Genomic DNA, 57,671 nt, shown 5'->3' with positions numbered 1-57,671 from the left:
GCCGTGGGCTCGTTGACGATGCGCAGCACGTTCAGACCGGCGATCTCGCCGGCCTCCTTGGTGGCCTGGCGCTCGGCGTCGTTGAAGTACGCCGGGACGGTGATGACCGCGTCCGTGACCTTCTCGCCCAGGTACGACTCGGCGTCGCGCTTGAGCTTCTGCAGCACGAAGGCGCTGATCTGCTGCGGGTTGAAGGGCTTCCCGTCGAGCTCGATCTTCCAGTCGGTGCCCATGTGGCGCTTGACCGACCGGATGGTCCTGTCGACGTTGGTGACCGCCTGGCGCTTGGCCACCTCGCCGACCAGCACCTCGCCGTTCTTGGCGAAGGCGACGACGGACGGCGTGGTCCTGGCGCCCTCGGCGTTGGTGATGACGGTGGGCTCGCCGCCCTCCAGAACGCTGACGACGGAGTTAGTCGTGCCCAGGTCGATGCCGACCGCACGTGCCATTGTGATTCCTCCAGCTGACTTGAGTGGAACAGACTCAAGCATGCATGACGGCCGCCGCAGGGTCAACAGAGCTGAGTCGGCCGGACTCAACTCTTATCCGTTCCTTACACGCAACTGGCTTGTGACCTGCGCCGATTCACTGGAGGACCGCTGTCGGGCCCGGAAAGCGGGGGTGACGGGAACGCGGACGAGGGCGAGAACCGCCACGACGGCGGCCGCCGCCACCCACAGCACCGCACCCCCGGACATCCGTCCGGTGTGCACGCCCACCCCGACCAGTACCCCGCCCAGCGCGGCCACACCGGGCAGCACGGCCACCGCACGGGGAGCGATCCCCAGCCGGCGCAGCCGGTGCCCGAGGTGGTCCGGCCGCCGGCGGGTGAGCGGCCACCGGGCCAGCCGCCGGGCGAGCAGCACCAGCACGGCGTCCGCGCACACCACGGCGGTGAGCGCGAACAGCACGCCCGCACCCGGGCCGGCCTCCTGCCCCGCCCGGACGAACACCGCCGCTGCGGCGACGGTGAACCCCGTGAACAGCGAGCCGCCCGCCCCGAGCCCCGCCCGCGCGGGGTACCAGTTGTGCAGCAGGAACCCGGCGAGCGCGGCGGCCAGCACGCTCAGCAGCACCGCGACCCCGTCCATCAGCTCCGCCGCCGCGCAGGCCGCCACGGCGAACGCCGTCACCGTCCCCACCCCGCCGGCCAGCCCGTCGGCGTGGTCCAGCCCCCGGAACCCCGCGGCGACGGCCACGATCCACACCGCGGCGAGCACCCCGCCCGCCACCCCGGTCTCCCCGTACGGCACGACGAGCGCCGCCGCCACGGCCGTACCGGCGAGCGGGACCCACCACCGCAGCCGCCACACGTCCACGGCCAGCCCCAGCGCGCCCACCCAGGCGGCGGCGGTCAGCAGGCGCCCGACCCCGGTACCGAGCGGCGCGAGGCCCGCCGCGTCCCCGGCGGCCGCGACCAGCCCGGTGACCAGTGCGACGGCGGCTCCCCCGGACAGCGGCAGCGGCCTGCGCCGTCTGCGGTCCAGGATTCCCAGGCGCAGGGCGGGGGCCCGCAGCACCGCCGTGAGGAGGGCGGACAGCAGCAGGGCGGTGGCGGCGGCGGCGATCCCGTAGAGCACGGATATAAGTTAGGGGCGTATGGACCGATTTGGCGTGAATAACACGATCGGATCCCGGATGCCATCCGGGACACCCGTCCGGACGCCATCCGGGACCCCCGTCCGGGCGCCCGCCGGGTCGCCCACCGGGGTCACCCGGGTAGGCAACCCTCAGCGATTCAGATCACCCCGTGCCCGGCTACAGTGCGGCCGGAGATGGGGGTAGTCTCAAACGGACTGCATAAGTTACCGCTTAGTAATCTCGGGGAAGCCGTACCGGAGCCCCCGGGACCCCCCGGAATCCCTCTCGAAACCCCTCGCAGGCCCGAGGAGCCCCCATGCAACTCGCCGCGATCATCGTGTCGCTGGTCCTGACCGTGGTCGGCGTTGCGCTGCTCGCACGCGCGATCGGCCAGTTCGTCCGGTACTTCAAGCTGGGCCAGCCGGTCCCGGCCGGCGCCCGGACCGACAATCCCTACCAGCGCAGTGTGACCCTGGTGCGGGAGTTCCTCGGCCACACCCGCATGAACCGGTGGGGCATCGTCGGCATCGCCCACTGGTTCGTCGCCGTCGGCTTCCTGACCCTGCCGCCGACCCTCGCCCAGGCCTTCGGCCAGCTCTTCCAGGCCGACTGGGTGCTGCCGGTCATCGGCGGCTTCCTGCCGTTCGAGATGTACATCGAGTTCATCGGCGTCATGACCGTCATCGGCATCGCCGTCCTCATCGTCATCCGGCTGCTGAGCCTGCCGACGCGCCCCGGCCGCAAGTCCCGCTTCACCGGCTCCAAGTCCGGCCAGGCGTACTTCGTCGAGGCCGTCATCCTCACCATCGGCCTCGCCATCTACGTGCTGCGCGGCCTCGAGGGCGCCCTGCACCACGTGGACGGATACGAGCCCGCGTACTTCGCCTCGTACCCGCTGGTCCTCGCCTTCGACGGCCTGTCGGTCGAGACGCTGCAGAACCTGGTCTACCTGGTCGCCACGATCAAGATCGGGACCTCGTTCGTCTGGATGATCGTCGTCTCGCTCACCCTCAACATGGGTGTGGCCTGGCACCGCTTCCTCGCCTTCCCCAACATCTGGTTCAAGCGCGAGGCCGACGGCGGCACCGCCCTCGGCGCCCTCCAGCCGATGACCTCCGGCGGCAAGCCCATCGACTTCACCGACCCCGGTGACGACGACGTCTTCGGCGTCTCCCAGGTCGAGCAGTTCTCCTGGAAGGGCCTGCTGGACTTCTCCACCTGCACCGAGTGCGGCCGCTGCCAGTCGCAGTGCCCCGCCTGGAACACCGGCAAGCCCCTCTCCCCCAAGCTCCTGATCATGTCCCTGCGCGACCACGCGCACGCCAAGGCCCCCTACCTGCTGGCCGGCGGCGGCAAGACCATGGAGGGCGAGGAGAAGGCGTCCGAGGAGCAGCTCGCCGGCGTCCCCGCCGCCGCCCTCGCCGAGGCCGAGCGCCCCCTCATCGGCACCGCCGAGGAGAACGGCGTCATCGACCCCGACGTCCTGTGGTCCTGCACCACCTGCGGCGCCTGCGTCGAGCAGTGCCCGGTCGACATCGAGCACGTCGACCACATCGTCGACATGCGCCGCTACCAGGTCATGATCGAGTCCGCGTTCCCGTCCGAGGCGGGCACGATGCTCAAGAACCTGGAGAAGAAGGGCAACCCCTGGGGCCTGGCGAAGAAGCAGCGCCTGGAGTGGACCAAGGAGGTCGACTTCGAGGTCCCGGTCGTCGGCAAGGACATCGAGGACCTCTCCGAGGTCGAGTACCTGTACTGGGTCGGCTGCGCCGGCGCCCTGGAGGACCGCGCCAAGAAGACCACCAAGGCCTTCGCGGAGCTGCTCCACATCGCGGGCGTCAAGTTCGCCATCATGGGCGGCGACGAGAAGTGCACCGGCGACTCCGCCCGCCGCCTCGGCAACGAGCCCCTCTTCCAGGAGCTCGGCATGGAGAACGTCTCCGCGCTGAACATGGCCTTCGGCGAGGAGATGGACGACGAGGGCAACTTCACCGAGGAGTCGAAGAAGCCCAAGTCGGCGAAGAAGATCGTCGCCACCTGCCCGCACTGCCTCAACACCCTCGGCAACGAGTACCCGCAGCTCGGCGGCGACTACGAGGTCATCCACCACACCCAGCTGCTCCAGCACCTGGTGGACGAGGGCAAGCTCATCCCGGTCACCCCGGTCGAGGGCATCATCACCTACCACGACCCGTGCTACCTGGGCCGCCACAACAAGATCTACACGCCCCCGCGCGAGATCATCGGCAAGGTCCCGGGCCTGCGCAACGAGGAGATGCACCGCCACAAGGAACGCGGCTTCTGCTGCGGCGCCGGCGGCGCCCGGATGTGGATGGAGGAGCGGATCGGCAAGCGCATCAACAACGAGCGCGTCGACGAGGCCCTCGCCCTCAACCCGGACATCGTCTCCACCGCCTGCCCGTTCTGCCTCGTCATGCTGACCGACTCGGTCAACGGCAAGAAGAACGACGGCAAGGCCAAGGAGTCCATCCAGGTCGTCGACGTCGCCCAGCTGCTGCTGGAGTCCGTCAAGACGCCGGTCGACCCGGCCGGCGAGGAGGAGAGCGAGCCCGCTCCCGAGCCGGAGCCGGTGAAGTAGCGGCAGGCGAGTGCAGCGGAGGGGCCGTCCAGCCGGGCGGCCCCTCCACCGTGTTCACCCCCGTCCCGCCCCGCCCGCGCCCGCCCCTCTCCGCGGGTCCGCTCCCGCTGGTACCCGTGGGTTCGCGCCCGCTCGTCCCGTTCGGTTCGCGCCCGCTCGTCCCCGTTCGGTTCGCGCCCGCTCGTCCCCGCGGGTCCGCCCTCGCCCGCCCTCGCCTGTTCCCGCACGTCCCCCGCGCGGAGGACGCCTCCCTCCCCGTCCCCTCCGCACGACGGACACCCCGGCTGACGACCCCTTAGGGGATGTCACAGCTCGGCCGCAATGCCCCGCCCGAATGCCGGGGCCCGGCACGCGGCAGCCCGGGACCAGGTACGTTCGATGACGTGGCTGGATTCAGGATCGGACGCGGCCGTAACAACAACGGCGCTCCCAACGCGCGACCGCAACACCCCCCGCACGGGCAGCAGACGCCGCCGGGGCCGTCCTACGGCTACCCGCAGGCGCCACAGCCGCCCTCGTACGGACCGGGCGGCGGGGGCGGCAGCCCCTGGCCGCAGCCGCACGGCGGCCGCGGCGGACACGGGCACGGCGGGCACGGTGGGCACGGTGGTCCGGGCGGCTACGGCGAGCCGGAGTACTTCGGCGACGGCGCCTACCCTCCCGGCTCCCACGGCGCCCCCCACGACCCGTACGCGGCCAACAACCCGGGCCACACCCAGGCCTTCTCCGTCAACGACGACCCCTACACCCAGGGCGAGACCTACCACGCCGGCACGGCCCCGCACCCCGGCCCGGTCGGCCCCCGGCTGGGCTGGAAGGACCTGCTGAAGGGCATCGTCCTGTCCCCCGCGCAGACGTTCTTCCAGATGCGCGACTACGCGATGTGGGGCCCCGCCCTCGTCGTCACCTTCCTCTACGGCCTGCTCGCCGTCTTCGGCTTCGACGGCGCCCGCGAGGACGCCATCAACGCCACCCTGTCCAACGCGGTCCCGATCGTCCTGACGACGGCCGTCGCGCTGGTCCTCAGCGCCTTCATCCTCGGCGTGGTCACCCACACCCTGGCCCGCCAGCTCGGCGGCAACGGCGCCTGGCAGCCCACGGTCGGCCTCTCCATGCTGATCATGTCCATCACGGACGCGCCGCGCCTGGTCGTCGCCATGTTCGCCGGCGGCGACGCCTCCTTCGTCCAGCTCCTCGGCTGGGCGACCTGGGTGGCGGCCGGCGCCCTCCTCACGATCATGGTCAGCCGCTCCCACGACCTCCCCTGGCCGAAGGCCCTGGGCGCGTCGGCGATCCAGCTGGTCGCCCTGCTGTCGATCGTGAAGCTCGGCACGTTCTGACCTGCCGGCCACACGGCCACACGGCCACACGAAAAGGGCTCCCCTCGGGGAGCCCTTTCCGCATGACCACGGCCCGCCGTCAGGCGTCGAGCACCTGCCCGTCCCGCCGCACCACCGGCGGCTGGACGCTCCACGGGAAGTTGATCCACTCGTCGGTGCGCTTCCACACGTACTCGCACTTCACCAGCGACTGCGTCTTCTCGTAGATGACGGCGCTGCGCACCTCGGCGACGGCGTCGAGGCAGAAGTCGCGGACGAGCTTGAGCGTCTTGCCGGTGTCGGCGACGTCGTCGGCGATCAGCACCTTCTTGTCGGTGAAGTCGATGGCGTTGGGCACCGGCGCGAGCATGACGGGCATCTCGAGCGTGGTCCCGACCCCGGTGTAGAACTCGACGTTCACCAGGTGGATGTTCTTGCAGTCCAGGGCGTACGCCAGCCCGCCCGCCACGAACACCCCACCGCGCGCGATGCTCAGCACCACGTCCGGCTGGTAGCCGTCGTCGGCGATGGTCTGGGCGAGTTCACGGACGGCGACGCCGAACTGCTCGTAGCTGAGGTTCTCGCGCACGCCGCTCACACCTGCGTCCGGTGGAAGTTGAGGTACGACCGCGAGGCCGTCGGCCCCCGCTGCCCCTGGTACCGGGACCCGTAGCGCTCACTGCCGTACGGGTGCTCGGCCGGCGAGCTGAGCCGGAACATGCACAGCTGCCCGATCTTCATACCGGGCCACAGCTTGATGGGGAGCGTCGCGAGGTTGCTGAGCTCCAGCGTCACGTGCCCGGAGAACCCCGGGTCGATGAACCCGGCCGTGGAGTGCGTGACGAGCCCGAGCCGCCCGAGCGAGCTCTTGCCCTCCAGCCGTGACGCCAGGTCGACCGGCAGCGAGATGACCTCGTACGTACTGGCCAGCACGAACTCACCGGGGTGCAGGATGAACGGCTCGTCCCCCTCCGGCTCCACCAGCCGCGTCAGGTCCGACTGCTCCACCGACGGGTCGATGTGGGGGTACCGGTGATTCTCGAACACCCGGAAGAAGCGGTCGAGGCGTACGTCGATGCTGGAGGGCTGCACCATGGATTCGTCGTAGGGATCGATCCGCACCCGCCCGGCGTCGATCTCGGCCCGGATGTCCTTGTCTGAGAGAAGCACGCCCCGAGAATACGCAAGGCGCGCGGAACGCCCACAACCGGCCGCCCCGCGCGCCCGCGCCCTCTGCCTGTACCGCCCGGTCCCTACTGCCTCTGCAGGCTGACCGGCACGACACTGCGGAGCCGCGCACAGCGCGGACACCGCAAGAGCCGGCCGGGGCCGAGTCGCTCGGCCTGCTGCATCGGGAACGAGGTGGCGGTGAACACGTGCCCATCGGCACAGCGGACGACGGTGCGCTCCATCAAGTCCAAGAGTCCCTTCCCCAAGAACCGCGCCTGGCTTGCTGCCCTGACGACAAAAGCCACGTTACGGGATCAAAGGAACGACTCTCCAGGCGGCACCCCACACCCACACCGCCGCTCCACCGTACGCCCCGACGACTGCCCCCCGCAGCCGGATCCAATCCCTGAAACGCCATCAGGCCCCCGGGTTCTGAACACCGGGAGCCTGCCATGGGGTAGAGTGATCGAGCATCCGGACACCGCTCGCGGGCGGCGCCTGGATCGTGCGCGGGTGTAGTTTAATGGTAGAACATCAGCTTCCCAAGCTGAGAGCGCGAGTTCGATTCTCGTCACCCGCTCCATGAGGAAGGCCCAGGTCATCGACCCGGGCCTTTTTGCTGTCCGCTGTGATCACTCGTCGCGTGCCGGATCTGTGCCGGAACGCTTCTCGTCGGAGTGCTGGTGGATCACAGTCCGGGTCCCGGCCTCCGACTCGGTCTCGCCCTGGGCCCGTCGGCCGCTCATCCGCTCCGGCTCGGCCAGGCGGAACCGGACGCGCAGGGCGTCGACATCGTCGTCCCGGCGGCGGAGGCCGGCCAGATCCGCAGGTCGCATCGGGCCGTAGGCACCGGGGCACACCATGAGTCGCCACCGCACCCCCACCGCTTCGACCACCGTCGCCCCAGGCAGAGCCGAGCTGACGTCCTATTCCAGTCCGTCAACGGTGCGCTGCTGCTGTTGCCGGTACAGCTCGACGAAAACTGCAACTTTCGCCCGCAGGACCCACGGGTCGAAGGGTTTGGAAATATAGTCGACGGCTCCAGCCGCATACCCCCGGAAAGTGTAGTGCGGCCCATGTTTCTCGGCAGTGAGAAAGATAACGGGGATGCGGCGACTTCGAATGCGGCGTTTGACGTGCGCAGCTATCTCGAACCCATCCATACCTCTCTCCATCTCCGCGGACAAGAGAATGAGGGCTACCCCTTCGGTGGAGTCGAGGACACTCAGCGCTTGTTCACCCGAGCCGGCCTCGAGCAGATCATGGTTGAACGGCGCGAGAATCGCCCGTAGGGCCAGAAGGTTGTCAGGCCTGCTGTCGACCAGCAAGATTCGGGCAACCTTCGCCAGCGAGCTCCACTCGCCGCTCGCACCCTCCTCGTCGATGGCGGCCAACTGTCGTTCCAGCAGTTCACAGCGCTGCTCGGCTTCGAGACCACGGCTATTCGCTTCGTGCAGCTGCCTCTCCAGCTGCCGAACAATCGTCCTGAGCCGATCGCGCTCCGACGCCAGGCCGGCGAATTGCTTCTGGTACGCCTCAACCTCGGCCGTCAGCTCTCGGACCTGTCGACCTCTCTGCGCCTCTGCATAGCTGATCTGCACTTGCAGTTCAGCGATCCGCCGCTGGCGCTCCTGCAATGCCCCCGTGAGTACCTGCCGCTCGATAATCGCCGAACGAGCTTCTCTGTCCGCATCGGCGAGCTGGTCCTGCAGGAGAAGCACTGCATGGGCAGGGGAATTGCTGACTTTCAGCGCATTGCGATGCATATCTTTGACGACTGCGACAGCTTCTGGGGTCGGCGCGATTCCCCGAACCTCCGAAACATCGTTCAGCAGGTCCAGCACGAAATCCCAGGGTGGGATCCTCGCGCCACTCATGTAACGGGAGACGGCTCCAGGATCGCGACTGCGTCGGGCGGCATAACGACGCACTGAGACGTCCAGGCTCGCCAGCATGTCCCGCAGGGCCCCGCACAGCGCACGCACTTCGGTCGGTAGCCCCTCCGAAAGCGGCAGTAACTCCCCCACTCGCACCTCTCATGGACGTTGCCGAATCTCTGGCAACACTGTTGCGGATGGTGCAACGCCGAGCGCTGCCCGCACCGTTGACCCACCGCAACTCGGCGGACATGCAGAAAGGTACTGCGCAATGCGCCAGCGTCCACGGGGAATCGACTTGATCGTCTTCGTCTCGGTGCTCACGACTGGTCTTGGGCTCGTCGTGCTCGACGTACATCCCGAGGCCGTGGCGACCCTCGCTGTCGGGGTCCTGGGCCTCTACTCGGCCTGGGCTGGTAGTGGCCGGTCCGATCAGCCCTCCAGGCAGGAAACCGAGCACTAGCCGATCAGCCCTGGGAGGTCCACCCTGACGACGTCGTAGATGACCACGTGTGCGCACAGTGATCGCAGAGGTAGTCGACCGCATCGCGTCCCGCAACAGTCATCGGCCTGCCCGGACGGACTGCCTCGACAAGGCACCGAAGGCCCGGGAGGGTGTGAAGGGCCAGATGCTCTTTGCTTCCCGAGCTGAGGTGCAGGCCCGCTGCCCGCAGCAGGGCGGCAGCGGAGTGTGCGACGGCTCGGGTCACGGGCTCGACGCTCAGGCGGGACAGGGTCCACTTCAGTGCGGCGTCGTTGATCTTCGGATGGATCACCTCGACCAACACGGCCGCCGAGGTGATCACGGGCAGGTCCGCGTCGCGAGCCGCCGTCAGCCACTCATGGAGTTCCCGATCACGCTGTACGGCCTTCGCCAGGCCCTCGCTGTCCAGGACCAGGACACCGCTCACGCGGCCGCTCCGGCGTTCGTGCCGCCTCCGGTCAGCCGGGCACGCTTGGCCGCCACGGCCTCGGAATCGGCCGGACCGTGCACCTTGTCGAAGTCGTGTGGGTCGGGCGGCTACGTGCCGTCGGGCAGGGCTACGACCATGGCCTCGACGTTCTCGCACGCGGGTACGGGGGTCGACGTAGCCGGCTGAACACCGGTGACGGCTTCCGGAGTCTGCCTGGCCGCCTGTTCGCCCTCGTCGACATGTCAGATCGGGAGGTCGTCGGGGAGTACGCGGAAGGCCTTGTGGTGACCCAGGGGGCGTACGGCCCGGAAGTCACGGCGGTCGAGGGTGAGGACGGCGTCCGTGTCGTAGTCGGCGGCGAGTGCCACGTTGACCGCATCGGCGAGGTCGAGGTCGAGCGCACGGTAGCGGAGACGGACGGACTGCGCGGCGCCCAGGTGGGCCTCGGTGATCTCGGGCATGACCACACGCCCGCGGCTCATCCAGCGCCGGAGGTCGTCGACCGCTCCGAGGGCGGCCTCCCTGCCCAGTTCGCGTGTGGCGACGTGATCCAGTTCGGCCAGCAGCAGCGGGGACATGACCAGCAGGCCGGCCGCCATGATCGCCTCGTTGGCCGCCGTGTGTTCCGGGTGAGCCGAGTCCAGGGCAGCCATGAGACCGGATGTGTCGGCGATGACGATGATCATGCCGCGTTTCCGGGATCCGAGTCGGTCCTGCGGCGGACGGCGTCGGCGACCGTGTCACGGACCTCCGACTTGGACGGCGTGCGCCCCGTCCCTTCGTAGGTGCGCGAGAACAGCGGCTCGTCCCAGACCCTGTTCGCCATGGCCGCGAGGTGGATGCCCTGGCGGATGATCTCGGCCTCGCTTATGCCCCGGCGCTTCGCGGCCTCCTTGATGATCGCCAGGTCCGCGGGGTCGGCGTAGACGTTCGTGCGCTTCATGGACATGTACCAAAGGTAGTCCATGTACCAGTCGAGGGGCGGTGGCGGGTGGAAGGGCGGCTATGTGCTGGTGGAGGTACCAGGCGACGGCCAGGACGATCAGGAGGGACAGGGCGAACGCCCCGACGGTGGTCGTGGTGTCGTGGGAGTGGGGGGTGAGGGCCTGCATGTGAGGGCGGATACCCGGGGCGGGGGGGGGTGGCAGGCCCTCGGGGGCGGACGGGGCTCGCGAGGTCGGGCCCGGGTGCCGGGTCAGACGAAGAGGGGGATCGGGTTGAGGTGGTGCGGGGGGAGGGGGGTGGGGTGGCGGCCGAGGGCCACGGGGGTGTCGTAGAGGCGGCCGGGGGCCAGGCGGGGCCAGAAGGGGCGCATGCCGGGGACGACGACCTTGACCACCGGGACGGCCAGGTCCTCCCGGGTCTGGTCGAGGACCAGGAGGTCCATGCCGCGCTCGCGTACCAGGGTGGTGATCCGGGTGACGTCGTCCAGGAGGTCCGTGGTGGGGGTGTACGTCCAGTCCTCGGGGCGGCGGAGCGGGACCGCCGGGTCCGGGGTGACGTACGGCTGGGTGTCGAGGGTGGCGGTGCGCCACCAGTGGAGGGCGTCCGGGTCGTCGACGCGGTAGCCGGTGCCCCCGTCCGTGACGCCGGTGACGGCGGGGAGGAGCTGGCCCATCTCGGTCAGCGCGCGGCGCAGGGCGAGGCGGGGGTCGAAGTGGGCGCCGAAGCCGAAGACGATGTCCTCGGCGGGCTTGTCCGTACGGCGTGACAGGGCCGCCATGACGGGGATGCCGAAGTCGGAGGTGAGGTCGAGGACCCACACCGAGCGGCCGACGGTGCGGTAGCCGTCGACCAGTTCCGGCAGGTAGGTCTCGTCGAAGGCGTCGAGGTCCACGCCCGGCTGCCGGGTGCGGTTGTACCACCAGAGCGCCACGGCGTCCCGCTCCACCAGTTCCAGGAAGCCCTGGACGAGGGCGTCCTCGGGGCTGCTGCCGGCGGCGTTGCCGTTGGAGTCGGCCCACAGGCCGTCGGGGGACGCCTCGGGGGTGAAGTAGAGCATCGAGGTGGGGAGCAGCCGGTGCTCGTTCCCGGTCAGCGACCAGAGCGGGGTCCAGTCGGTGGGCCGGGTCCCGTCGAAGGGTTCGGGCACGTACTGGAAGCGTGAGCCGCTCGCGTTCCACCGGGCGCGTTCGGCGAACTGCCGCTCGCTGTAGAGCTGGCAGGTGTTGGGGTGCAGGGCCGCCGGGCCGAGGGCGCGCAGGGAGTCGCGGATCACCGGCTCGTCGCCGTGCCGGGTGCCGCTGTGCCGTTCCACCGCCTCGCACAGGGCGCTCACCCGGGCCTCGGTCTCGGTCAGGCCCTTGCCCCCGCTCAGGCTGCGCAGTCCGGCGCGCAGGCCGGCGAGCGAGCGGCCGGGCATGGCGAGGTTGTGGCCGGAGAGGTAGGTGTGCAGGAAGTCCGGGCTGCCGGGGGCGCGCCGGATCTCCTTGACGATGCCGGTGAGGGGGTCCACCAGGTGCCCGTGGCGGCGCAGCATCTGGGCCGGTGTCAGTGCGCGGTGGCCGTTGCCGGTTCCGCCGGTCTTGGGGCGTGACACCGGGGTGAACGGTGCCCGGACGCGTCGCCGGGTCGCGTCCGGGTCGCCGCAGGACGGGCACTGGGGGATGCGGGACACCGGGTGGGCGGTCGTGGTGAGCCGTGCGGTGTCCAGGACGCGCAGGGCCGACTGCTCGGGGCCGCGCAGTCCGCCGAGCCACTTGGCGGCCTCCAGTGCCGCCAGGTGCAGGGCGAGTGCGCGGACCACGGGCAGGGTCGCGGAGGGCAACGGCACCGGGCGGGGCCGTCCCAGCGTGTGCCGGAGGACTTCCTCCGAGTGGCGGTGGGCGCGCAGCCGGGAGGCCAGGCAGTGCCAGCAGGGGCCGTCGTCCGGCCGGAACACCGGCCCCACCCACGGGTCGGACCAGCCCAGCCGGACCGCCAGCCAGGCCGTGCCGGCGCGGCGGTGCGCCGCGTCGACGTCGGCGAGCCGCGGCGAGAGGAAGTCGTCGCAGAGCACCACGGACAGCTCGGCGGGTGCGTCCGGGCCGGTCACCGGGTTGAGTCCGGCGCCGCGCAGCGCCTCGCCCATCTCCTCCGGTCCGGTGCCGGTCAGCGGGACGACCCGCACCCGGGCGCGGGCGAGGGTGGCGGGTACGCGGCCGCCGTCCAGTCCCGCGAGGTCCCAGAAGGCCTCGGCGGCCGGGTCGGCCGGGGCGTGCGGGCCGCCGGTCGCCGGACCGTCGGCGGGATCCGCCGGCCGTACCCGCAGCAGCCCGGCCGACTCCATGGCCCGCAGGGAGCCGAGGGCCTCGTCGGCGGAGAGCGCCGAGGAGGCCTCCCGGAGGACGGCGGCCGTGCTGCGGCTGCCGTCCAGCAGGGGGACGAGCACTTCGGCGTGTTCTCCGCGCAGGGCGGTGACCCCGCTCTGGGAGACCAGGTAGACGCCCTGGTCCGGGGCCGGTTCGGGCCGTAAGTGGCTCTTGAAGCCCACCCGGTTCGCGTCATCGGTGACCGTCATGGTCGATTCCCCCCGTGTCACGGATCAGGCTCCGAGGTCCCCGTTCGCGGCCGGCGCGGGGGCGGGGTTCGCCGCCATGACGCAGATGGTGAACAGGGCGACGTGCTGCGGGGCCACGGTGTCCATGCTCTCGATCACGAGACCGGGGGTGGGGGTGGCCGTGCCGGACTCGGCAGTGTGGGGGCGCGTCACGATGTCGCTCATCGGTGCCTTGTCTCCTTGGTCGAAGCGTGTCGGTCGGTCGAACGTGCCTACGACGAGGATTGTGCGAAAGCGGGACAAGGGCCGAATAGTGGTGCCGTCACTGACCCGGTGTGAAGATGTCACGTCCCCGCGGGTCCGCTTTTCAGGCGGAACGGGCCTGCTGAGGGAAGGACAGGCCGGTGGGTCCAGCCGTGAACGGCGGGCCGGTGAGCAGCTGTCCGTCGAGCAGCGCCATGCCGAGCGGGGTGACGGTGTGCAGGGCGCTGCTGCCGACCCGTCTGGTGGTGATGAGGCCGGTCTCCCGCAGGACGGTGGCGTGCCGGCTGGCGACGCCCGGTGAGACGCCGAGCCGGGCGGCGAGTTCGGAGTTGGTGGAGGTGTCGGTCAGCACCCGCAGGGCGGCGGCCCGGGTCTGGCCGACCAGGGCGCTCAGGGCGCGGGATTCGCCGTCGTCCCCGGTGTCCCCGGCTTCGGGGAGCTCGTCCCAGCCGTCGACGAGGACCGGATCGGCGGCGAACACCAGCACGGTCTGCCCGCTGTCGCGTTCGCAGGCGACGACCCGTCCCGCCTCGCCGGGCAGGAACACGGAGGGCTTGAGGACCAGCCCCCGGCCGTCCAGGTGGATGTCCCGGTCGGGGCCGCCGTCGATCTCCAGGACGGGGGCCTTCCACCGTATTCGCGGATGCAGGGTGGACAGCAGGTGCTCCACGCCTCCGGTGGCGGCGATCCTGCCGTGCGCCGCGCACACCGCGTCCAGGCGTCCGCGCATGTGCTCCCAGTACGGGTACACCCCGGCGCGCCAGGCGGTGAGCGCGAGCCGGGTGACCTCCTGGACGCCGCCGTCGCCGTCGCCGCCCCGCCCGGCCAGTGCCGTTCCGTCGTGGCCGGTGCGCTCCAGCAGTCGCAGCAGCGGCTCGGCCGTCCGGTCGGGCCGCATCGACAGCACCGCGCGGGCGTTGCCGCGCAGCGAGGTGCGCAGGGCGACCCGCCAGCGGGTGTACGTGTCGCCCGATGACGGGTGTGTGAGCAGGCGCAGCGCGAAGACACCCTCGGTGAGCGGGCCCGTGCTGCTCCGCAGCCGGACGCGTGCGAAGTCGGTACCTGTGAAGTGGATCCGCTGCATCGATATCGCCCCGTCTGCCGGTGTCGTCTGCCTGTGTCGTCGTGGACCACGCTCGACAGTGCGCCCGGGACGCCGGTGAAAACAGTGCCTGGGTCCCGGTGGCGCCGTGTGTGCGTCACGGGATCTCGTATGAAAATCTCAGGCGCCGCACCGCGGGGGCACGGGAGCCGGCGTGCGGGAGAGGGAGCCGAAAAGCGGAATTGCCGCTTCTACCCTTCCGTTTGGCAGCTGCAAACTGAGGTGGGGAAACAGACACCGATTCTTTACTCTGCAGGCTTAAGATCCCACGAGTGTGGACAGGTGTGAGCAGACGACGCCGCGAGGATGAGGATGCCAGTTCCCGATGAGCTCAGTCAGACCGAAGCCCGTCGTCCGCAGTCTTCGGGGAGACCGCGGTCGGGGGACGCCCAGCACATCACCCTCGCTCCGCGCCTCGCCTCCGCCATCCTGACCTCGGCCCTGCTCTGTTACCTCGGTATCACCGCCCTCAACATCGCGGGCACGAGCCTCGCCGCGTTACCCAAGGCGATCTCCCTGCTGTGCCTAGCCGCCATCTTCGTCCTCCAGTTACGGCACTCCCGCCCCGGGGCCGAACAGGCGCCCATCGCCCACAAGTCGGCGAGTCTGGCCGCCCAGACGCTGCTCACCTACCTGCCGTTCCTGGTATACGACTCGCACTGGGGCGCCATGGCCGGATTCCTCTCCGGTTCACTGCTGCTGCTCCTGCCCCCACGACTGGCCTGGCCGCTGCACGGCGCGGTCGGACTCAGCATGCTGGCGCCGCCCGCGATCGAAGGACGGCCCGCGATCGACAGCCTCTACCTCCTCCAGTCGACCCTGCTCACCGGCCTCGTCGTCTACGGCCTCTCCCGGCTGTCCGCCCTCGTGCAGCAGATGCACGACACCAAGAACGAGATGGCGCGGATGGCCGTGACGAAGGAACGGCTGCGCATCTCCCGCAACCTGCACGACCTGCTCGGTTACAGCCTCTCCGCGATCACGCTGAAGACCGAGCTCATCCACCGGCTCGTGCTGACCCATCCGGAGCGCGCCAAGGCGGAGGTCGAGGACGTCCTCGGGCTGGCCCGGCAGTCGCTGGCGGACGTGCGCCGGGTGTCCCGGGGGTTGCGTGACATGTCCCTGCGAACCGAACTGGTGTCCGTCACGGCTTTGTTGAAGGACACCGACATGAAGGTGACGGCCCGGGTGCAGCTCGACGAGCTCAGCCCCGAGGTCAACGCCGTCATGGCGGCCGTGCTGCGGGAGGCGATCACCAACCTGCTCCGCCACTCACGGGCCTCCCACTGCTCCATCGAGGCCGTCCAGCGCGACGGGCGGGTGCGGCTGGCCGTCGCCAACGACGGAGTGGACCCGGCCCACCGCGACAGCTCGCAGCACGGCGGGGCGGGGCTGGAGAACCTCCGGATGCGGCTGCACTCGGTCACCGGCCGCCTGGTGGTCGAGCACGGGCAGGACGGGACGTTCCAGTTGATGGCCGAGGCCCCGGTGTCCGCCCCGTGCGGTCGCCGCGGCACCACCGAGGAGGCGGACCTCTGGGAACCCGAGGGGACCTCCTCACTGCCGCAGAGCGGCCCGGCGGCCTGACTTCGAGCCGCCGTCGCCCCCTCCGGGGCCGTGAACGCCGACACCCCAGGCGCCCCCCACGCTCACTAAGGAGTTTCCGCCGTGGACATCCGCATACTGCTGGCCGAGGACATGCACATGGTGCGCGGCGCGCTCGTGGCCCTGCTGAGCCTGGAGGACGACCTCGCCGTCGTCTGTGAGGTCGCCCGCGGTGACGAGATCATGCCGGCCGCGCTGGAGCACCGACCCGACGTGGCCGTCGTCGACATCGACCTGCCCGGCGTGGACGGGCTGACCGCGGCCGGCCGGCTGCGGGAGCGGCTGCCCGAGTGCCGCGTGCTGATCCTCACCAACCTGGGGCGGCCCGGCACGCTGCGGCGGGCCCTCAACGCCCAGGTCCACGGGTACCTGCTCAAGGACGCGCCGCCGCGGGAACTGGCGTCCGCGATCAGACGGGTGGCGGCGGGGCAGCGGGTGATCGACCCGCAGCTCGCGCTGGACACGTGGAACAGTGAGCAGACGCCGCTGACGGAGCGGGAGACCGAGGTGCTGCAGCTCGCCGCGGAGGGGTACGACCCGGCGGAGATCGCGGGGTTGCTGCGGTTGTCCCTGGGGACGGTGCGGAACTATCTGACGACGGTCGTGTCCAAGCTGAACGCGCGGAATCGGGTGGATGCGATTCGTACGGCGCGGGAGGCGGGGTGGTTGTTGTGAGGTGTGCGCAGTTCCCCGCGCCCCTGAGTGCCGTGGTGCGGCGGGGCCTTGGGCGGGTGCGGGTGGGTGGGGGCTTGGCGCGCAGTTCCCCGCGCCCCTGGGGGGGCAGGGGGCAGCGTCGTCGGTGGGTGCGGGTGGGTGGGGGCTTGGCGCGCAGTTCCCCGCGCCCCTGGGGGGGCAGGGGGCAGCGTCGTCGGTGGGTGCGGGTGGGTGGGGGTTTGGGGCGCGGTTCCCCGCGCCCCTGGGGGAGGGCCCCCGGGGGCGCGGGTGTGATGGTCAGAGGGTGAGGGGGAGGGTGGCGGGGCCGCGGAGGCTGAGGAGGCCGTTCCACTGGACGTCGCCTGCCTGGCGCAGGGCGGGGAAGCGGCGGACCAGGGTGCCGAAGGCGATCCTGCCCTGGACGCGGGCGAGCATCGCGCCGACGCAGTAGTGGGCGCCGCCGCCGAAGGAGACGTGGCGGCGCGCGTTCTCGCGGTCCAGCCGCAGCCGGCCGGCGTCCGGGCCCCAGAACTCCTCGTCGCGGTTGGCCCCGGCCAGGCTCGCCAGGACGACCGAACCGGCCGGTATCTCGTGCTCCCCCACCCGGTGGGGAGCCACGGTGATGCGCCGGGCGAGGTGCACCGGCGGTTCGTAGCGCAGCAGTTCCTCGGTCGCGTTCCGGTCGAGGCCGGGTGTCTCGCGCAGCAGACGGAGCTGGTCGGGATGGCGCAGCAGCGCGAGGACGCCGCCCGAGATCAGGTTGACGGTCGTCTCGTAGCCGGCCACGTAGATCATGGCGACCTGGGCGACCAGTTCGTCGTGGCTCAGCCGGTCGCCGTCCTCCTCGGCGTCGAGGAGGGCGGTGAGCAGGTCGTCGCCGCGTTCCCGGCGCTTGCGGGAGATCGCGTCGGAGACGAGGTCCACCATCTCGGCGTCGGCGGCCTCCACGTCCGCGTCGGAGCCGGCGCCCGGCTCCCCCAGCCGGACCAGCAGGCCGGTCAGCTCGCGCAGGCGCTCCGTGTCGATCGCGGGCATCCCGAGCAGCCGGGTGATCACGGTGAACGGCAGCGGGAAGGCGAGGGTTTCCACCAGGTCCCCGCCCCCCGCGCGGCCCAGGTCGTCCAGCGCGGCGCCGACCAGGTCGTGCACGACCGGCTCGATGCCGCTCATCGCCCGTGGCGTGAACGCCTGGGAGACGAGCTTGCGCAGCCTGGTGTGGTCCGGCGGGTCCTGGTCGATCAGTGCCAGGCCCTTCAGACGCGGGGGACGGCCGGATCCGCCGGCGCCCCGCGCCCGGCGCTTGTCCACGGAGTGGTCCGCGCGCAGCAGCGCGTCCACGTCCTCGTACCGGGAGAGCATCCAGAAGCCACCGGGGTGCTCGTGCACCGGGGCGTGCCGGCGCACCTCGGCGTAGTGCGGGTGGGGGTCCTCCATGAAGCCCTCGGAGAGCGGGTTGAACATGACCGGGCTCTGGCGCGTCGCGCCGCTCATACGGTGTGTCCTCTCGTGGGGTGGACTGGTGCGGACATGCGGGGCGGCAGGCGTCGTGCCCGCCCGCGGGCCAGGGCGGCGAGGGCGCCGAGTGCCAGTGCCGCCCCGACGGCGGCGCCCGTGCGCAGCCGCCCGCCGGCGGACCGGTCGGGGGGCGGGGGCGCGGGGACCGGAGGCGGGGTGACGGCCGCCGGGTAGGGCCGCACGGCCGCCGCGTAACGGCGCCGGCAGACCTCCGCCGTCCGTGCGCGCCGCCCGGGCGGCAGGGCGCGGAGCCGCTCGTGGAACATCGCCTCGTAGCGGTCGACCTCGCGGCGCAGTTCCCCGGCGGCCGCGTCGCCGAAGAGGTCCACGAAGACGGCGTAGACGTTCAGCGTGCCCGAGGAGACGTCCTGCTCGTAGTGGCGGAGGTCGTTGGCGATGTCCGCGAGGACCTCCACCGGCCAGAGCAGGTCCCGGGCCGCGGGATCCATCGGCCGCCCGCGCAGCGCGAAGGTCATGGCCCGCAGCAGGCGGACGTCGGTGGGGCGCAGTTCGGCCAGGGCGAGGGCGTCCTCGCGGGTGACCGTGCCCCGCGACGTCGTGGCGTTCTCCAGCCGGACGAACCGCTCCGCCTCCTCGACCTGGAAGGCCACGTCCTCGCTCCACGCGCCCAGCGCCCGCAGGACCTTCTCGAAGGCCCGCTTGTAGGTGTGGAAGGCGTCGTAGTCGCTGTTGCGCACGGCGTCGAGGTCCACCGCGGCGTTGCGTTCGGCCAGGGAGTCGACGCGGTAGACCAGGTACTCGACGCCGAGCAGCAGGGGCGTCAGGCGCAGGCGCTGCGCGCGGGGCACCTCGTCCACCACGTAGTACGTGCGCACCACGTAGTCCCGTACGATGCCCGCCGCCTTGGCCAGCGGGGTGGACGTCAGTCCGGCCGGGCTATTCATGTCGTTTCCTTTCCTGAGCCGTCCGGGGGGCGGGGCTCCATGAGCCGGGCGACGGCGCAGCCGACCGTGAGTCCCAGCAGGACGCCGCCGGCGAGGTCGGTGGCGTGGTGCGCGTCCGCCAGCAGGCGGGACACACCGACGGCGGCGACGAGGAGCGCCCCCAGCGCCAGGCCCGTCCACCACGCGGCGGTCCGTGTGCGCGGCACCAGCAGGAGCACCAGGACGGCGAGCGTCGCCGAGGCCATGTGCCCGGACGGGAAGCCGTACCCGTCCTCGGGCGTCCCGCCGCCGTCCGGGAGCGGCAGCGGCCGCTCCGTCAGCGGCCCGAGCGCCGTCTCCACCGCGAACTGCACGGTCAGACCGGCGAGCACCCACAGCGCGGCGCCGAACCGGCGGCGGCGCAGCAGGACGGCGAACACCGCCAGCACGGCGGCGCCCAGCAGGACCGAGCCGAACGTGTCGGCCCCGGTCCGGCCGCCGCCGTGCGGGGAGCCGAGGACACGGTCGGCCAGCGCCCGGGCGTCGGCGTCGAACGCGCCGACGGCGTCGCTCCCGGACGCCACCAGCACCGTCAGGACGGTGAACGCCACCGCCGCGGCGGCCGAGCCGAGGAGGAGCCGGGAGGCGGTACCGGCTCCGGCGCCCGTCACGACGCGGACGGGGCGGGGGTGCGTCCGGTGGGGTCGGTGTCGCCGCCGGGCTTCCTGGCCGTGACGACCTTGTACCGCCAGACCCCGGCGTCGAACATGCGGATCTGCGCGGCGGACGCGCTCAGGTTCCCGGCGGGCACCGGGGCCAGCACCCCCAGCCGGCGGAAGGCCGGCGCGGTCGGGCCGAGCAGCCGCACCAGTCGTCCCAGCCGCTTCAGGGAGGGGGCGACGTGGTGGGAGATGTCCGTGATCCGTACGTCCTCGAAGCCCTGCTTGCGCAGCAGCCGCTCGTACTCGGTGCCGGTGAGCAGGCCGGGCATCGCCCAGCCCTCGCACCAGGTCCGCAGCTCCTCCTCGTCGGCCGGGGCCGGCGCCGGGTCCTCGCGGACCAGGTACTCGGCGATCATCAGCCGGCCGCCGGGCGCCAGCACCCGGTGGGCCTCGCGGACGAATGCCTCCTTGTCGTCGACGTGCACGACGCTCTCCAGCGCCCACACGACGGTGTGCGACGCGTCGGGGAGCCCGGTGTCGGTGAAGTCGGCCTCCACGAACTCCACGAGGTCGTCGACGCCCGCCCGGCGGGCGGCCTCCCGGGCCTGAGTGACCTGGAACGGGGTGATGTTGACGCCCGTGGCGCGGCAGCCGAACCGCTCGGCGATGCGGATGGCGCAGCCACCGATCCCGCAGCCCGCGTCCATGATCCGGTCCTGGGGGCCGATCCGGGCGACCGACGCCAGGTAGCCGGTCATCCGGCGCAGTGCCGTCACGTGGTCGCGGATGCCCTGGTCGTAGAAGCCGAAGTGCAGGGCTCCGGCCCTCTCGCTGCGCCACAGGTGGCGGTAGTCCCAGCGTGTTCCCTCGAAGTAGTCGACGACCTGTTGGCGGTTCGTGCTCATGACGCGGACCTTCCTGTCGTCCGCCCGCACACGGCGGCCGGTGGCGGGGCGGGAATTGTCAGAACCGGCGCCAGGGCGACATGCCGGCGGCCTTGATACGGCGGTGGAGCAGGACGCAGTAGGCGGCGTCGAGCAGGAACGTCCACCCGTACATCACGTTGATCAGCGGCGTCAGCGGATACGAGCGGTTGCCCAGCGACTTGCGGGTGAACTCGGACCAGCTCGCCGGCCACGTCCGCTGCGGCGAGGTGGTGACGGTGAGGGCCGTGGCGATCCAGGCGCACAGCGTGCCCAGCCACTTGCCGACGGCGATGTACATCGACTGGCCCGCCGGGGACCCGCGGTCCTCCAGCATCTTGAGGTACAGGATGGACATCATGAGGTTGATGCCGAAGCCGGTGTACTCCCCGTCGGGGTCCGCCAGGTCGATGAACGCGTGGTAGTTGACCGACAGGGCGACGGCCAGGCACAGCCCGAAGAACGGGCGGAAGTAGCGGCCGAGCGCGCTGTCGGGGAACTGGGCCGCGCCGTACTTCCACACCTGCCAGGCGATCACCGCGTCGACCAGGAAACCGAAGATGCTCGCCGTGTGGAAGTAGTCGCCGAGCGGGTCGAGGAGGAACCCGTAGGCGAACTCCCAGGTGAGGTTGGCGAAGAGGGCGGCGAGTGGCACCCCGTACGTCTGGTCGACGAAGCCCCGGTAGATGATCGCCGCGTAGGCCACCAGCCAGCCGAGCACGCACAGCATGCCGAAGAGGACGACGGCGCTCGACACCCCCTGGGCCGCGCTCTCCTCCTGGTGCCGGTCGGCCGCCGGTTCGGGGAAGTCGTCCCGCAGCGGGGCGCAGTGGAGGGTGAGGGCGTGGGTGATCCGCTCGCGGTGCTCGGGGCCCACCGACCGCAATCGGGCCTCCAACCGCGTTTCCAGGGTGGCAACTTCCTGCCGCAGGTGCTTCGCCGCGGTGTCGCCGTAGGTATCGACGAAGGCGGCGTAGATGTTGGTGCGGTCGATGGTGCCGGTGTCGCGGGCGTACTGCTTCAGGTCCCACGCGATGTACGCCAGGGATTCGGCGGTCCGCAACGTCTCCCGGAGCGCCTCCTCGTCGTCGTGGCCCCGCAGCCGGCCGAGGTCACGGATCACGCGCAGTTCGGCGGGGGCCAACTCCACCAGGCGGCGCAGCTGTTCGGGGGTCGCCGCGCCCCGGCGGACCGCGAACTCCACGTCGGCGAGTTCGACGACGTCCCGGTGGGCGCGCGCGCCGTCGGGGACGTGGGCGCAGAGACGGGCCAGTGCCCGGTCGAAGCAGGCGTCCCGGAACGCCGCCATGTGTCCGAAGAGGTTCCCTCCGAGGGGTTCCGGGGCGAGTGCCGCAAGACGTGCGCGTTTCACCGCGAATGCGAGGTAGCGCGCCGTCAACCGGACCGGTGTGGCGCGAATGTGCCGTCTCGCCGGAGAGCCGAGGACGGGGTCGTGGACGCCCTCGCCGACGGCCGCTTCCACGCCGCGCCGAATCGGCGGGGCGACTTGAGTGACCACCGAGGTCAATAACCGTTTGACTCGACGAGACGCGCTCAGTCTCAGGTTTCCCGTCCTGTTCAATACAGCCTCCTGGAGCCGAATGCCGCGTGGCTTGTTCCGATCCGTGGGCGAACAACCGGCGCAACGGAACCGGTAGTTCAGGGGTTGCCATTCCCTGAACGAATGGTGAACATGGTGTACCATCATGATCGGCACCGTCCAGACTTACCCGCAAGACCAGCGCACCGGATCGGCTCCCTTTCACCGCTGAAGCCGCCCGTGCCGTTCTTCGCAGATCCAGTCGCATCCGACCAACCACGGGGGATTCGCAATGGACGTCGTTTCGAGGTGCTTACTGTCGGCCCAAGAGGCCGACAGCTTATGCGCAGCAGCCCAGTCCGCACTCACCGCCCAGGGCTCTCCGGCACATCCCTCTTTCTATGAGGGCCTGGAAGATCATTTCCATCGAATACCGGCGTCAATTCGCCACGCACTCCGTGACCTGAGGGAATCCCCCACCCTGTGCGCGCTGCACATCTCGGGGGTACGCGTCGACCCCGAGCGGTGCGGGCCCACACCGCTGTCCTGGCAGGCGGGCCTCGACGACGACCGGCAGGCGCTGGAGGAGGCCCAACTCGCGCTCCTGGCCTCGTTCCTGGGCAGCGTCTTCGCCTGGCCGACCATCCAGCGGGGGCGGATGGTGCAGAACCTCCTCCCCGTCGAGAAGGACCGGGAGGAACAGAGCGGCCACGGCTCGGTCGCCCTGGAATGGCACACCGAGGACGGCTTCCACCCGGACCGCTGCCGCTACCTGGCGCTCCTCGGCGTCAGGAACCACGACCGGGTGCCGACCACGCTGGGCACCGTGCACGACCTCGGGCTCGCCGACGACCTGCGGGCCGTGCTGCGCGAACGGCGCTTCCTGATCCGGCCCGACCTCGAGCACCTGCGCCAACTGGCCGCGTACGCCCCCGACAGCGACATGCTCCGGCAGGCGCGGGCGATGCACGAGAACCCCGAGCCGGTCGCCCTCCTCTTCGGCGACCCGGACGCCCCCTGTCTGCGCATCGACGCCCCCTACACCACCGCGCTGCCCGGCGACGACGAGGCCGCCGAGGCGCTGGCCGCGATCACCGGCGAGCTGGACCGCGCCCAGCGCGACGTGGTGGTCGGCGAGGGCGACGTCCTGATCGTGGACAACTACCGCGCCGTACACGGCCGCCGGGCCTTCCGGCCGCGCTTCGACGGTACGGACCGCTGGCTGAAACGGATCAGCGTGGCCGGCCGTGCGCCGGCCCCGGCCATGGCGGGCGCGGGTACCCGGTCACAGGCGCTCTGAGCATTCGCCTTCCCGCCCCGGCCCCTCCGCCGCATTCTCCGCACAAAGGGTCCGGAAGGCCGGGCCCAGCACGCCAGCACGCCGTATCGGTGCATTCGGTGGCCGGAATCCAGCGCCATCCCATATTCCTTACGCCATGAATCGGCCCCGTCGGCACACCCCTGTGTCCGAGGCACGTTCCAGGCTTTCTCGGGGAGAGTGATGCTTCGTGTCCTTCGCGATGGACAGCACACAAGTGGAAGAAGCTTTTCCGGCTCCACTGGAGGATTTCCGCCGCCAGGTCAACGAGAAGTTACGCTCCTCGGTCGACGCGGTGGAACCACCACGGCTGCGCGAGGCCATGGCCTATTCCCTGCTGGCCGACGGCAAACGCATTCGGCCGACTCTCTGCCTGTTGACGTACGAGATGTTCGGCCACGATGTCTCGATAGCGCTCCCCACCGCCTGCGGCCTGGAAATGCTGCACACGGCCTCGCTCATCCACGACGACCTGCCGGCCATGGACGACGACGACTTCCGCCGCGGCAGCCCGTCCAATCACCGGGTGTTCGGTGAGGGCATGGCGCTGCTCGCCGGGGACGCGCTGCTCGCCTACGCGCTGGAATTCATCCTCCGCAACTCCGGTTCGCTGCACCCGGAGAGACAGCTGGGCGTCATGGCCAAGCTGATCGAGGTGGTCGGCCCGTCCGGGCTCTCCGGCGGACAGGCGCTCGACCTCGACTGCCAGGGACGCGACGAGGTCGATCCGTGGACCGTGGAGGAGATGCACATCAAGAAGACCGGTGCGCTCATCGAGGCCTCCGTGGTCACCGGGGCCATCCTCGGGGGCGCGTCGCAGGACGAGATAGCCCGCCTCACGACGTACGCGCGGAACCTGGGGCTCGCCTACCAGATCGTCGACGACATCCTCGACGAGACCTCCAGCTTCCAGGAGGTCGGCAAGGAGGTCGGCCAGGACCGGGCCGCGGGCAAGTGGACCTACCCCCGGCTGGTCGGGGTGGAGAAGGCACGCGAGCGGGTGCGCACACTGATCACCCGGGCCGTGGAGGAACTCGACGCGTTCGGTGAGCGCGCGTCGATGCTCCGCTGGGCCGCCGGCGTGGTCAGCGGCCGGGCGGCGGCGTGATCGGCGCGGACGGCCCCCCGGAGGAACTGCGGACCGCGCCCGCCTCGGCGGTCCCGCCGAATCCCGCCGGAGCGAACATCGCCGCCTCCTGGTACGCCGCGGTCAGGAGCTCCCGCCTGGGCAAGGGGCCGCACCGGCTGCGGCTGTTCGGCCGCGAGGTGGTGCTGTGGCGCGACCGGCGCGGGACGGTGCGCTGCGTGGCCGCGCACTGTCCGCACCAGGGCGCCCACCTGGGCCTCGGGGACGTGGTCGACGGGGAACTGCGCTGCCCGTTCCACCACTGGCGGTTCGACGGCGAGGGGGTCTGCTCCGCGATCCCCGGGCAGTCGCGCATCCCGACGACGGCCCGCACCCGGTCCTACCCCACCCGTGAGGCGTACGGGTTCGTCTGGGTCTGGTACGGCACCGCCGAACCCCTCTTCGACCTGCCGGAGTTCCCCGCCCTGACCGACAGGCCCCGCCGCTACCTCGGCTTCCACTACGACGACGCGACCACCGGGACGATCCGCCAGCTGCTGGAGAACGCGGTCGACCACCAGCACTTCAGCGCCCTGCACGGACTGGCCCTGGACCAGGTCGAGTTCCGGGTGCTGGGCAAGCAGTCCGAGGCGGCGGACAACGGCCCGCCGCTGACCCGGGACGACGCCTGGTTCGGCGTGTGGTTCTCCGGCCGCCCGCGGCGCCCGCCGCTGCGCCGCTCACCGTTCGGCTGGATCACCGGTGTCGTCTCCACCTTCGCGATGGGCCGCCGCATGCAGCTGCTCGTCGACGGCTGGCCCGGCGGGCAGCGCTTCACCGCGTACGTCGACGGCGTCGAGGTCTACAAGGTGATCATGGGGATCGTCCCCGAGGGGGACCGCGTCACCCGGCAGGTCGGCTGGGCCGGGGTACGCCGCACCGGGCGTCCCCTGCGGACCCTCTTCAACTACGTCCTGTTCTGGGTCCAGAACCGCGCGGGGACCTTCCAGGACGTACCCGTCTACGACTCCACCCGCAACGCCCAGCCCACGATCTACGTGCGCTACGACAACGGCCTGCTCCGGTTCCGCCGCTACTACCAGTCGTGGGTCGACCGGGCCGCAGACGACGGAAAGGTCGGCAGATGAGTCCCGCGCCGGTACGGGGACGACCGCCCCGTGATCTCCAGCCGCCCCGCGACCTGGCACGCGGCTGGTACGTGGCCGAGCGCTCCACCCGGGTGGGACGCCGGCCGCGCGCCACCGTGGTCGCCGGACGGGAGGTGGTGCTCTGGCGTGCGGGTGACGGCACGGCCGTGGTGATGGACCGCTTCTGCCCCCACCAGGGAGCCGCCCTGGAACTGGGCCGCGTGGTCGACGGCGCGCTGCGGTGCGCCTTCCACCACTGGCGGTTCGACGCCGGGGGGACCTGTGTGGCCGCGCCGTCCACCCGGCGGCTGCCCCGTGACGCCTCGGCCCGGGTCCACCCCACCTGGGAAGGGCTCGGCTACGTGTGGACCTGGGTGGGCTCGGCGGCTCCGGAGTACCCGCCGCCGGACTTCCCGCACCTGGACCGGCGGGCGCCGGCCCACCGGCGCTACCGGTTCGCCTTCGACACCGAGGCGCCGGCGCGCCGGGTGCTGGAGAACGGCTTCGACGTGCCGCACTTCCCGGTGGTGCACGGGATCACCGGTGACCTCGCGCTCTCCTGGGACACCGACGTGGACCGGCACACGATCGGGGCGCGCATCACCACCGACTCGATCGCCCTGCCGCCCCCGCTGGACCGGCGGCCGGGCGGCCTCGGCCGGCTCTGCCTGCACCTGCGGTCGACGCCCTCGTACCAGGTGCTGACCTTCGAACTGGACGACCGTCCGGTGGCGCACGAACTGCTCGCCGTGACACCGGTGACACGGTCCCGGACCACCATGCACGGCTGGACCGTGATGCCGCGGTCCGGCGGGCTGCTCGGCTCCGCACCCGTCTTCTGGGGCTACCGGCTCCAGCACTGGTGGGGGACCCGTGCCGACCTGCGCATCTACCGGGACGCCGAGGAGACCGACGGCTCGATCAACACACCCGACGACGAGGGCGTGCTGCGGTTCCGCCAGTTCCACCGCCGGTGGACGGACGAGGGCCCCGGTGGGAGATCCGGTGCGGCACGGGGACGGCGGAACGGCGTCGGGGGAGGAACGGCATGAGGAACAGGACGTCCGAGCGGCTGACCGCGTCGGCACGACCGGTCACGAACCTCGCCTCCGGCTGGTACGTCGCCGTGCCCTCGGCGGAGCTGCGGCACCGGCCGCGCCGGATCACCCTCTTCGGCAGCTCCTACGTGGGCTGGCGCGGGAGTGACGGCCGGGCCCGGGTGCACAGCGCGGTCTGCCCGCACGCGGGCGCCGCCCTGTACGGCGGCAAGGTGGTCGACGGCACACTGGAATGCCCCTTCCACCGCTGGCGGTTCGACGAGTCCGGCGCGTGCGCCTTCGTGCCGGGGCGGCGCCCGCCGGCGCGGGCCGCCCTCACCGCGCTGCCCACCCGGGAGTGCTCGGGCTACGTGTGGGCGTGGTACGGCGGCGGGCCGCCCCGCCACGAGCCGCCGGACCTGCCCGGCCTCGGCGGGCGGCGGCTGCCGGGCCTGCGCACCTTCCGGCTGGCCGACCCGACCCGGGCGACCACCCGGCGCATCCTGGAGAACACCTACGACCCCGACCACCTGGTGGCGCTGCACGGACTGACGGTGCGCGGGGAGGCCCGCATCGTGTTCCCGGACGCACCCGGGGCGAAGGGGGACGGCGGGGCGGCGGACGACGAGCCGGCGGAACGCTGCGACGCGACGCTGACCTGGCCCGCCTACCGGGGCGCGCTGGGCACCGTGTCGGACGCGGTGGGGCTCAACGCGGACGAGTTCACCCTGCGCATGCGCGGCTGGTCCAGCTGCCAGGAGATCGAGTACTACGCGGACGGCCGGCGCCTGTACCGGATGGTCCTGGCCGTCACCCCGATCGGGGAGCACCACAGCGTCCAGCACATCAACGCCGTCGTCGACGCCGACGGCCGCGGGGCCCTCGGATGGCTGCGCGCCCTCGTGCACCGCGCGGAGGTGCAGGTGGCCGCCCGCCAGGACCTCCCGGTCTTCGACACCCTGCTGCCGGGCGACCGGCACGGCATCTACGTGCCCGGTGACGAGGCGGTGCGCCGGTTCCGGCGTTTCTACCAGCGGTGGGTCGAGGTGGCCGAACATGACTGAGGGTGTCGTGGACCTGGTCGAGGCCGCGGACCTGCCCGTCGAACGGGTCGGGGGCAAGGCCAGGGGGCTGGGCCGGCTGGCGGCGGCGGGATTCCCCGTGCCGCCCGGTTTCTGCCTCCCGGTGGACGCCTTCACCCCCACCGCGGGCGAGGAGGGGGAGGCGGAGAGCACCGGCCGGCCGGGGCTGCGCGAGGGCGCGCTCGCCGAGCTGCGGGCGCGCTGGGAGGCGCTCCCCGCCCCGCACGGCGTGGCCGTGCGGTCGTCCGCCACCAGCGAGGACGGTGCGGCGAGCAGCGCGGCCGGCCAGTACGAGAGCGTGCTCGGGGTCCGCACCTTCGAGGAACTGCTGGACGCGGTCGGCCGGTGCCAGGCGTCCCGGCACTCCCACGCCGCCGGCGTCTACCGGGGCCGGGTCGGCCTCGCCGGGGAGGCCCCGCGGATGGCCGTCGTGGTGCAGGCGATGGTGGACCCCGCGTGGGCCGGTGTGGTGTTCACGGCCGAGGCCCCGGTCGCGGACGACGACCAGCTGGTCCTCGTGGAGGCGGTCGAGGGGCTCGGCACGCGGCTCGTGGACGGCGTGGCGGAGCCCGAACGGGCGGCGTTCTCCCGCAGGGAGCCGCACACGCCCGCGTTCAGCACCGCCTTCGGTGAGCGGATGGGCGAGACCCGGGAAGGCGGGGGCCCGCTCCGCTCCCTGGTGCGCACGGCGCTGGCGGTGGAGCGGGCACTGGGCGGACCGCAGGACATCGAGTGGGCACTGGACGGCACCGGACTCCACCTGCTGCAGGCCCGCCCGATCACCGCCACCGTCCCGCGTCCGACACAGTTCGGCGACTGGGTGAGCGAGGTCCCCGGGGCGCGGTGGGCCCGGATGAGCATCTGCGACTCCTGGCTGTCCGACCCGCTCTCCCCGCTGTTCGCCACCACGCTGTTCCCGGCGCTCATCGACCGGTGGGCGACCAACTGGGGCGGCCCCCGCCGGGTCCGTGCGCGCAGTCCGCTGATCCCCGAGCCGATGCACGGGACCGTCAACGGCTACGCCTACCTGCGCTTCGACTTCCCCCTCTCCCGGCACCCGGTGCGCACCCTGCGGCTCACCGCGCGCTGGCTCGGCTTCCACCTCTCACCGGTGGAGCGGCACTGGCGGCGCGAGGTGCTGCCCGCCCTGCGGGAGGGCCTGGAACGGGTGCGGGACACCCCACTGACCGACCTGTCGCCGGCCGAGGTGCTGCGGCGGATCCGGACCGTCGAGGAACTGAGCGCCCGCTACTGGGCGGTGATCGGCGGCCTCGCCTGGCACTGGAACACCACCGAGTGGCTGCTGGGCGCGGTCCTGGCACGCGGCGGGCGGCGCACCAAGGGGCTCACACCCGGCTCCCTGCTGGTGGGCGAGGACCGGTTCGCCCACCGGGCCGAGCGTGCCCTGGACCGGGTGGCGGCCGCCGGCCCGGAGGACGAGGAACGGCTGCTGCGGGAGTACCTGCGGAGCTTCGGCCACCTGGTGTACAGCCTCGACACGGCCGAGCCGACGGCGGTCGACGACCCCTCGATGCTCCGGTCGGTGGTCGCCGGCCGCCGTCGTGACGGCGCCGGCGAGCCCGGCGCCGCGACGGTGGCGCCGGGTCCGGGCCGTGACCCGGCCCGCCGGCTCGGGCGCGGTCCGGCCGGCGTGCTGCGGCGCGGCGTCCACCGGTGGGCCCACCACTGGAGCGGGGTCCGCGACGAGGCCCTGCACCACTTCACGCTCGGCTGGCCCTTCATGCGGGCCGGATACCTCGAACTGGGCCGCCGGATGGTGCGCGCCGGGTTGCTCGACGCCGACGACGACGTGTTCTACCTGACGGGGAAGGAACTGGGCGACTGGGTGCGCGCCGGCCTGAGCGACGAGGGGTGGCGCGACGCGGTGCGCGAACGCCGGCTGCGGCGCCAGTGGCAGCGCCGGCTCGACCCGCCCGACGTGGTCCCCGCCGACGCCCGGATCACGCTCTTCGGGTCCGACATCACGTCCCTGGCGCTGTTCGGCGTCGAGCGGGGTGAGGACCGGGCGGACTCGCTGAGCGGCTCGGCGGTCAGCCCGGGGAGCTACACGGGTCCCGCCCGGGTGATCCACGAGCTCTCCGACGCGGACGCGCTGGAGAAGGGGGAGGTCCTCGTCGTGCGCCAGGTGACGCCCGCGTGGGCGCCGCTGCTGGCCCGGGCGGGCGCGGTGGTGGCCGACGTCGGGGGCGCGCTGTCCCATGGCTCGGTGGTGGCGCGCGAGTACGGCATACCGGCGGTGATGGGCGTGCGGACCGCGACCACGCGGGTCGGCACCGGGGACACGCTGACGGTGGACGGTGACACGGGCACCGTGCGGCTGCGGAGCGGTCCGTGACCCCGACCGGGTCCCCGCCGGAGAGCCGCCGCACGCGGGACCGGGTGGTGCGGGCGCTGCTGTTCGCGGCGGTGGGCGTCAGCCTGGTGATCACCCTGCGGGGGATGGATCCCGGCCATCTGTGGACGGTGCTGAAGGGGGCCGACTGGCGCTGGCTGGCGGTGGCCGTCCTGGCGAACGCGGCCTCCCAGGTGACCCGCGCCGTCGGCTGGAACGCGATGCTCACCGGCACCCGCCTGCGGTTCCCCCTCCTGGTGCGGATCGAGTTCGCCGTCCAGGCCGCGGCGGCCGTCAGCCCGGAGGGGGTGGGCGAATTCGTCCGGGTCGGCTACCTGCTGCGCGAGGGCGTGGCCCGGACGGTGACCGTCACCCTCATGCTGGTCCGCAAGTACTTCTCCAGCCTGGGCCTGGTGCCCTTCCTGGTGGTCCTCTGGTGGCCGGGGAGCGGGGTGCCCGGCTGGGCGGTGGCCGTCGCCTGGGCGTACCTGGCGGTGCTGACGGTGGAGACGGTGCTGATCCTGCGGGTCGCGCGCACCCCGCGCGCCCCCGCCCGGGAGGGCCGGCTGCGCCGGATCGTGTTCGACGCGCGCACCTCGCTCGGGTCGGTCCGCCACCCGCGTGTCTTCGCGGAGCTGGGGGTGGCGGCGGTCGCCACCCGGACCCTGGACCTCGTGGCGGCGGTCGCCGTCGCGCGAGCCCTGGACCTGCGGCTGACGGCGGCCGTCCTGGTGCTGGTGCTGCTGTCGATCGAGGTCTCCAACATCCTGCCCACCCTGCCGGGTCAGCTGGGCACCTTCGAGGCGGCCGTGCTGGGCGCGACGGCGGGATTCCTCGGGCAGGCCGAGGGATTGGCCTTTGCGCTAGTGTTTCACGCCCAACAAGTGCTCCCCCAAATTCCGTTGGGGATGATGGCGATGGCCGGCACTTCCATCAGGCGAGAGAGAACGGAACGGAATTCGACATGACCACCGAACCGTGGAACACCGATACCCCCAAAGTGATTACGCTCCCCTCGGGGCGGCGGATCCGCGGACGCGGGCTGAGATACGACATGCCGGAGGGCCAGACCCCGACGTTAGCCGTGCATTTGACCGACCATCGGCCGCCCGCGCCGCCGTGGGAGTCGCTCTGGATTCCGTGGCGGGATTTCTGGCTTCCCACCGACCCCGCGGAGGCCATGCGCACGCTGCGCACCGCGTACGACCGTGCCGCGGACGAGCGGGTGGAGATCTGCTGCGGGGGCGGCGTCGGGCGGACCGGCACGGCGCTCTCCGCGCTCTGCGTCTTCGAGGGGATGGACCCCAAGGAGGCGGTCAAGTGGGTGCGGCAGAACTACCACTCCCGCGCGGTCGAGGTGTTCTGGCAGCGGCGCTTCATCCGTCAGGTCGCCGGCGCGAACGGCTCGGGACAGCCGTAGGCACGCCCGGGACATGAGCGGAACGCCCGGCCGGGACTCCCGGCCGGGCGTCCTGCTTCGCTCCGGCCGGGAACACCGGCGGGGTCCTCCGGCGACCGGGGGGCGTCGCCGCGTGGTTCACCGGGGGCCGTCACCCGGCGGTTCACCGGGGGGCGTCGCCCGGTGGTTCACCGGGGGTCGTCGCCCGGTGGTTCACCGGGGGCCGTCGCCCGGTGGGCAGGGGACATCGTCCGGGCCGTGGCGGACCGGGCCCGGGTCGGCCGGCGCGGCCACGCCCGCGGCCAGCAGGTAGCCGAGAAGGCCGCGGATCACCCCCGCGGGCAGCGGCAGCGCGGCGACCGCGTTCTCCACCCGGCACGGACGGATCAGCGTGCCCACGACCCAGACCGCCTCGGGGCGGTGCACCACCACCCGGTAGGGGCTGCCCGGCGTCTCCACCACCAGGCCCTCGGTGCGCATCGCCAGCGACGTGCCGAGCACCAGCCGCAGGGAGGACCCCTCCTCCACCCCGACCAGGGTGAACGAGGCCTGCCGGCTCAGCGGATGCACCGACAGCAGCGGCCCCCGCAGGTCGTCCATGGCGAGGGTGCGGACCACGAGGTGCGCCACCTGCCGCAGCACGGGCTCCAGTCGCAGATGGAGGTGGGCGCCCCCGCCGGCGCCGGGCGCGTACTCGACGTTGGTCAGCCGGACCGGCCCCAGCGACATGCGGTACAGCGCCTCGCGCACGTAGTCGTCGGTCTCGATCCGCTGGGCACCCCACGGACCGCAGAGGATGGTCCCCGTCCTGTCGTTGCCCCCCACGACGATGACGTCCTCGCCCAGCGACCAGAGGTGCACCACCTGATGCTCGCCCGTGTCACTCAAGGGTGCCTTCCAGGTCCGATGGATGTGTCGGGTCAGTATCGGGGAAGCGGCACGGCCGGAGGCAGGTCGGCAGACACACGGCGCACGTGAAGATCTCATACGAACACCTGACGCCCCGGGGCCGGTACGGGGCGGCGGGGCGGTCCGGGACCCTGCGGTTTTCCGCAGGGTCCGGGTGCGGGGAACAGCACCGGGCCGGGTGGCAACCCTCATACCGCCGCCGGTCCGCGCTTCCTAGGTTGGAGGTCATCGGGGGCAGCCGCCCCGCCCCACCGACCCGCCTCCCTGGAGACCCACCATGCATCACATGACTCTGGCTCTGCCCCAGGAGCCCGCGGACGGCATCGCGGGGTGGGCCGCCGACCTCGTGGACGCGCTGGGCGCTCCCGGCGCCGGCCTGTTCGTCGCCCTGGAGAACGTCTTCCCGCCGCTGCCCAGCGAGATCATCCTCCCGCTGACCGGCTTCGCCGCCGGCCAGGGCGTGCTGACCCTCGCCTCGGCCCTGTTCTGGACGACGCTCGGTTCGGTGGTCGGCGCGCTCATCCTCTACTGGATCGGCGCGCTCTTCGGCCGGGAGCGGATGTACGCGCTGTGGGGGAAGCTGCCGCTGGTGAAGACCTCCGACCTGCAGCGCACCGAGGAGTGGTTCGCCAAGCACGGCACCAAGGCGGTCTTCCTCGGCAGGATGGTGCCGATCTTCCGCAGCCTGATCTCGGTGCCCGCCGGCATCGAGCGGATGCCGATGCCGGTGTTCATCATGCTCACCACGCTCGGCAGCCTGATCTGGAACAGCGTCCTGGTGATGGCCGGTTACTGGCTGGGTGACCAGTGGGACGAGGTCGGCACCTACGTCGGTGTCCTGAGCAAGATCGTTCTGGTCATGGTCGTCGTCGCCTTCGCCGCCTACGTGGCCGTACGGGTGAAGGGCCGCGCCAAGGCCCAGCACCGCCGCGCCTGATGCGTAGCGACCGCGTGCACACCGGCCCCCGCCCCGTGCCCCCGCCCACGGCCCCCGGCGATCTTGCCCGGGGCCGTTCGGCCGCACTAGGCTCGGGCGCTGTGCAGGAGGACTTGACTGGCGCCGCGTCCCACGGCCCCGCAGGAGCCCTCGGCACCGCGGTCCCCGGGGACGACCGGAGCGCCGCCTCGCCGCCGCGGCTGCGCCGCGGCCTGGGCGTGCTGCTCGGCTGCGCGACCGCCCTGCTCGGCGCCCTCTACTTCCTCCTCGTCGGCGTCCTCCTCGGCCCCTTCCTGCTGTGGCCGCGCACCCGCCCGGACGCCTTACGGGTCCTGATGACCGGGGCGCGCCGCCTCACGGCGCTCGAACGGATCCGCCGCTCGGTGTTCTTCGGCGACCGGTTCCCCGAGCACTACAAGGCCTCCGACCAGAAGATCCTGCGCTACCTCGCCGTCCGCTGCTACACGGGCCTGCTGTGCGCCGTCGTGATCGGACTGCTCGGTTTCGGCGCGCTGCTGGCCGGGCTGCTGATCAGCGGGGTGGCGCGGGGCAGCCTCGACTGGGACGAGCTGCTGACCCAGGCGGTCCTGGGCAGCGTCCTGCTCTTCCTCGACGTGCAGGGCCTGTACTCGCTGGCCGCCCTGGACACCCGCACCGCCCGCGAGTGCTTCGGCCCCTCCGAACGGGAGCTGCTCCAGCAGCGGATCGACGAACTCGCCGCCAGCCGGGCGGCGGTGGTGCAGGCGGTCGACGCCGAACGCCGGCGCATCGAACGCGACCTGCACGACGGTGTGCAGCAGCGCCTGGTCGCACTGGCCATGCTGCTCGGCCGGGCCCGCCGCAGCCGCGACCCCGAACGGGCCGACGCGCTGCTGCTCCAGGCGCACGAGGAGTCCCGGGGCGTCCTCAACGAACTGCGCGAGGTGGCCTGGCGGGTCTACCCCTCGGCGCTGGACAGCCTCGGCCTCAAGGAGGCGCTGGGCGGGGTGGCCGAACGGAGCAGCATCCCGCTGCGGATCCGGTTCGAGGCCGGCGCGCCGCTGCCCCAGCCCGTGGAGACGGCCGCCTACTTCGTGGTGTCCGAGGCCGTCACCAACGCCGCCAAGCACTCCGCGGCCACCGCCATCGAGGTGCGGGTGGCGCTCACCGGGGAGCGGCTCGCCGTACGGGTCGAGGACAACGGCCGGGGCGGCGCGGACCCGGCCGGCAGCGGGCTGGCCGGGCTGCGCGGGCGGGTGGCTGCCCTGGACGGCGTGCTGCACATCGACAGCCCTCTCGGGGGACCCACCACCATCTCCGCGGAGCTGCCATGCGCGTGATCCTCGCCGAGGACTCGACCCTGCTGCGAGAGGGCCTGGTCCGGCTGCTCGCCGACGAAGGCCACGAGGTGGTGGCGGCGCTCGGTGACGCGGTGACCCTCCTCAAGGAGGTCGAGGAGCACCGGCCGGACATCGTCGTCGCCGACATCCGCATGCCGCCGACCCACACCGACGAGGGTCTGCGGGCCGCCGTGGAGATCCGCGAACGCTTCCCGGACGTCAGCGTGCTGGTGCTCTCGCAGCACATCGAGCGCAACTACGCCGCCCAGCTGCTGGCCTCCAACGCCGAACGGGTCGGCTACCTGCTCAAGGACCGGGTGGCCCAGGTCGAGGAGTTCCTGGACGCGCTGGAGCGCATCCACGCGGGCGGGGCCGCCATCGACCCCGAGGTCGTGCGGCAGTTGCTCATCCGCACCACGCACAGCGACCCGCTGACCCGGCTCACCCCGCGCGAGCGCAGCGTGCTGGAGGCGCTGGCCATGGGGTACACCAACACGGCCATCGCGGAGAAGCTGCACCTGTCGCTGAGTTCGGTGGAGAAGAACCTCAACGCCGTCTTCGACAAGCTGGACCTGCCGCACACCACCGGCTACAACCGGCGCATCCTGGCGGTCCTGCGCTACCTGGAGTCGTAGCGGAGTCTCCTCCCGGAGGCCCTCAGGGCTCCCGGAGGTCCTCCGCGCTCCCGGGGTCCCGAGGGGAGACGCCCCGGGCCGCCCCCCGCCGGTGCACGGCGGACGGCGGCCTCCTCGCGCCGGACAGCGGGACTACGCGAACGCGTACGGGTCGAGCGCGTCCTCGGGCAGGTGCTCTATCCGCACGTAGTCGCCGATGCCGGCGTCGCCGGCCAGTTCCAGCAGGACGTCGAAGGCGATGTGGTCCTCCAGGGCGAACCCGGTGGAGTCGAAGACGGTGAGGCCGTCCCGGTGCCGCTCCGCGAGGGACGGGTCGGCGCACAGGTCCATCAGGTCCGGACCCAGATCGCTCTCCACCAGCTGCTGCGACTCCCCCTCGCGCAGCGCCTGGCCGCGGTGGTCGGTGGTGACGAACGCGGACTTCAGCACGTGCAGCGGCACTTCGAACTTGCCGATCAGGTCCGCGCCGATGGCGTTGACGTGCGCGTGCGGCTGCAGCCGCACGCCCGGCAGGACCGGGCCGGCGCCCACCCCCACCGAGGTGACGGTGCAGATGATGTCGGCCGCGGCCTCCAGCACCGCGACCGGGACCACCTCGACGTCCAGGCCGAGGAACTCCACGCGCTCGGCGAAGGTCCGCTCGTGGGCGGGCTCGATGTCGTGGACGAGGATCCGCTCCAGCGGGAAGACCCGGCTGAGGGCGTGCGCCTGGGTGACCGCCTGCGCCCCGGCGCCGACCAGACCGAGCACCCGGCTGTCCGGGCGGGCCAGCAGCCGGCTGGCGACCGCCGCGGCGGCGCCGGTGCGGACCGCCGTGGGCAGGATCCCGTCGCACACCGCCAGCAGCCGGCCCGTCACGTCGTCGTAGCGGGTCATGGTGCCGATGATGGTCGGCAGCCGGTGGTCCTGCGGGTTCGACGGGGTGTAGCCGACGGTCTTGATGGTGATGGAGTCGCCGGGCCGGTGGTGCGGCATCCACTCGAGGATCGCCGTGTCCGCCGGACCGCGCAGAAACCCGTCCCGGGCCGGGGTGATCCCGCCGTACCCGCCTTCCCGGAACGCCTCGCCCAGGCGGGCGATCATCCGGTCCATGAAATGGTCCAGCCCCTTTTCCTCGACGATCTTGGCAATATGCTGCCGCGTGAGGATGACAGTTTCCATTAAAGCCCCTTTGGCAATGCCAGAGAATGACAATTTCCTGCCGACTTTCCGATCGGTGCAGGCCGAAATGCAGAGCCGAAATCGAAGATAGTCACGCGAATTCTCCGCGGTCAAGATTTCAACCGGTGACATTACGGGAAACCGCAGGGTCCCCGGACGGTTTACCTCGTGTTCCGGACGCGCCCGAGTCCCTAGCGTTTCCCCTGTCGCCACGCGGCACGGGGCAGTGCCCGCAGCAACGGAAGGAAGCAGAAGGTGCGAAAGAAACCGGCAACGGTACGGATCGCGCGATGGAGCGCCACGCACCCGTGGTCCGCCATCGGGCTGTGGGTGGTCTTCGTCGCCCTGTGTCTCTTCCTGGGCGGGGCCGCCGGCACCAACAAGATCAGTGACGAGGAGTCCGGGGTCGGCGAGTCCGGCCGGGCGGGCCGCATCACCGCCGCGGGCGACTTCCCCGAGAAGCCCGAGGAGAACGTGCTGATCACGGCCGCGGACGGCCGCACGTTCGACGCCGGGGTGGCCCGGGAGGCGGCCGCGGACCTCTCGCGGCGGATGAAGGCGCTGCCCGAGGTGGAGAGCGTCGCCACCGCCGTGCCCTCCCCCGACGGCAAGGCGCTCCTGGTCGCGGTGACCATGAAGGGCGACACGGAGAACGCCGACCAGCGGGTCCAGCCGCTGCTCGACGTCAGCGAGGCGACCGAGAAGGCCCACGAGGGGCTGCGGATCGACGAGGTGGGCACGGGCTCGACCGCCAAGGGGCTGGGCGAGACCCTGGGCGAGGACTTCGTGAAGGCCGAGCTGATCAGCCTCCCGCTGACCCTGCTGATCCTGCTGGTGGTCTTCGGCGCCGTCATCGCCGCCGGCGTCCCCGTGGTGCTCGCCCTCTCCTGCGTCGCCGCCGCGATCGGACTGTCGACCCTCGCCTCGCACGTCCTGCCCGAGACCAGCGCCGTCAGCAACATCATCCTGCTCATGGGCATGGCTGTCGGCGTGGACTACTCCCTCTTCTACCTGAAACGGGAACGGGAGGAACGCCAGAAGGGCGTCCCCCACATCGACGCCATCGAGATCGCCGCGAAGACCTCCGGGCACACCGTGGTGGTGTCCGGCACCACGGTCATCGTGTCGATGGCCGGTCTCTACCTCGCGGACGAGGCCACCTTCGCCTCGCTGGCCACCGGATCGATCATCGTGGTCGCCGTCGCCGTCCTCGCCTCCCTGACCGTGCTGCCCGCGCTCCTCGCGAAGCTGGGCCGCTGGGTCGACCGGCCGCGGGTGCCCCTCCTGTGGCGGCTGACCATGCGCTCGGGCGACTCGAAGCTGTGGCCGGTGCTGCTGCGGCCCGCCCTGGTGCGGCCGGTGCTCACGCTCGTGGTGTCCGTCGGCGCCCTGCTGCTGCTCGCCCTGCCGGCGCTCGACATGAAGCTGAAGCAGCCCGGCTCCGACGACCTGTCCCGGGACATCCCGGTCGTCCAGGCGATGGACCGGCTCACCGGGGCCTTCCCCAGCAAGGGCACCGTGCACCAGGTGGCCGTCCGCGCCCCCGCCGACCGGGCCGCCGACGTGGAGGCAGCCCTCGGCGGGCTGCTGGAGCGCACCGCGCAGGACGACCTGTTCGCCCACGACCAGAAGCCCACGGTCCGCGTGTCGGAGGACAAGCGGGTGCACACCGTCCAGGTCGGCACGCCGCACTCGCCGAAGAGCGACGGCGCCCGTGACTCCCTCGAACTGCTGCGGGACTGGGTGCCCCAGGCGATGGAGGGCGTGCCGGGAGCCGAGAGCGCGGTCGGGGGCAAGGTCGCCCAGGGCGTCGACTTCACCGGCCACCTGGAGGACCGGATGCCGTGGGTGGTGGGCTTCGTCCTGCTGCTGACCTTCGTCACCATGGTCCTCATCTTCCGGTCCCTGGCCGTGGCGCTCTCCGCGATCCTGCTCAACCTGCTGTCGGCGGCCGCCTCCTTCGGTGTCCTCGTCGCGGTCTTCCAGCACACCTGGGCCGAGGGGCTGCTGGACTTCCACAGCTCCGGGGCGGTCGTCTCCTGGCTGCCGCTGTTCCTCTTCGTGGTGCTGTTCGGCCTCTCGATGGACTACCACGTGTTCGTCGTGAGCCGGATCCGCGAGGCCGCCCAGAACGGCGCGAGCGTCAAGGACGCCGTCCGCGAGGGCATCACCCGCTCCGCCGGGGTCGTCACCAGCGCGGCGATCGTCATGGTCGGCGTCTTCTCGATCTTCGGCACGCTGAGCATGGTCGAGTTCAAGCAGCTCGGCGTGGGCCTGGCGGCGGCGATCCTGCTGGACGCCGTGGTGATCCGCGTCTTCGTCCTGCCGGCCCTGATGACCGCGCTGGGCAAGTGGAACTGGTGGCCGGGCGACCGCTCGGCGGGCCGCGGCGGCCAGCACGCCACGGGCTCCGACGACACCCGCCGGCTGCGCACGGTCCCGGCCGCCCAGCCGCACTACGCGGGAGCGCAGCACCAGCAGCCGTACGCGGACCAGCAGCCGTACGCCGGCCCGCAGTCCTACGCGGACCAGCAGCCGTACGCGGACCAGCAGCCCTACTCCGGCCGGCAGCCGTACGCGGACCGGCAGGACCACTCCGGGCAGCAGGGTTTCGCCCCCTTCGGCACCCCGCCCCAGCAGCAGCCGCACCGGCCGCAGCACCGCGACCACCGACCTGACTCCTGGCAGTAGCGGCAGGAAGCAGGTCCCTCCGACGAGGAGGGAGGGCAGCCCGTACATCCCCCGGCGGGCGCCCTCCCTCCTCCCTTTTGTGCCGCTTCTCCCGCGCGGCCTTCCGCCGCTTCTCCGCGCGGCCCCCGGTCAGCCGGCGGCCGGGCCCGTCAGGAACCCGACCAGGGCCTTGTTCACCGCGGCGGGGTCCTCCAGGTACCCGTAGTGGCCGCAGCCCCCGATCAGCTCGAAGGCGGCGCCCGGGATCGCGTCCGCGACCTCCCGGCCCAGGTGCGGCGGGGTGACCAGGTCGTCGGCGAAGGCGATGACCAGGCAGGGCACGCGGATGCCGCGGTAGGCGGCGAGCCGGTCCTCCAGCCTGCTCACCTCCATCTGCGCCCGCTGCCCCGGGCCCGCGGGCGGGGCCAGCTCGAACAGGTCGAGCCAGTCGGCCACGGCCGCGTCGTCGTCGAGGGTCCTCGGCGACAGCGACTTCAGGGCGCGCAGCACCGCCGCGTAGCGGGGCGGCAGCACCGTGCCGGAGTCGTGCAGCTCGGTCTCCGCCCGGGTGAGGGCGGCACGCAGGGCGTCCGTACGGCCGCGGGTGGCCATGAGGACGGCCTGGCGCACCAGGTCGGGCCGGGCGAGGGCGAGTTCCTGGGCGACGAAGGCGCCCATCGAGGTGCCGACGACCCGGACGGGTCCCCGCCCGAGGCGTTCGATCAGTCCGGCGACGTCACCGACCATGTCCTGGAGGGTGAAGCCCTCGGCGCATTCGGACGTGGGCGGGATTCCCCGGTTGTCGAACGTGACCACACGGAATCCGGCGGCGGTGAGCGCGGGCACCTGATGCAGCTGCCACACGGTGCGGCCGCCGCCGGTTCCCTGGATCATCACCACCGTTTCACCGTCTCCGGTTTCCTCGTAGTTCAGGCGTATGCCATTGACCGGAACGACCGGCATCGTGAATTCCCCCTCGGTTCGGAGTGCGGACGGAAACGGCGTGCGCGGACGGAATGCGTACGCGGACGGAAGGGTGTACGCGCACGGACGGGCGCGGACAGACGTGTGGCCCGCGCCGGGCGCGCGGATGCGCTCGGGCGGGCCACACGGGTGGGGTCAGGCGGCGGCGTCGGCGCCTTCCATCGCCCGGACCAGGGAGGCCGGGCGCATGTCGGTCCAGTGGGCGTTGACGTACTCGAGCGCGGCCTCGCGGGTGGTCGCCTCCAGGGCGGTGCGCCAGCCGTCAGGCACCTCGGCGAACGCCGGCCACAGGGAGTGCTGGCCCTCGTCGTTGACCAGGACGAGGTAGCTGCCCTCGGGGTCCTCGAACGGGTTGGTGCTCATGCGATCGCTCCTTTTCGAAGAATTGCATTTCTCGCGGTCCGTCACTCCGACGGGGTCACAGCCGTTCGGCAAGGAAGCGCCCGATGCGGGCCATATGACGGGCGTCCGCCATCAGATTTCCGTGTGTCGATTCTATAGGGCACACATCGATCGATCCGCGGACGAAGGGTTGCCACAAGTTGACATTCAGACGGGTTGACCGATCGGCTTCCGACTTCTTCTCGGCGGAGACGAAAACGAGGTCCCCGTCGAAGACCTCCGGCTCGAAGCGGCGCATGAGCCGGACATTGTTCACATAGACGTCCTTCAGCGCCAGGATGTCCTGGGCCTCCAGGTGCCGGAGGTTCTGGTCCCCGCTCTGCAGGAACTCGCGGAACCGCAGCAGCACCGCCTTCTGGTCTGCTATGAGCTCGTCCATGTCGAAGGTGAAGCCCATCGCCCGCAGGTTGTGGGCGACGACCTCGTGCTCCACCGGGTCACCGGTGACGGCGTTCTCGCCCGCCGGATAGGCGTCGAGCACGGCGAGCAGCCCCACCCGCTCCCCCTCCGCCTGGAGCCGGGTGGCCAGCGCGTGCGCGACGAGACCGCCGAACGACCAGCCCGCCAGCCGGTACGGCCCCTCGGGCTGCACCGCCCGGATCCGGTCGAGATAGTCCCGGGTCATCTCCGCCATGGAGGCCGGCAGGGCGCCCGAGCCGTCGAGCCCGCTGGCCTGGACGCCGTACACCGGCACGTCGGGGCCGAGGTGGCGGACCAGGCCGGCGTAGCACCAGGAGAAGCCGCCGCCGGGGTGCAGGAAGAAGACGGGCGCGGCCGTGCCGCGGGCGCGCAGCGGCAGCAGGTCCCGGGTGGCGCGCCGCCCCCGTTCCGTGTCCGCCCCGCCGTCCGCGAGCGTCCGGGCGAGGCCGGCGGGGGTGGGGGCGTCGAAGACCGCGCGGACGGGCAGGTCGGCGGCGAGTTCCTCCCGCACCCGGCCGACGAGCCGGGCGGCGAGGAAGGAGTGGCCGCCCAGTTCGAAGAAGTCGTCGTCCGCGCCGACCTGTTCGGCTCCGAGGACCTCCGCGAACAGGGCGCACACCGCGTGTTCCTCGGGGGTGTTCGCGGGCCGCGAGCGGGTGTCGTTGCTCTGGTCGGGGACCGGGAGGGCGGAGCGGTCGAGCTTGCCGTTGGGGGTCAGCGGCAGCGCGTCCAGCACGACGAACGCGGCCGGGACCATGTGGTCGGGCAGCCGGCGCGCCAGGTGCTCACGCAGGTCGGTCCGGTGCGGCCGGGCGCCGTCCACGGCCACCACGTACCCGGTCAGCCGCCGGTCGCCGGGCCGGTCCTCGCGGACCACGACGGCGGCCTGGGCGACCCCGGGCGCCGAGGTGAGCGCGGCCTCGACCTCGCCGGGTTCGACGCGGAAGCCCCGGATCTTGACCTGCGCGTCGGCCCGGCCCAGATAGACGAGCTGTCCGTCGCGGGTCCAGCGGGCGAGGTCGCCGGTGCGGTACATCCGGGTGCCCGCCGGTCCGTACGGGTCGGCGACGAACCGCTCCGCGGTGCGGTCGGGCCGGTGCGCGTAGCCGCGGGCCAGGGCGGCCCCGGCGATGTACAGCTCTCCCGGGACGCCGGGCGGGACCGGGGTGAGCGAGGCGTCGAGCAGCCGGACGGCGGTGTTGTCGACCGGCCGGCCGATGGGCGGCGCGGTGGGCGCCCAGTCGGCGGGGTCCGGGGCGAGCCGGGCGGCGGTGACGACGTGCGTCTCGGCGGGCCCGTAGTGGTTGTGCAGACGGCGGGGGCGGGCCGCGCAGAAGGCGCGGATGGCGCCGTGCGGGGTGAGGGCCTCGCCGGCCTGCACCAGGTCGGTCAGTTCGGGCAGGGCGAGCCCCTGTGCGGTGGCCGCCTCGCACACCGCGTCGATGACCAGATTGGGCGCGTACAGCTCGTGGATCCCCCGGTCCCCGAGCCACCGGGCGAGCCGGGACGGGTCGCGGCGGACGTCCTCGGGGCAGACGACGAGTGTCCTGCCGGTCAGCAGCGCGGAGAGCATCTCCTGCACGGACACGTCGAAGCTGACGGCGGTGAACTGGGCGACCCGGCGGCCGGGTCCGCCCGGCAGCTCCCGCTCGTGCCAGTCGAGCAGGTTCAGCAGGGCGCCGGAGGGCATGACGACGCCCTTGGGGCGGCCGGTGGAGCCCGAGGTGTAGATGACGTACGCGGGATGGTCCGGGTGGTGCGCGGGGGCGGGGGTGCCGGGGCGGGCGGGGGCGTCCCGGACGGCGGGGTCGTCGACCCGCACGGTGCGGGGCGCGGTGTCCGCGGGCAGCAGGCCGGCGACGTCGCCGGTGGTCAGGACCAGCCGCGGCCGGGCGTCGTCGAGCATGGCGGCGACGCGGTCCGCCGGGTAGGCGGGGTCCACGGGCAGGTAGCCGGCGCCCGCCTTGAAGGTGGCGACGAGCGCGGTGACCAGCTCGGCGGAGCGGTGCATGGCCACGGCGACGAGGTCCTCCGGGCCCACCCCCCGGTCGGTGAGCAGCCGGGCGAGCCGGTCCGCCCGGGCGTCCAGCTCCCGGTAGCTCAGCCGGCCGCCGGGGGTGTCCACGGCGGTGGCGTCCGGGGTGCGGGCGGCGGCCTCGGCGAACCGGGCGGCGAGACCCCGCTCCCGATCGCGGGGCCGCTCGGGTCCGGTGCCGTCGGCCAGCACCCGCCGCCGTTCGGCGTCGTCGAGCAGGGGCAGGTCACCGAGCCGGCGCTGCGGGTCCGCCGTCGCCGCGTCCAGGAGCCGCAGCAGCCGGTCGACGAAGCCGCGCGCGGTGCCGGGGTCGAACAGGTCGGTGCTGAACTCCAGTCCGGCGCCGAGCCCGGCGGGCCCGCCGTCGGCGGTGTGCCGCTCGGCGAAGGAGAACAGCAGGTCGAACTTGGCCGAGCCGGTGCCGGACGGCAGCGGGTCGGCGGTGAGGCCGGGCAGCCGCAGTCCGTCGGCGGTGCCGGTCCGCTGGTCGGTGTTGTTGAAGGTGAGCATGGTCTGGAACAGCGGGTGGCGGGACTGGGACCTGCGGGGGTTCAGCGCCTCCACCAGCCGCTCGAACGGCAGGTCCTGGTGGGCGTAGGCGGCCAGGTCGGTCTCCCGGACGCGGGCGAGGAGGTCCTTGAACGTGGGATCGCCGGAGGTGTCGGTGCGCAGGACCAGGGTGTTGACGAAGAAGCCGACCAGGTCGTCGAGGGCGTCGTCGGTGCGGCCGGCGATGGGGGAACCGAGCGGGATGTCGGTGCCCGCGCCGAGCCGGGTGAGCAGGGCGGCCACGGCGGCCTGGAGCACCATGAACGGGCTGGCCTGGGTGGCCCGGGCGAGGCCCCGGACGCGTGCGTAGAGCGCTTCGGGGACCTCGTAGAGCACCCGGTCGCCGCGGTGGGTGGCGACGGCCGGGCGGGGCCGGTCGGTGGGCAGCGGCAGTTCGTCCGGCAGCCCGGCCAGGGCCCGCTTCCAGTGGGCGAGCTGGCGGGCGAGGGCGCTGCCGGGGTCGTCCTCGGTGCCGAGCGTCTCACGCTGCCACAGGCTGTAGTCGGCGTACTGGACGGGCAGTTCGGTCCAGGCGGGGGCGGTCCCCTCGTGCCGCGCGGTGTACGCGGTGACCAGGTCGCGGGCGAGCAGCGGCACGGACCAGCCGTCACCGGCGATGTGGTGCACCACCAGCAGCAGCACGTGTTCCTCGGCGCCGGTGCCGAACAGCCAGGCGCGCAGCGGCAGTTCCCGGTCGAGGGCGAAGGGGTGCGCGGCCGCGCCGGCGATCCGCCCGGCGAGCCCGTCGGCCGGTACACCGGGGACGTGCGTCAGTTCGGGCCGGGCGGCGTCGCCGTGCCGCAGCACCTGGTAGGGGCCCTCGGCGTCCTCGGCGAAGACGGTGCGCAGCGACTCGTGCCGCTCGGCGACGTCGGCGAGGGCGGCCCGCAGGGCGTCCTGGTCCAGGGCCCCGGTGAGCCGCAGCGCGAAGGGGATGTTGTAGGTGGCGCCCGGCCCTTCGAGCCGGTGCAGGAACCACAGCCGCCGCTGGGCGAACGACGCCGGGACCCGGGTGGGCCGGGGGCGGGTCCGCTCCAGCGCCGGGCGGGCGGCGGCCCCCGCGGCGGTGAGGGCCCGGGCGAGCGCCGCCGGGGTGGGGTTCTGGAAGACCTGCCGCACGGCGATCTCCGCGCCGAGCACCGAGCGGACCCGGCCCGCCAGCCGGGTCGCGAGCAGGGAGTGCCCGCCCAGGTCGAAGAAGTCGTCGTCGATGCCCACCTGCGGCACGCCGAGGAGTTCGGCGAACAGGCCGCACAGGATGTCCTCCTGCGGGCTGCGGGGCGCCCGCCGGGCCCCGGTGGCGGCGGTCGCCGGTTCGACGGTGGGCAGGGCGCGGCGGTCGACCTTGCCGTTGGCGGTCAGCGGCAGCGCGTCCAGGGTGAGGAATGCGCCGGGCACCATGTAGTCGGGCAGTTCGGCGGCGACGTGCGCGCGCAGCTCGGCCGGCGACGGGTCGCCACCGCGCTCGGCGACCAGGCAGGCGACCAGCCGCTTGTCTCCGGGGCGGGGCTCCTGGACGGTGACCACGGCCTGCGCGACCAGCGGGTGCCGGCCCAGCACGGCCTCGATCTCGCCGAGTTCGATGCGGAAGCCGCGCAGCTTGACCTGTTCGTCGGCGCGCCCGAGGTATTCGAGGGTGCCGCCGGGCGTCCAGCGCACCAGGTCGCCGGTGCGGTACATGCGGGCACCGGGCGGGCCGGACGGATCGGCGACGAAGCGTTCCGCCGTCGGTGCGGGCCGCCGCCAGTAGCCGCGGGCCAGGCCCGCGCCGGCGATGTACAGCTCTCCCGCCGTGCCCGCGGGCACGGGCCGCAGTCCGGCGTCGAGGACGAGCAGGCGGGTGTTGTCCAGGGGGGTGCCGATGGGCACGGCGGCCGGGACGGGACCGCCGGCGGGCAGCCGGTGCCGTACCGCGAACGTGGTCGTCTCGGTGGGCCCGTACCCGTCGACGACGGTGGTGGCGGGGCAGGCGGCCATGACGCGGCGCACGGACGCGGCGGGCACCACGTCGCCGCCGGTCCACACCTCCCGCACCCCGTCCAGCGCCTCGGGTGCCTCGTCGGCGACGAGCTGGAAGAGGCCGGAGGTCAGCCACATCCCGGTGATGCGGTGCTCGGCGACGAGCTTGCCGAGGATTTCGGTGTCGAGCTCGCCGGGCGGGGCGACCACGGCGGTGCCGCCGGACAGCAGCGGCACCCACAGCTCGTAGGTGGAGGCGTCGAAGGCGTGCGGGGAGTGGACCAGGACCCGCCGGTGGGCGTCCCCGGCGAAGGACCGGTCGTGGGCGAGTTCCAGCACGTCCCGGTGGGTGACGGCGACCCCCTTGGGGGTGCCGGTGGAGCCGGAGGTGTGCATCACGTAGGCGAGCCGGTCCGCGGTGATGTGCCGGGGCGGCGGGGGCGGGCCGGGGTCCGGCGCCGTCGGGCCGTCGTCGACGGTCAGGTGCGGCACGCCGAGTTCCGCGGCCCGCTCGGTGTGCTCCCGGTCGGCCAGGGTGAGGCGGACCTCGGCGAGGGCGGCGACCCGGCGCAGCCGGTCGGCCGGGTCGCCCTGCCGCAGCGGCACGTAGGCGCCGCCCGCCTTCAGCACGGCGAGCACGGCCACGACCAGTTCGGCCGAGCGGTCCATGAGCAGCGCCACCGGTGTCTCGGCCGTCACGCCCCGGGCGGCCAGGCGTGCGGCCAGCGCGTCGGAGCGGGCGTCGAGGGTGGCGTAGTCGTAGGCGACGGGTCCGCACCGCACGGCGACGTCGCGCGGGGTGCGCCGCGCCTGGGCACGGAACGCCTCGGGCAGGCCGGTGTCCGGTACGGGCGTCCGCGCGCCGGTGCCGAGGGCCAGCACGGCCCGGCGCTCGGTGCCGGCCAGCAGGTCGAGGCGGGCCAGGGGGCGGCCGGGGTCGTCGGCGACCGAGCGCAGCACCCGGACGAGCCGGTCGAGGACGCCGCGGGCCGTCTCCTCGGGCACCAGGTCGGGCTGGTGGTCCAGGCGCAGCCGCAGTCCGCCGCGGCCGACGGCGACCAGGGCGAGCGGGTAGTGGGTGGCGTCGCGGCTGCGGCTGCCGGTGACGGCGACCCCGCGGATGCCGCCGGGCCGGTCGTTCTCGGCGCCGATGTCCAGCGGGTAGTTCTCGAACACCATGGTGGTGTCGAAGAGTTCACCGGATCCGGCGAGGCGCTGCACGTCGGCCAGGCCGATGTGCTGGTAGGGCTGGAGCCGGGTCTGTTCGTCCTGCACCCGGCGGACGGTGTCCACCAGGGGCTCCTCGGGGCGCAGCCGCACCCGTACCGGCAGGGTGTTGATGAACAGGCCGACCATGGTCTCGATGCCGGGGATCTCCGGCGGCCGGCCGGAGACGGTGGTGCCGAAGACCACGTCGTCCCGGCCGGTCAGCCCGCTCAGGACGACCGCCCAGGCGCCCTGGACGAGCGAGTTGAGGGTGAGGGCCCGCTCGCGGGCGAGACCGCTGAGCGCCTCGTAGGTGGCGGTGTCGAGCTCGGTCTCGAGCCGGCCGGGCACGACCGGGGGCCGCTGCCCCGCCTGCGGGGCGACGAGGGTGGGCCCGTCGAACCCGGACAGGGTGTCCCGCCAGGCGGCGAGCGCCGACTCCCGGTCCTGCCCGGCGAGCCACTGGAGGTAGTCACGGAAGGGCCGCACCCGGGGCAGTCCGCCGTCGTCGCCGCCCGAGGCGTACAGGGCGAGCAGTTCGCGCACGAACATGGGCCGCGACCAGCCGTCCAGCAGGATGTGGTGGTTCGTCAGCACGAACCGGTGCCGCTCCTCCCCGAGGCGGATCAGGGTGAACCGCATCAGTGGCGGTTTCCCCAGGTCGAAGCGGCGGGTGCGGTCCTCCTCCACGGCCCGGTCCGCGGCGGCCGCCCGCTCCCCTTCGGGCAGCCCGGTCAGGTCCAGTTCCTCCCACGGCAGCCGCACCTCGCGCGGCACGATCTGCACCGGGCGCTGCAGTCCGGCGTAGCGGAAGCCCGCGCGCAGGTTGCCGTGCCGCCGCAGCAGGGCGTGGCAGGCGGCCCGCAGCGCCTGCGGGTCGAGGTCGCCTTCCAGGTCGATGGCCTGCTGGACGAGGTACACGTCCGGCGCCGCCTCGTCGTACACGCTGTGGAACAGCAGGCCCTCCTGGAGGGGGGCCAGGGGCAGGATGTCCTGAAGTCCGGAACGCGACGCCATCACTCGGTCCTCCACTCGTCTTCCAGCAACTCGATCTCGTCCTGGCTCAGCAGGCTCAGGGACACGTCGGAGACGGTCAGTCCGCCCGCGTCGGGTCGTTCGGCGTGCTCGGTCAGCGCCCGCAGGGCCTGGAACCACAGGTCGGCCAGCTCCCGCACCGCCTCCCGGTCGAGGACGTCGCCCGCCCAGGTCCAGGTGGCGGCCAGTTCGGGCCCGGCGGGCCCGTCGTTGGTGCGGGCGTTCAGCTCCAGTGGGTGGGCGAGCGGCACCCTGGGGTCGGTGCCGCCGACGCCGGCCGCGGTGGACAGCACGGTCCAGTCCGGGACGGTGACGCTGCCCGCGTCCCGGGTGCCGGCGGTGGTGAAGCGGCCCAGGTAGTTGAAGGCCACCTGCGGTTGCGGCAGCCCGGCGAAACCGGGGGACGTGTCCGGGTTGAGGTGCCGCACCAGGCCGTATCCCATGCCCTTGTCGGGCACCGCCCGCAGCTGCTCCTTGACCTCCTTCAGGGCCGCGCCGGCGGCGGGGCCGCCCGCGAACGCGCCGGCCAGGTCGGCGGTCGCCGGGTCCAGGCGCACCGGGTACAGGCTGGTGAACCAGCCGACGGTGCGGGACAGGTCCGCCCCGCCGACGGTCTCCTCCTCGCGCCCGTGTCCCTCCAGGTCGATCAGCGCCGTCCCGGACGCGCTGCCCCGCCACCGCGCCCAGGCCAGCGCGAACGCGGTCAGCAGCACGTCGTTGACCTCCGCCCGGAACGCCGCGGGCACCCGGGTCAGCACCTGTTCGGTCACCTCGACCGGCAGGGTCAGGGTGAGGTGCTCGGCCGTCGCGTAGGTGTCCCGCGCCGGATCGAGGGCACGCCGCCCGATGCGCGGGTCGCCGGGCCGCAGCACCCGCTGCCACCAGCCGGCCTCGGCCGCCCGGGCGGGCCGTGCGGCCTCCTCGGCCAGCCGCTGCGACCAGCGCCGCAGCGAGGTGCCGACCGGCTGGAGTCCCGCGGCGCGCCCGCCGCTCACCGCCCGGTACGCCTCCGCCAGGTCGGGCACGAGGATCCGCCAGGACACCCCGTCGACGACCAGGTGGTGGACGAGCAGCAGCAGCAGTCCGGGCAGGTCGCGGCCCCGGTCGAACCAGACGGCCTGGACGACACCGCCGGACGCCAGGTCGAGCCGCTCGCGGGCGGCCCGGGTCTCGCGGGCCACCAGGTCCCGCTGCGCCTCCTCGCCGAGCCCGGCCGCGTCCACCCGGCGCAGCAGCCCGTCGACGTCCACCGACCCGGGCTCCCGGATCTCCAGGATCCGCCCGGGCGCCGGGGTGAGCCGGGCCCGCAGGGCGTCGTGGTGGTCGGTCAGCGCGGCGAGCGCGGTCCGCAGGTGCTCGTACCGCAGTCCCGCCGGGACCTGCACGAGCCGGGACTGGTTGTACTGGTCGGCGGGGCCGCCGCGCTCCAGGAACCAGTGCATGATCGGCGTCAGCGGCACCTCGCCGACCCCGGCGCCGGGCTCCTCGGCCGGGGCGGCACCGGTCTCCGTGACCACGTCGGCCAGCGCGGCCACCGTCCGGTGCTCGAAGACGTCCCGCACCGTCAGTTCGAGGCCGGCCCGGCGGGCCCGGCTGACCAGCTGGATCGACATGATGCTGTCGCCGCCGAGGTCGAAGAAGCTGTCGTCGATGCCCGCCTCGTCCAGGCCGAGCACGTCGGCGAAGAGCGCGCACAGCGTCTTCTCCCGCTCGGTGCGCGGCCCGCGGCGGCCGGTGCCGTCCCGGTCCGCGCCGTAGTCGGGGGCGGGCAGCGCCCGGCGGTCGAGCTTGCCGTTCAGGGTGAGCGGCAGCGCGTCGAGGACGACCACCGCCGACGGCACCATGTAGTCGGGCAGTGCCGCCGCGACCCGCTCGCGCAGCACGTCCGGTACGGCCGCGGCGGCGGCCTCGACGACGTACGCCACCAGGCGCTTGTCGCCCGGCCGGTCCTCGCGCACGATCACCGCCGCCTGGGCGACCTCCTCGCCCGCCGTCAGCACCGCCTCGATCTCGCCGGGCTCGATCCGGAAGCCGCGCAGCTTCACCTGGTCGTCGACCCGGCCGAGGAACTCCAGCCGCCCGTCGGGGAGCCGGCGCACCACGTCACCGGTGCGGTACATCCGCTCGCCGCCGCCCGTGAACGGGTCGGCCACGAACCGCTGCGCGGTCAGCCCGGCCCGGTCCAGGTAGCCGCGGGCCACACCGGCGCCGCCGATGTACAGCTCGCCCGCGACGCCCGCCGGCACCGGCCGCAGCCGGGTGTCGAGCACGTGCAGCCGGGTGTTCCACAGCGGCCCGCCGATCGGCACGACCGCCTCGGGCACCTCCCGCGGCGAGCGCAGCGGGTTGACGGAGGAGAACACCGTGGTCTCGGTCGGCCCGTACTCGTTGGCGACGACGGTGCCGGGGCAGACCTCCAGGACGCGCCGCACCGCCGCCGGCGACACCACGTCGCCGCCGGCCCAGATCTCCCGCACCCCGCGGAAGCACTCGGGCCGCTCCTCTGCCAGCACCCGGAACAGCCCGGCGCTGACGAAGAGCCCGGTCACGCCGCCCTCCGCGATCGCCGTCGCCAGGTCGGAGGCGTCGAGCCGCCCGGCCGGTGCGACGACGACGGCGCCGCCGGTCAGCAGCGGCGTCCACATCTCGAAGGTGGACGCGTCGAACGCGTACGGCGAGTGCATCAGGACGCGCTCGTGGTTGCCGCCGTGCCAGTACCGGTCCGCCGCGAGGTGCACCACGTTGTGGTGGGTGTTTCCGACGCCCTTCGGCAGGCCCGTCGAGCCCGAGGTGTACATGACGTAGGCGAGTTGCTCCGCGTCGGTGGCCACGCCGGGGTCGCCGGCGGGCTCCGCCGACAGGTCGATCCCGCCCCCGGGCCCGACCCGCAGCACCGGCACGTCCACGGCGAAGCCGACGGCGTCCGGTGCCCGGTCGGTGAGCAGGGCCACCGCGCCGGTGTCGCGCAGGATGAACTCGGAGCGCGCCGCCGGCTGGTGCGGGTCGATCGGCACGTACGCGCCGCCCGCCTTGAGCACGGCCAGCGTCGACACGACCAGCTCCGCCGAACGCTCCTGGAGGACGGCCACCCGCGTCTCGGCACCGACACCCCGGCCGACGAGGTGGTGGGCGAGCCGGTTGGCCCGCTCGTCCAGCTCCCGGTACGTGAGCGTGCCCCCGGCTCCGGTCAGCGCGACGGCGTCCGGCCGCGCGGCCGCCCGCTCCGCGAACAGCACGTGCACCGGCGTGCGGTCCCGGTGGTCCACGGCCGTGTCGTTCCACTCGGCCAGGAGCCGCCGCTCGTCGGCACCGAGGATCTCCACCTCGCCGACCCGGCCCCGCGGGTCGTCGGCGAGCGCGCACAGGACGCGCACGAAACGGTCGGCGATGCCCTGCGCGGTCGCACGGTCGAACAGGTCGGTGCTGTAGTCCAGCGCGCAGCTCATGGCCGCCGCCGCACCACCGTGCTCGACGATCTCGAAGGACAGGTCGAACTTCGCCGACGGGGCGCCCAGCGGACGCCCGGCGACCGAGAGCCCCTCGGGACCGCCCGGCTCCACCCCGGCCGCGCCCGGCCGGGCGGCGGCGTCACGGGCGCCGTTGTCGAAGCTGAGCATGGTCTGGAAGAGGGGGTGCCGGGCGAGGGAACGCTCCGGGTTGACCGCCTCCACCAGCCGCTCGAACGGCAGGTCCTGGTGCGCGTACGCCTCCAGGTCCGCGATCCGCACCCGCTCGATCAGCTCGGCGAACGTGGGGTCGCCGGACGTGTCGGTGCGCAGGACGAGGGTGTTGACGAAGAAGCCGACCAGACCGTCCAGGGCGTCGTCGGTACGGCCGGCGATCGGCGTGCCGAGGGGGATGTCGCTGCCCGCGCCCAGCCGGGACAGCAGACCCGCGAGCGCCGCCTGGAGCACCATGAACACGCTGGCCCGGTGCTCGCGGGCGACCTCGGTCAGCCGCTCGTGCAGGTGGTCGGGGAAGGAGAAGTCGATCCGGTCGCCCGCGTAGCCGGCGGTGGCCGGACGCGGACGGTCGAAGGGCAGCGCCAGTTCCTCCGGCAGGTCCGCCAGCGTCCGCTTCCAGTAGCCGAGCTGGCGGGAGATCTCGCTGTCCGGGTCGTCGTCCGAGCCCAGCAGGTCGCGCTGCCACAGGCTGTAGTCGGCGTACTGCACCGGCAGCGGCTCCCACACCGGCTCCGCGCCGCCCACCGTCCGCGCCGTGTACGCGGCCGTCAGGTCGCGCACCAGGATGCCGCGCGACCAGGCGTCACCGGCGATGTGGTGGGTGAGCAGCAGCAGCGCACTGCGGTCCTGCGCGCCGTCCGCGGCCCGGGTGTCCGGGGTGTCCCGCCCGTCGCGTCCCGCCGCCGCGGGCAGCCGGAACAGCGACACCCGCAGAGGGATCTCACGACCGAGGTCGAAGACGTAGCCCGCCGCGCGCCGCATCATCCGGTCGGCGGCCGCCTCGTCGTCGACGTGCTCCACGACCAGCGGCACCCGCACCTGCTCCGGCTCCAGCACCACCTGGTACGCGGCACCGCCGGCGTCCTCCGCGAACACGGTCCGCAGGCTCTCGTGCCGGGCGACGACGTCCGCGAGCGCCAGCCGCAGCGCCTCCTCGTCGACCGGGCCGGTCAGGGTCAGCGACACCGGCATGTTGTAGGCGTCGCTCGGGCCCTCCAGGTGCTGGAGGAACCACAGCCGCTGCTGGGCGTGCGACAACGGCACCCGGGCCGGCCGGTCCGCCCGCACCACCCGGCCGCGCGCTCCGGCGGACTGGTCGAGGACGGTGGTGAGTTCGGCGACCGTGGCCGCTTCGAAGACCTGGCGGACGGCGAGTTCGGCGTCCAGCACGCTGCGGACGCGGCTGACCAGCTTGGTGGCGAGCAGGGAATGCCCGCCGAGTTGGAAGAAGTCGTCGTCGATGGAGACGGTGTCCAGGCCGAGCACTTCGGCGAAGAGGCCGCAGAGGATCTCCTCGCGCGGGGAGCGCGGGGCGCGGCCGCCGGGGGTGTCGAGGCCGTGGTCCGGGGCGGGCAGCGCCCGCCGGTTCAGCTTGCCGTTCGGGGTGAGCGGCATCGCGTCGAGGGTGACGAAGGCGGACGGGACCATATAGCCGGGCAGCCGGGCGGCAGCCAGTTCGCGCAACTCGGCGGCCTGGGGCCGGGCACCCGCGGTGCCGACGACATACGCCGCGAGGCGCTTGTCGCCGGGACGGTCCTCACGGACGATCACCGCGGCCTGCGCCACCTGCGCGTGTGCGGAGAGGACGGCTTCGATCTCGCCCAGCTCGATGCGGAAGCCGCGCAGCTTGACCTGGTCGTCGACCCGGGACAGGTACTCCAGCTCCCCGTCCTTGGTCCACCGGGCCAGGTCACCCGTGCGGTACATCCGGGAACCGGCCGGACCGTAGGGGTCGGCGACGAACCGCTCCGAGGTCAGTGCGTACCGGCCGTGGTAGCCGCGCACCACACCGTCACCGGCGATGTAGAGCTCTCCGGGGACGCCGGGCGGTACCGGGCGCAGACCGGCGTCGAGGACGTACACCTGCGTGTTGGCGATCGGCCGGCCGATACGCGGCGAACGGGCCGCATCCCCGGTCACGTCCCAGGCCGTGGACCAGATGGTCGTCTCGGTCGGGCCGTACAGGTTCGTGACCGACACGGCGTGTTCGGCCAGTGCCACCGCCAAGTCCGCCGGCAGGGCCTCCCCGCCGATCAGCACCCGCAGCCGCTCCACCACCGCCGGGTCCTGAGCCAGCACCGCCCGCCACAGGCTCGGTGTCGCCTGCATCACCGACGCGTCCGTCTCCAGGGCGAGCTGGCAGAGTGCGGCCGGGTCGCGTACGACGTCGCGGGCGGCCATCACCACCGCCGCACCGCTGAGCAGCGGCACGAACAGCTCCAGACCGGCGATGTCGAACCCGACCGTGGTCACCGCCAGCAGACGGTCCTCCGCGCCCAGGGCGAACCGGTCCGCCATCGACACCAGGAAGTTGACCAACGGCCCCTGCGGAACCACCACACCCTTCGGCAGCCCCGTCGAACCCGACGTGTAGATCACGTACGCCGAGCGATGGAGGTCGGTTCCGGCATGCACCGGCCCGGCCGCGGGGAGGTCCCTGAGGTCGTCCAGGAGCAGGCGGGGCTGGTCGAACTCGGGCAGCTCGGAGAGGAGTCCGGTGGTGGTGAGGACGAGGGCGGGCTGGGCGTCGTCCAGCATGTACGCCAGCCGGTCGGCCGGGTACTCCGTGTCCAGCGGCAGATACGCCGCCCCCGCCTTCCACACCGCCAGCAACGCCACCACCAGGTCCGCCGACCGCGGCAACGCCACCGCCACGAACCGCTCGGGCGCCACCCCACGCTCCACCAGCAGCCGCGCCAACCCCTCCGCCCGCGCGTCCAGCTCCGCGTACGTCAAGGACTCCGCACCGGCGATCACCGCGAGTGCGTCCGGCGACTCGGCCACCCGCTCCGCGAACAGCTCCACCACCGAACGAGCCGGCATCTCGCACACCGTGTCGTTCCACCCCGACACCACCAGACCCGACTCCACCTCGTCGAGGAGGTGTGCCCGGTCCAGGGGCGCGGCGGGGTCGTCGACCATGGCCCGGAGAACGCGCAGGTAGCGGCGGCCCAGGGCCTCGACGGTGTCCTGGTCGAACAGGTCCGTGCTGTATTCCAATACGCCGTGCAGGGAACCGGACGTGGCCTCCTGCTCGGCAAAGGCGAAGGACAGGTCGAACTTGCCCACACCCGTCTCGGCGACGGCACGGGACACCTCGAGCCCCGGCAGCCCCGACGCGGCCCGGTCGACGGCCGCGGAGTCCGTGTTGTTGAACGCCAGCAGCACCTGGAACAGCGGGTGCCGGGCCATCGAACGCTCCGGGTTGAGCACCTCCACCAGCCGCTCGAACGGCAGGTCCTGGTGCGCGTAGGCGGCCAGGTTCTGCGACCGCACCCGCTCGACCAGTTCCCGGGCGGAGGGCCGGCCGGAGGTGTCGGTGCGCAGCACCAGCGTGTTGATGAACACGCCGACCAGGTCGTCCAGAGCCTCGTCGGTACGGCCGGCGATCGGCGTGCCGAGGGGGATGTCCGTGCCCGCGCCGAGCTTGGTCAGCAGGGCGGCGAGACCGGCCTGGAGCACCATGAAGGGGCTCGCCTGGGAAGCACGGGCCAGTGCCACCACCCGCTGGTACAGCTCCGCGGGGACCTCGAACGGGATCCGGTCACCGCGGTAGGAGGCGACCGCGGGGCGCGGCCGGTCGTACGGCAGCTCCAACTGGTCGGGCAGCTCGGCCAGGGCCTCCGTCCAGTAGCCGAGCTGCCGGGAGATCTCGCTGCCCGGGTCGTCCTCGGAGCCGAGCACCTCCCGCTGCCACAGGCTGTAGTCCGCGTACTGCACCGGCAGCGGCTCCCACACCGGCGCCCCGCCCGCGACCCGCGCGGCATAGGCCGCCGTGAGGTCACGGGCCAGGGGGGTGCGGGACCAGGCGTCGCTCACGATGTGGTGCAGGAGGAGCAGCAGCACGTGCTCGTCGTCCCCCAGCGCGAACAGCGTCGCGCGCAGCGGCAGTTCGCCGGACTCGGCCGACAGGTCGAAGCCCCGGCGCGCCGCCTCGTGGAGGCGCTCCTCGACCTCGTCCCGCGTGACGGCGACGACCGCCAGTTCGGGCCGTGCCTCGTCCACCGGCCGGACGACCTGGTAGGCGCCCGCGGTGTCCTCCGCGAACACCGTGCGCAGGCTCTCGTGCCGGGCGACGACGTCCGCGAGCGCCAGCCGCAGCGCCTCCCGGTCCAGCGGACCGGACAGCCGCAGCGCGACCGGGATGTTGTAGGTGGCGCTGGGACCCTCGAACTGGTTCAGGAACCACAGCCGCTGCTGCGCGTACGACAGCGGGACCCGGTCCGGCCGCGGCACCGCCGCGGTCAGTGCGGCACGGTGGCCGCCGTCCACCTCGTCGATCGCGGCCGACAGGCCGGCGACACTCGGCGTGTCGAAGAGCTGCCGTACGGCCATCTCCACACCGAGTGAGCCGCGGATGCGGCTGACCAGGCGGGTGGCGAGGAGGGAGTGCCCGCCGAGACGGAAGAAGTCGTCGTCGATCGAGACGGCGTCCACACCGAGGATCTCGGCGAAGAGACCACAGAGGATCTCCTCGCGGGCCGTACGGGGAGCGCGGCCGGTCTCGCTCTCCGGACCGTAGTCGGGGGCGGGCAGGGCGCGGCGGTCCAGCTTGCCGTTCGTCGTCAGCGGCAGTGCGTCGAGGGCGACGAAGGCCGAGGGAACCATGTACTCGGGAAGGCGGGCGGCGACGTACTCGCGCAGGCCCTCGACCGAGCCGACGACGTAGGCGACCAGACGCTGGTCACCAGGGCGGTCCTCACGGACGACCACGGCGGCACGGAAGACGTCCGGGTGACCGGCGATGACCGCCTGGATCTCGCCCAGCTCGATCCGGAAGCCCCGCAGTTTGACCTGGTCGTCGACCCGGCCCGCGTAGACGAGTTGACCGTCGGCGTTCCAGCGGGCCATGTCACCCGTGCGGTACATCCGCGCGCCGGCCGGACCGTAGGGGTCGGCGGTGAAGCGCTCCGCCGTCAGATCCGGACGCTCGAAATAACCACGCGCCAGGACCACACCACCGATATACAACTCACCCGCCACACCCGGAGGAACCGGCCGCAGCCGCTCATCCAGCACATAGGCGCGGGTGTTCCAGAAGGGTCGCCCGATCGGCACCGGGCCAGACGCGACACCCTGACCGGGCTCGATCCGGAAGTCCGTGCAGTTCACCGTCGCTTCCGTGGGTCCGTAAGCGTTGATCACGGTCACGTCCGGGTGAGCCGCACGCCACGTCTCCAGCGCCTCACCGACCAGCGCCTCACCACCGGTGACCAGCGTCCCCGACGGCGACACACCCTCCGGCAGCGCCTGAAGAAGACCCAGGTGGGACGGCGTGACCTTCATGAACGACGGCCGGCCCCACGCACCCGCCCGCTCATCCAGCTCCGCCAGCACCACACGCCCACCCGACACCAACGGGCTGTAAAGCGCTGTCACCGTCAGGTCGAAGGCGACGGACGAATGCAGCAACGCCGTCCCGGCCGCGTCCCCGTACACCTCACGAGCCCGCTCCAGATACGCCCCGACCGAACGGTGTTCGACCACCACACCCTTCGGACGGCCCGTCGACCCCGACGTGAAGATCACATACGCCGGATGCGACAAGTCCAGGCGGTCCATCCGGACTTCGTCCGTGACCGGGCCGCCGGAGAAGCCATCGGACTCGGTCAGCCTTCCGGGGTCGTCGATCATCAGCACCGGGCGCGCGTCGCCCAGGATCTGGTTCACCCGCTCCGCCGGATAGTCGACGTCGATCGGCACATACGCGCCGCCGGCCTTCACTACCGCCAGCAGCGCCACCACCAGCTCCACCGACCGCGGCAGCATCACGCCCACGAACGACTCCGCGCGCACCCCGCGGGCGATCAGCCAGCGCGCCACCCGGTTCGACCACGCGTCCAGCTCCGCATACGACAGCGACCGCTCACCCGCGACCACCGCCACCGCGTCCGGAGTCCGCGCCGCCTGCTCACCGAACAACACCGGCAACGACACACCACGCACCTCACGCGCCACGCCGTTCCACTCACCCAGCACCTGCTCCCGCTCACCCGGAGCCAGCACCTCCACCGCACCCACCCGCACACCCGGGTCCTCCACGAGGGCGACCAGCACACGGACGAACCGCTCGGCGATGCCCCACGCGGTCTCGCGGTCGAACAGGTCGGTGCTGAAGTCCAGGGCGCCTCCGCTCTCCGAGAGACGGAACGAGAGATCGAACTTGGCGGAGCCGGCTTCCACAGCCCGGCCCGTCACCTGGAGGCCGGGCAGGGAGGCGACGGCCGAAGCGGCGCCCTGCTCGGTGTTGTTGAGGACGAGCATGGTCTGGAAGAGG

At 72.6% G+C, this 57,671-nt stretch carries 39 protein-coding genes and 1 tRNA gene (2 of these 40 running past the window's edge); 17 read left to right on the top strand and 23 right to left on the bottom strand.

What is annotated here, in order from left to right:
* Both dnaK and IE118_RS10255 read right to left on the bottom strand, forming a co-directional pair.
* Positions 1-449, bottom strand: the start of a protein-coding gene (gene dnaK, locus IE118_RS10260; RefSeq protein WP_189557445.1) for a molecular chaperone DnaK. 1,396 nt of this gene lie to the left of the window's left edge; only the first 449 of its 1,845 coding nucleotides appear in the window; its start codon is at positions 447-449; its stop codon lies off the left edge, out of view.
* 93 nt (positions 450-542) lie between these two features.
* Positions 543-1,580 (bottom strand): MraY family glycosyltransferase, encoded by a 1,038-nt coding sequence (locus tag IE118_RS10255; RefSeq protein ID WP_189557444.1) that lies wholly within the window; start codon positions 1,578-1,580, stop codon positions 543-545.
* A 317-nt stretch (positions 1,581-1,897) separates the two neighbouring features.
* Here IE118_RS10255 and IE118_RS10250 point away from each other — a divergent pair, with 317 nt between their 5' ends.
* Together IE118_RS10250 and IE118_RS10245 are read left to right on the top strand one after the other, a co-directional pair.
* Complete coding sequence (locus IE118_RS10250) at positions 1,898-4,180, top strand: (Fe-S)-binding protein (RefSeq protein ID WP_189557443.1); 2,283 nt, start codon at positions 1,898-1,900, stop codon at positions 4,178-4,180.
* Between the two features lie 302 nt (positions 4,181-4,482).
* Entirely contained in the window at positions 4,483-5,520 is a 1,038-nt protein-coding gene (locus IE118_RS10245) for a Yip1 family protein (protein ID WP_189557442.1), read from the top strand.
* 79 nt (positions 5,521-5,599) lie between these two features.
* On the opposite strand, the gene IE118_RS10240 is transcribed toward IE118_RS10245, so the two are convergent.
* Both IE118_RS10240 and dcd read right to left on the bottom strand, forming a co-directional pair.
* Positions 5,600-6,097 (bottom strand): phosphoribosyltransferase, encoded by a 498-nt coding sequence (locus IE118_RS10240; RefSeq protein WP_189557441.1) that lies wholly within the window; start codon positions 6,095-6,097, stop codon positions 5,600-5,602.
* Entirely contained in the window at positions 6,094-6,669 is a 576-nt protein-coding gene (gene dcd, locus IE118_RS10235; RefSeq protein WP_189557440.1) for a dCTP deaminase, read from the bottom strand. The genes IE118_RS10240 and dcd overlap by 4 nt, the downstream gene beginning before the upstream one ends.
* 509 nt (positions 6,670-7,178) lie before the next feature.
* Here dcd and IE118_RS10230 point away from each other — a divergent pair.
* Positions 7,179-7,252: transfer RNA gene (locus tag IE118_RS10230), tRNA-Gly, on the top strand.
* Positions 7,253-7,301: 49 nt separating this feature from the next.
* Here the strand turns inward: IE118_RS10230 and IE118_RS10225 are convergent.
* The 8 genes from IE118_RS10225 to IE118_RS10190 all read right to left on the bottom strand — a co-directional run bounded on the left by IE118_RS10225 (position 7,302) and on the right by IE118_RS10190 (position 14,286).
* Positions 7,302-7,505: a hypothetical protein gene (locus IE118_RS10225; protein WP_308431831.1), complete on the bottom strand. Its 204-nt coding sequence runs from the start codon at positions 7,503-7,505 to the stop codon at positions 7,302-7,304.
* A gap of 90 nt (positions 7,506-7,595) precedes the next feature.
* Positions 7,596-8,513: a response regulator gene (locus tag IE118_RS10220; RefSeq protein ID WP_229846744.1), complete on the bottom strand. Its 918-nt coding sequence runs from the start codon at positions 8,511-8,513 to the stop codon at positions 7,596-7,598.
* A 500-nt stretch (positions 8,514-9,013) separates the two neighbouring features.
* Positions 9,014-9,457 (bottom strand): DNA-binding protein, encoded by a 444-nt coding sequence (locus IE118_RS34000; RefSeq protein WP_229846743.1) that lies wholly within the window; start codon positions 9,455-9,457, stop codon positions 9,014-9,016.
* A 245-nt stretch (positions 9,458-9,702) separates the two neighbouring features.
* Positions 9,703-10,146, bottom strand: coding sequence for a PIN domain-containing protein (locus IE118_RS10210; RefSeq protein ID WP_189557438.1), 444 nt, complete (start codon positions 10,144-10,146; stop codon positions 9,703-9,705).
* Positions 10,143-10,409, bottom strand: a complete 267-nt coding sequence (locus tag IE118_RS10205; RefSeq protein ID WP_189557437.1) for a ribbon-helix-helix domain-containing protein — start codon at positions 10,407-10,409, stop codon at positions 10,143-10,145. Before IE118_RS10205 ends, IE118_RS10210 begins: the two co-directional genes overlap by 4 nt.
* Positions 10,410-10,655: 246 nt before the next feature.
* Entirely contained in the window at positions 10,656-12,959 is a 2,304-nt protein-coding gene (locus IE118_RS10200; RefSeq protein WP_189557436.1) for a TOMM precursor leader peptide-binding protein, read from the bottom strand.
* A gap of 24 nt (positions 12,960-12,983) precedes the next feature.
* Positions 12,984-13,163, bottom strand: coding sequence for a hypothetical protein (locus tag IE118_RS10195; RefSeq protein WP_189557435.1), 180 nt, complete (start codon positions 13,161-13,163; stop codon positions 12,984-12,986).
* Positions 13,164-13,305: 142 nt separating this feature from the next.
* Positions 13,306-14,286 (bottom strand): ArsR/SmtB family transcription factor, encoded by a 981-nt coding sequence (locus IE118_RS10190; RefSeq protein ID WP_189557434.1) that lies wholly within the window; start codon positions 14,284-14,286, stop codon positions 13,306-13,308.
* Between the two features lie 330 nt (positions 14,287-14,616).
* Between IE118_RS10190 and IE118_RS10185 the strand changes: the two genes are divergently transcribed.
* On the top strand, positions 14,617-15,891 hold the full coding sequence (locus tag IE118_RS10185; protein ID WP_189557433.1) for a sensor histidine kinase: 1,275 nt from the start codon (positions 14,617-14,619) through the stop codon (positions 15,889-15,891).
* Positions 15,892-15,972: 81 nt separating this feature from the next.
* Positions 15,973-16,584, top strand: coding sequence for a response regulator transcription factor (locus tag IE118_RS10180; RefSeq protein ID WP_189557432.1), 612 nt, complete (start codon positions 15,973-15,975; stop codon positions 16,582-16,584).
* 276 nt (positions 16,585-16,860) lie between these two features.
* Here IE118_RS10180 and IE118_RS10175 read toward each other — a convergent pair whose 3' ends face one another.
* The 5 genes from IE118_RS10175 to IE118_RS33995 are packed head-to-tail and all read right to left on the bottom strand — an operon-like array spanning position 16,861 to position 21,856.
* Positions 16,861-18,054: a cytochrome P450 gene (locus IE118_RS10175; protein ID WP_189557431.1), complete on the bottom strand. Its 1,194-nt coding sequence runs from the start codon at positions 18,052-18,054 to the stop codon at positions 16,861-16,863.
* Entirely contained in the window at positions 18,051-18,983 is a 933-nt protein-coding gene (locus tag IE118_RS10170) for a hypothetical protein (RefSeq protein WP_189557430.1), read from the bottom strand. Before IE118_RS10170 ends, IE118_RS10175 begins: the two co-directional genes overlap by 4 nt.
* Positions 18,980-19,633, bottom strand: a complete 654-nt coding sequence (locus IE118_RS10165) for a phosphatase PAP2 family protein (protein ID WP_189557429.1) — start codon at positions 19,631-19,633, stop codon at positions 18,980-18,982. Before IE118_RS10165 ends, IE118_RS10170 begins: the two co-directional genes overlap by 4 nt.
* Positions 19,630-20,529, bottom strand: coding sequence for a methyltransferase domain-containing protein (locus IE118_RS10160; RefSeq protein WP_189557428.1), 900 nt, complete (start codon positions 20,527-20,529; stop codon positions 19,630-19,632). Before IE118_RS10160 ends, IE118_RS10165 begins: the two co-directional genes overlap by 4 nt.
* 58 nt (positions 20,530-20,587) lie before the next feature.
* The gene (locus IE118_RS33995) at positions 20,588-21,856 is read right to left on the bottom strand and encodes a transmembrane-type terpene cyclase (RefSeq protein WP_229846742.1); all 1,269 of its coding nucleotides are present in this window, start codon (positions 21,854-21,856) and stop codon (positions 20,588-20,590) included.
* A gap of 523 nt (positions 21,857-22,379) precedes the next feature.
* Here IE118_RS33995 and IE118_RS10150 point away from each other — a divergent pair.
* The 8 genes from IE118_RS10150 (at position 22,380) to IE118_RS10115 (ending at position 31,511) form a co-directional block, all read left to right on the top strand.
* Positions 22,380-23,387 carry a TauD/TfdA family dioxygenase gene (locus IE118_RS10150; protein ID WP_229846741.1) on the top strand — a complete coding sequence of 336 codons (1,008 nt, stop codon included), beginning with the start codon at positions 22,380-22,382 and terminating at the stop codon, positions 23,385-23,387.
* A gap of 220 nt (positions 23,388-23,607) precedes the next feature.
* The gene (locus IE118_RS10145; RefSeq protein ID WP_229846740.1) at positions 23,608-24,513 is read left to right on the top strand and encodes a polyprenyl synthetase family protein; all 906 of its coding nucleotides are present in this window, start codon (positions 23,608-23,610) and stop codon (positions 24,511-24,513) included.
* A complete protein-coding gene (locus IE118_RS10140) occupies positions 24,510-25,619 on the top strand; it encodes a Rieske 2Fe-2S domain-containing protein (RefSeq protein ID WP_189557427.1) in 1,110 nt (369 codons plus the stop codon). Before IE118_RS10145 ends, IE118_RS10140 begins: the two co-directional genes overlap by 4 nt.
* Positions 25,616-26,671: a Rieske 2Fe-2S domain-containing protein gene (locus tag IE118_RS10135; protein ID WP_189557426.1), complete on the top strand. Its 1,056-nt coding sequence runs from the start codon at positions 25,616-25,618 to the stop codon at positions 26,669-26,671. Before IE118_RS10140 ends, IE118_RS10135 begins: the two co-directional genes overlap by 4 nt.
* On the top strand, positions 26,668-27,720 hold the full coding sequence (locus tag IE118_RS10130) for a Rieske 2Fe-2S domain-containing protein (protein ID WP_189557425.1): 1,053 nt from the start codon (positions 26,668-26,670) through the stop codon (positions 27,718-27,720). The genes IE118_RS10135 and IE118_RS10130 overlap by 4 nt, the downstream gene beginning before the upstream one ends.
* Positions 27,713-30,094, top strand: coding sequence for a PEP/pyruvate-binding domain-containing protein (locus IE118_RS10125; protein ID WP_189557424.1), 2,382 nt, complete (start codon positions 27,713-27,715; stop codon positions 30,092-30,094). Before IE118_RS10130 ends, IE118_RS10125 begins: the two co-directional genes overlap by 8 nt.
* The gene (locus IE118_RS10120; protein ID WP_189557423.1) at positions 30,091-31,059 is read left to right on the top strand and encodes a lysylphosphatidylglycerol synthase transmembrane domain-containing protein; all 969 of its coding nucleotides are present in this window, start codon (positions 30,091-30,093) and stop codon (positions 31,057-31,059) included. The genes IE118_RS10125 and IE118_RS10120 overlap by 4 nt, the downstream gene beginning before the upstream one ends.
* On the top strand, positions 31,056-31,511 hold the full coding sequence (locus IE118_RS10115; RefSeq protein WP_189557422.1) for a protein-tyrosine phosphatase family protein: 456 nt from the start codon (positions 31,056-31,058) through the stop codon (positions 31,509-31,511). Before IE118_RS10120 ends, IE118_RS10115 begins: the two co-directional genes overlap by 4 nt.
* A 192-nt stretch (positions 31,512-31,703) precedes the next feature.
* Here the strand turns inward: IE118_RS10115 and IE118_RS10110 are convergent, their stop codons facing one another.
* Positions 31,704-32,378: an NADH oxidase gene (locus IE118_RS10110; protein WP_189557421.1), complete on the bottom strand. Its 675-nt coding sequence runs from the start codon at positions 32,376-32,378 to the stop codon at positions 31,704-31,706.
* Positions 32,379-32,676: 298 nt separating this feature from the next.
* Here IE118_RS10110 and IE118_RS10105 point away from each other — a divergent pair, with 298 nt between their 5' ends.
* From IE118_RS10105 to IE118_RS10095, 3 genes are all read left to right on the top strand, one after another.
* Positions 32,677-33,336, top strand: coding sequence for a DedA family protein (locus tag IE118_RS10105; protein ID WP_189557420.1), 660 nt, complete (start codon positions 32,677-32,679; stop codon positions 33,334-33,336).
* 113 nt (positions 33,337-33,449) lie between these two features.
* On the top strand, positions 33,450-34,655 hold the full coding sequence (locus IE118_RS10100; RefSeq protein WP_306430404.1) for a sensor histidine kinase: 1,206 nt from the start codon (positions 33,450-33,452) through the stop codon (positions 34,653-34,655).
* On the top strand, positions 34,646-35,290 hold the full coding sequence (locus IE118_RS10095) for a response regulator transcription factor (RefSeq protein WP_189557418.1): 645 nt from the start codon (positions 34,646-34,648) through the stop codon (positions 35,288-35,290). Before IE118_RS10100 ends, IE118_RS10095 begins: the two co-directional genes overlap by 10 nt.
* A 132-nt stretch (positions 35,291-35,422) precedes the next feature.
* Here the strand turns inward: IE118_RS10095 and IE118_RS10090 are convergent, their stop codons facing one another.
* Positions 35,423-36,451 (bottom strand): ornithine cyclodeaminase family protein, encoded by a 1,029-nt coding sequence (locus tag IE118_RS10090; protein WP_189557417.1) that lies wholly within the window; start codon positions 36,449-36,451, stop codon positions 35,423-35,425.
* A 255-nt stretch (positions 36,452-36,706) separates the two neighbouring features.
* Here IE118_RS10090 and IE118_RS10085 point away from each other — a divergent pair, with 255 nt between their 5' ends.
* On the top strand, positions 36,707-39,142 hold the full coding sequence (locus IE118_RS10085) for an MMPL family transporter (protein ID WP_229846739.1): 2,436 nt from the start codon (positions 36,707-36,709) through the stop codon (positions 39,140-39,142).
* Between the two features lie 129 nt (positions 39,143-39,271).
* Here IE118_RS10085 and IE118_RS10080 read toward each other — a convergent pair whose 3' ends face one another.
* The 4 genes from IE118_RS10080 to IE118_RS10065 form a co-directional block, all read right to left on the bottom strand.
* On the bottom strand, positions 39,272-40,084 hold the full coding sequence (locus IE118_RS10080) for an alpha/beta fold hydrolase (protein ID WP_189557416.1): 813 nt from the start codon (positions 40,082-40,084) through the stop codon (positions 39,272-39,274).
* Positions 40,085-40,240: 156 nt separating this feature from the next.
* Complete coding sequence (locus IE118_RS10075) at positions 40,241-40,468, bottom strand: MbtH family protein (RefSeq protein WP_189557415.1); 228 nt, start codon at positions 40,466-40,468, stop codon at positions 40,241-40,243.
* Positions 40,469-40,523: 55 nt separating this feature from the next.
* Entirely contained in the window at positions 40,524-47,693 is a 7,170-nt protein-coding gene (locus IE118_RS10070) for a non-ribosomal peptide synthetase (RefSeq protein ID WP_189557414.1), read from the bottom strand.
* Positions 47,693-57,671 carry the 3' end of a non-ribosomal peptide synthase/polyketide synthase gene (locus IE118_RS10065; protein WP_189557413.1) on the bottom strand. The gene runs 10,484 nt beyond the window's last position, so 9,979 of the gene's 20,463 nt are visible here — the last part of the coding sequence; the start codon falls outside the window, past its right edge; it ends in the stop codon at positions 47,693-47,695. Before IE118_RS10065 ends, IE118_RS10070 begins: the two co-directional genes overlap by 1 nt.

The sequence above is a fragment of the Streptomyces pilosus genome (assembly GCF_014649835.1).
In the GTDB taxonomy this organism is placed as follows: Bacteria; Actinomycetota; Actinomycetes; order Streptomycetales; family Streptomycetaceae; genus Streptomyces; species Streptomyces pilosus.
Note: the sequence above shows the minus strand (reverse complement) of the source record. Positions and strands in the feature narration are given on the sequence as shown.

Excerpts from the sequence above, each read along its gene's own strand:
- IE118_RS10250 (WP_189557443.1), top strand. The coding sequence starts at position 1,898 with ATGCAACTCGCCGCGATCATCGTGTCGCTGGTCCTGACCGTGGTCGGC.
- IE118_RS10245 (WP_189557442.1), top strand. The coding sequence starts at position 4,483 with ATGTCACAGCTCGGCCGCAATGCCCCGCCCGAATGCCGGGGCCCGGCA.
- IE118_RS10200 (WP_189557436.1), bottom strand. The coding sequence starts at position 12,959 with ATGACGGTCACCGATGACGCGAACCGGGTGGGCTTCAAGAGCCACTTA.
- IE118_RS10190 (WP_189557434.1), bottom strand. The coding sequence starts at position 14,286 with ATGCAGCGGATCCACTTCACAGGTACCGACTTCGCACGCGTCCGGCTG.
- IE118_RS10175 (WP_189557431.1), bottom strand. The coding sequence starts at position 18,054 with ATGAGCGGCGCGACGCGCCAGAGCCCGGTCATGTTCAACCCGCTCTCC.
- IE118_RS10080 (WP_189557416.1), bottom strand. The coding sequence starts at position 40,084 with ATGCCGGTCGTTCCGGTCAATGGCATACGCCTGAACTACGAGGAAACC.
- IE118_RS33995 (WP_229846742.1), bottom strand. The coding sequence starts at position 21,856 with ATGGCGGCGTTCCGGGACGCCTGCTTCGACCGGGCACTGGCCCGTCTC.
- IE118_RS10150 (WP_229846741.1), top strand. The coding sequence starts at position 22,380 with ATGGACGTCGTTTCGAGGTGCTTACTGTCGGCCCAAGAGGCCGACAGC.
- IE118_RS10185 (WP_189557433.1), top strand. The coding sequence starts at position 14,617 with ATGCCAGTTCCCGATGAGCTCAGTCAGACCGAAGCCCGTCGTCCGCAG.
- IE118_RS10090 (WP_189557417.1), bottom strand. The coding sequence starts at position 36,451 with ATGGAAACTGTCATCCTCACGCGGCAGCATATTGCCAAGATCGTCGAG.
- IE118_RS10115 (WP_189557422.1), top strand. The coding sequence starts at position 31,056 with ATGACCACCGAACCGTGGAACACCGATACCCCCAAAGTGATTACGCTC.
- IE118_RS10205 (WP_189557437.1), bottom strand. The coding sequence starts at position 10,409 with ATGTCCATGAAGCGCACGAACGTCTACGCCGACCCCGCGGACCTGGCG.
- IE118_RS10070 (WP_189557414.1), bottom strand. The coding sequence starts at position 47,693 with ATGGCGTCGCGTTCCGGACTTCAGGACATCCTGCCCCTGGCCCCCCTC.
- IE118_RS10075 (WP_189557415.1), bottom strand. The coding sequence starts at position 40,468 with ATGAGCACCAACCCGTTCGAGGACCCCGAGGGCAGCTACCTCGTCCTG.
- IE118_RS10135 (WP_189557426.1), top strand. The coding sequence starts at position 25,616 with ATGAGTCCCGCGCCGGTACGGGGACGACCGCCCCGTGATCTCCAGCCG.
- IE118_RS10210 (WP_189557438.1), bottom strand. The coding sequence starts at position 10,146 with ATGATCATCGTCATCGCCGACACATCCGGTCTCATGGCTGCCCTGGAC.
- IE118_RS10095 (WP_189557418.1), top strand. The coding sequence starts at position 34,646 with ATGCGCGTGATCCTCGCCGAGGACTCGACCCTGCTGCGAGAGGGCCTG.
- IE118_RS10170 (WP_189557430.1), bottom strand. The coding sequence starts at position 18,983 with ATGAATAGCCCGGCCGGACTGACGTCCACCCCGCTGGCCAAGGCGGCG.
- IE118_RS10105 (WP_189557420.1), top strand. The coding sequence starts at position 32,677 with ATGCATCACATGACTCTGGCTCTGCCCCAGGAGCCCGCGGACGGCATC.
- IE118_RS10125 (WP_189557424.1), top strand. The coding sequence starts at position 27,713 with ATGACTGAGGGTGTCGTGGACCTGGTCGAGGCCGCGGACCTGCCCGTC.
- IE118_RS10195 (WP_189557435.1), bottom strand. The coding sequence starts at position 13,163 with ATGAGCGACATCGTGACGCGCCCCCACACTGCCGAGTCCGGCACGGCC.
- IE118_RS10225 (WP_308431831.1), bottom strand. The coding sequence starts at position 7,505 with ATGCGACCTGCGGATCTGGCCGGCCTCCGCCGCCGGGACGACGATGTC.
- IE118_RS10145 (WP_229846740.1), top strand. The coding sequence starts at position 23,608 with ATGGACAGCACACAAGTGGAAGAAGCTTTTCCGGCTCCACTGGAGGAT.
- IE118_RS10130 (WP_189557425.1), top strand. The coding sequence starts at position 26,668 with ATGAGGAACAGGACGTCCGAGCGGCTGACCGCGTCGGCACGACCGGTC.
- IE118_RS10160 (WP_189557428.1), bottom strand. The coding sequence starts at position 20,529 with ATGAGCACGAACCGCCAACAGGTCGTCGACTACTTCGAGGGAACACGC.